Consider the following 55,039-nt stretch of genomic DNA (forward strand, 5'->3'; position numbering starts at 1 on the left):
GACTGAACGGCCTCGCTGCGCTTGGCCGTTCGGGGCCTTCGGCCCCGAACCCTCCGCTTCGCTCCGGGTAAGGCCAGGCCCTTTGGGCCGGGGTCTCCTCCGCTTCGCTCCGGAGACTCATGGTCCCGCGCGAAGCGCGGGACCATGGCGGGTTTCGCTTCGCTTCACCCGTGTGGGGGTCCCCCGCTTCGCGGGGGCCTGGCCCGGTTCGCTGCGCTCTCCGGGCTGAGCCCGCTTCGCGGGCTGGCTAGCAAGAAGACAGGGGGTGGTGTGGGTGTGTCAGGTGCTGGCGGTCGATCGGGTGATGGACTGGCGGCGGGCGCATCGCAGGGTGTGCGCGCCGGGGTCTTCGTCGAAAGGGTCGATGAGTCGGTATCGGACGTCATCGTTGCCTCGGTGGTCGTGTGCCAGGCAGCGCCTGCAATCGCAAGGTCGGGCAAGGTAGAAGCCGTGCCGGTCGGTCATGCTGCCGTGGTAGATCACGAGGTCGTTGGGCTCGATGAGGTCGAGTGCGCGGAACAGTGTGTCTGACATTCTGTGGTTCCTCACGGCTGTGGTCGGAGTGCTCGTGCCGGTGGCTGGGGGAAGGCTTCTGTCTGCGCTTCAATTTGTGATGCGGATAGAGATGGGAATCGGAGCCCCCTGGCGGGGACCACTTCGTGCGGGTGTCCCTGGGTCCCCTGCCCGGACTCGCGTCCGGGCAGGGCGGTTTTCGTCAGACGGTCATGAGGCGGAAGGCCTGTTCCATGACGTCGTCGGCGGTCCCGGTGATGACCCGCTCGGCGCGCGCTGCTGCCTTGGCCAGGTCACCCGCGCCGCGTGCGGGGGCGACGTGGTTGGCGTATTCGGTGATCGCGTTGTACCCCGCCCACGCTGTGCCCCGGATACTTGCCTGGGTGTCCGCCTGCTCGAATAGGTTGCGGATGGTGCCCCACCTGACATCCCGGTTCGTCTTCTTCCGGGTGCTGTCGCTGTCGGATACCGGCCAGAGCTGGTCAACGACCTTACGCAGGGCGGGCGTGGACATTTCCGTGTCCAGCATGCGCTGGGCCGCCTTCTCGAACTCCTCGGAGTACTTGAAGGTCAGCCCCAGCGCTTGGCGGGCCTGGGCGATGCGTCCGCGTGCTCCGGAGGTGTGGCGGACCGTGTAGCTGCTCTTGGTGTTGCGTAGGGCGGCGCGCAGGGTGTTCGCGCAGACCACGCGGACGGGGGTGACGACGATCCGAAAGGCGCTGGAGCCGTCGTGGGAGTTGAACGCGGCGATGTACAGGTCGACCGTGTCGTGCCCGCCGATGGTGAGGGTCTGAGGCAGCTTCATGGTCAGGAACACCTGGCGGCCGGCCTTGAGCGATCCGGCCGTCTCGAAGTGCGCGCCGGACTCGTCCACCAGGTAGTTCAGGAACTCGGCGTGTTCCTCGTTCTGGACGGGGGTGTAGTCGGGGCCGACGACCCCGAGGGTTTCCGGGCGGCCGGTCTTGGGGTGGGTGCGCACGCTGGCCCGGTGGTTCGGCACGTCCAGCAGGTGCGCGCCGTCGGGGGTGAGCTCGGTGGCGTGCAGGCCGACCAAGCGGACGTCCCACCCGTCGAGGGCGGCCAGGCGCATGGCGTCTTCGGCGGTCATCGCGTCGGAGGTCACGGTCCCCAGCTTGTGCCAGGCGCTTTCACGCGCACTCACGAATGCGGCGGTGCCGTCGCTGAACTGCTCAATCTCGTGTGCCATGTCTCTCCTCGTGGTTGTTCGTTCGGTGGGCCGGGGGTGCCACTCCCCCGGCCCTACGGGGCCGCCTACAGGTAGGGCGGCCCGGGGCATCCAGGGGGCTCAGAAGGGCCTGCGGGGCGACGGGATCGTCGCCCCTGCAAGACTCGGAGCGTCCTCGTACTCGGTTGCGGGCTGCGGGCCCATCAGTTCCCCGTCCGGGCCGACGCAGTAGGCGTCGAAGGACTGGGCCCCGGTCACGGGATGGGCAACCAGGTCTTCCACCCGCCAGGACTTCAGCACGGTCATGCCGTTGGCCTTTGGGGTCTGCATGATCACCACGGCCGAGCTGTCGTGGATCGCGGTGTAGTAGAGAAGTTCCATCACCGCGATGAGGTCGTCGTCCGTGCTGTTCTCGTCCAGTACCGGGCCCGCCAGGTCGCAGGACCGGTGGGCGCAGGTGCCGTCAGCGGGGAAGTACACGACGTCGAGGCGGTGAGTGCCCTCGCCACCCGCGAGAGCCAGGGCCCTCAAGAGTGCGGACGTACGCTTGATCGTCATCATGTTGGGCGTCATCGGACTGCATGCTCCTTGGCGTGGCAGGGTGCGGCAGTTCTGGCCGCACCCTGCGGGACAGGACGACTCAGGAAGCGGCTAGGACCTGGCGGTCGAGGGCCTGCGGTGCGGCGTGCGCGAGCATGCGGTCCAGCAGCGTCAGGACCTGATCGAACGACAGCCCCTCGATCACGTCGGCGGTGACCGGGCCCGTGAACAGGACGCGGCCCTGCACCGTGTGCGGGTGCCGGTAGAGCGCGAGGAGCTGCTCCACGGGCGTGTTACGGACCTGGCCGCACTGCTGGGCGTAGTCGTCCGTCCACATCACCAGCGATCCCGTCAGGCCCTGAAAGGCGACGGAGTCCGCCCCCAAGGCCCGATGGACGGTCATCTCGGGGCCCCATCCCATGACGTGAAACCCGCCCCCGGGGCCAATCTCCACAGCCAGGCGTTCCGGTCGTACCGACATGCTTCTCCCTTGGTCTGAAGGGGTGTTCTTGGCCATTGGAGAGGTCTTGCCACATCCCCTCACCAACAAGAAAAGTATATCGCAGACTGAGCGCAAATAGGGGTTGGAGCGCACTCCGGACCTACCCCGAAAGAGTGATGTATCCGCAGGTCACATGGGGTTTACAGGCCTCCGGGGAGCGGGCATTGCGGGGTCGGCGCAGGCTTGCCCCGCAGCGCGCAGCGCGGAGGGCAAGGGGTGGGGAGGCGGGCGGGGGAGGCAGGGGTACGGTGCGCGAAGCGCGCCCCCTGCCTCCCCCGCCCGCCTCCCCACCCCGCAGCGTGGGCGGTGGCGGGACCAGGCCGGCGCAGCGAAGCGGAGCCGGCCTGGTCCCGCCACCGCCCACGGCAAAGGGGGTGAGCGGCGAAGCCGCTCACCCCCGGGCCTGCGCCGACCGCGCAACGCCCGCTCCCCGGAGGCCTGTAATGCCTTGAGGGGGTCACAGCCGACCGGCTGTGACCCCCTCAAAGGAGCAAGTGGCGTCTACGCCCCGTCAGGGCGCGCGCCGTGGATCTGCTGAGCGGCCTTGAGGGCGGCGCGGCGAACGGCCGGCGGATAGCCCAGGCGCTCTGCAGCCTCTTCAAGGCCGAGGCCCTGCTCCTCGCGCGCCAGGGCGAGGAGCCGCGCCGTGCGCTCGTGCTGGAGATGCCTCTGCGCCGTCTGGAGCGAGACGCCGAGGACGTCGACGGCGTGGGCAGCACCCACAGCAGGATCGGCATCCAGGAGCGCCGCAATACGACCGGGGAGCACGTCGCGGGGAACCAGGTCTCCGGATCCCTTCGGCCGGCCCGTGGGGGCGCTCATGGCCCCGCGGCCGGCTGCGTAGGCGAGAACCGCGGCCCGCGGCCAGTGCTCCACCCCGCCAACGACCACGACCTGGTCGGCCAGAAGAGGAGCGTTCTTGTAGACGTCCACGCTGCGCGGCTGGACCTGCAGCACCTCTGCCGCCTCACGGCGGTCGAGCAGGTCCTGGTCGTCGTCACTCCCAGGGATGAGCGGCTGCGGCCGGCCGTCCCGATACGCCTCGACCTGCTCCAGGTCCCACAGCAAGACCAGCGAAGCCTCCGAGCTCACGGGCTCGGGGAAGCCGGCTTCGCCGTAGGGCTTGGCCCGCCGGAAAGCGGCCCACTTCATACCCAGCACACCAGCAAGCTCTTCACGTCCCACGGCCTTACGCCCAGCCCGGATCACAAGCCCAGCCTCCTTGGTGCAGCCCCGCCGGCAGACTCCGACGCACGGAGCGAAAAACATATCGCACTCCGAGCCCAATGAGGGACCCACAAGCGCTATGCTCGCCTTCGAGACGCATGCGGGTTCTCTCGCGGTGTGTTCTTCGGTCGGCCGGCGCCCTTGCCACCCGCTCTGCGGAAGTGGGCGCCGGCCACATTCATTTCGCCCCGCTGAGATCCCCATCTGATCCGGTACACCGGCTCACCAACCGTTCAGTGCGCGCCGCACGTGCGCGGTGAGCGCGATCGTGGCTCGTTCGTGACGCTGCACGGATCACCGTGGTGAGGGATCCGGTGAGGTCCCGGCCGTTGAGTCAGGGCAGGAGAAACGTCGGCCAGTACCGACGTATCTCGAAGCTCGGTTGCGGTACCGGCACGTTGACCGTGGCAGTACTGCAACAGTGCACTAGCCTGCTCACGCGTACCAGGACAACGAGGGGCCCACCGAACGATGAGTAACGAGCCCGCAGTTCCCATTCCGCCCCCGCGGCCGGCCAAGCGCCGCAGGCCCCTGCCCCCGGCACCCGCCCGGACACGGACAGACCGGGGCCAGAACCTCGACCTCCCGCCCGGGTACGGTGCGCACCTCTACCCGCTGGCGACGTCGAACGGCTTCATCGGCAACTCCTACAGCATGGACTCCCTCGCCTTCCTTCTCTGGTCCGTGCGGCGCTACGGAGACGCCGAGGACCGCTTCGTCCTGGCCGTGCTAGTCGCGATGATCGGGCTGCAGGAGGTCGGGGGGCACATCGAGCAGACCCAGGAGCAGATCGGTCAGACGATCGGCAGCGGCTACAGCCGCTCGCACGTGGCCTGGGCGCTGGGCGTGCTCCTGGAGGACGGAGTCCTGCGCCGTGTCCGCCGCGGTGTCTACCAGATCGTGCCCTCCGCCGCCCTGCGCGGGGGCGTACGTTCACCGGCAGCGGGGAAGCGTAGAGTCCCTGGGAGCGTGCCGGAACGGGTGCAACAGCTGGATCTCCTCAAGGAGATTCTGGAGGACCCGAAGGCTCCGGACGCATTCAGGGACATGGCGCGGGCGGACGCCAGGCTGCCGGAGGGACCCCGGCAGACCAGGAAGGGGAAGTGATGAGCATCGCTTCAGCCGCACGGTGGCCTGTCCAGGAGGACGACCCCTACGCGGGCCTCGCCTACGTCCCCCGCCTTCCGCCCACCGGCTACGCGATTCTCCTCTACATGCTCAGCCAGCAGCAGCCGGGCGGCCAGGTCCGCGCGACCCACGAGGAACTCGCCGCCGGCCTCGCCCTCGATCGCGGTGTCATCAGCCGGGCGATGCCCTGCCTGGTAGCCGCACGCCTCGTGTACGTCATCCGCCGCGGCAGACTGCAGATCCACCCGATGCTCGCCCGCTACGCCACCCCGGGAGAGCGGCGCGCGGCCCTGGCCGCGCTCGCCCCGGAAGACCGGCTGGACGTCGGTCACTTCGAAGAGGAATACGAACGGCGCCTGGCCCTCTACCAAGAGGAGAAGGCCCGCAAGAAGGCCAACAAGCCGGCCACCGCGCGAGGACACCTGCGCAGTGTCCACTGATCTACAGCCTCCCGCGGCCAGGCCCAGACACGGCGAAGCCCCTGACAGGTGTCAGGGGCTTCGCCGTACCCACTCCCGTGGTCCGATCCAACAGTCTTGGGCTCGGCCGCACAGCTTCGAGCACGTCCTGCGCCGGCGCCGAGAGGCGCTCGCCCCGCTGGGCGCGCAACGCAGGCCGCCGCTCGCGGGCAACAGACTTGGCGAGAGACTGTGCAGGTGAATGATCAACGCCGCCCTCTCGGCTCCGGACCCCGCTTGACAGACTCAGACCAGGAAAGGCCGACCCGACACGGCCGCCTGGCAGCCGAACTCGCCACCCCTGGCCCGGTGGTGCCCCCAGCCGGGGAACGGGCGCCAGAGACCGTCCTGAGGCCGAGGCGCCGGGCCCTCGGCGCAGGCGGCACCACCAGCGGCTAGACACAGCGGGCTCCGACAACACCATCACCCCGGACGACCGCGCGGCTCAAGGGCCGCTCGAAATCAGCTCGGCTGCTGTGAACCGGATCCGAATGAATCGCCCAGGGGTCAACACCGTGCACGCATACGCGACCGCAGGAAGCCGATGGCGGACCTGGTCGACTGAGGCCTCGGCCGACAGCGCTGCGCGCAATTCACGGGACACCACCAGGCATGACCACACACGAACCGACGCAACCCCAACGACACGCCCATCAAGGCCTCAGAGCAAGCTCCGCTCAAGAACTCCCAGGCACGGAACCCATTCAAAGAGCTACGCGCAGCACCGACTCCGCAGTCTCTCTCCTCTCAATCCTCCACCCACTCCTCACACCCACATAAAAGAAAGTCCGCGCACTCACCAGCCGAAAACCGGGTCCTGACCAGGCAAAACACGAACCCGCCGCCGCTGCACCTTCCCCCCATATTTCCCCTGATACATCCCCTCATATTTCCCCTGATACTTCCTCCCATACTTCCCCCGATGCGTACGCCGCCGCCTGGTCCCAGCACCCGGCGGGAGTCCGCCCCGATGTACTGCCGCGAACCGGTCCAGGCGCCCAGGCGGTCCGACATTCCGTGGACGGAAGAACCCCACCGTGGTGCTCGTCGCGCACCCAGCCGAGTCCGTGTACGGCGGCGTAAACCAGCCGCGCGAGGGCATGGCGACACACCCTGCTGCACGGCGCAGGGGGCCTGTGCGGGTGGGGCAGGTCCGGGCTTGACCAGGAGGTCGGCGGGCAGCTCCAGGACGACGGCGAACTCGTCGTCTACACCGGAGCCAGCGCGCAGCTGGGCCCCGCGCTGCTCCCGGTGCTCGGCGGTCTCACGGGCCCTTGGCGCCGGCTTCCTGGCCAGGCTCGCACCGTCCTGGGCCGACCCCGCGCAGGTCACCCTCGCCACAGCCGCCCTTGCCTCTGGACTGCTGCGCCGGTGAACTCACCGGTTTCCTCCCCACCGCAGGTCGGCGGGTCGGTGAAGGAGGTCTGGCCGTCGAAGGAGGGATCGAGCTGCCGAGTCCGTCGGCCCCGGAATTCCGACGGAATACCGGGGCCAGGGAGCGGGTCCGGTCGTACTGCCCCAGAGCGCGCTGGGCACCGGCCCTGGCCCGCGCGCCCATGTCGGCGCGGACTACACCCGAACCTAGCCTGCCCCAGGGAGTCCCCAACCCTCTTTACAGAGCCCCGGAGCCCCGGAGCCCCGGAGCCGCGCTGCCCGTCGAGCAACGTCCCGCGTTCGACGCGGAGATCGGCGCAACGCCGGCCGACGAGTTGCACCTGGTCCTCGTCGGGTGGGCGCTGTCGACCACCGAGGCTGCCGCCGAGGACGAGGAAGCACTTCGCCGACTTCGCCGCGGTAGAACCGTGGGCCGGCCCGCCGCCCCCAAGGCAGGGGTGGCGTGAGCTCGTGCCATTGCGTACGCCCCGGCCGCCGAGGCCTCCCTCACATCGATGGACATCGAGACTGCGGGCCAGTTCGTCAAAGGCCTCGCCGTGATCGCCCGGGATCCGTACGCCGCCGGCTCCGCGATCGGCGGTGACCACGACCACCGCCAGGCCGTCATCGGCCCCGCCATCGCCGTCTACTACGTCTCCGGCCCCAGCGTCATGACCGTCACCGTGGTCCGCATCGTCCACTGATCGAGTTCACGTACGACAGCGTGAGCCAGCCGCACGGGGGCATAGCGGCATCTCGGTGCGTCTTGTCCCGGCGGCTGCCGCAGGCCTCCCGGACCCGCCGCACCCGGACAGACAGCCCCCGCCGCACGACAGCATCCCGGCCCCTTGGCCTATCCGTGACCGACCGGTGAGTGGCGAAGCCACTCACCGGGTTCTGTAGTGGTAACTACGGAAATGATGTCTCCTGACCTCCCCATCCCAGGTCAGCGCCTTGCGGGCACACTCGTGACCAACCTCGCAACGGTTCCTGCAACTGCACATCAGCCGACCAATCCGGTGACCAGCAAGAGCTCGCCACCTCCCTCACCGTCTTGGCCGCCCGACTACGGAGTCCCCAGTGCTTCCTCATGTACGCGACGGGCCATACCTGCCCACCTGGCCGTCTATCCGGGTGCGTTGGCGATCTAGAAACCGGGCTCAGAGTCACAGCAGTCCAGGCATTCGCGGCCGCCGGCCGTAACACGTTGGAGGCCACCGCAGCCATCACACCGAGGATGCCCGGTGACGTCACCAAGCTCTTCGAGGATGACCTGGAGACAGCGCACGATGCGATCCGCCCCCGAGATGACGGCCGGGGCCCCGTCGGACGACATCCGCCACAGAGGGTCAAGGAGTGTCAGGGCGAGGCCGACGGCGGTGGCCGCCGCGTACGCCCATCCGTCGGTCGCGGCCTCGGGGTCGTCGGGAGCGTCTTCGTGAGGCAGGCCAACAGACCAAGGCGGCACGGTCATGCTGATGGAGCCCAGCCGGTCGCGGGCGAACCCGAGTTCGAACCGAGCGCGGAGCGCCTGATCCTCGCCCAGAGGTAGCTCCCAAGGGCCGGTGAAGTGGGCGCGTGAGTTGTCGGATCCCGCGATGGAGTCTCCGTAGCCGGCGCCCGAGGCTCGCCAAAGCAGGGACCACAGGGCGGCGGTGCGCATCTCAGGGTCGTGACTGCTGTGGCCCAGACCGTCGGGAACATTGATCCCGAGGGTAGCGAGGGCGACCAGCAGCTGTTCCTCAGTGGCGTACGGCGGGTTCATAGTCCTGATCCTCGGGGTCTCGGGCGGTGGCGCTCGGCCAGCGCCCCAGAAGGCGATTCGGTGTACGTGCGCCCGTGAGGGGCTACCACGAAGGCACCGCCAGCAACAGAAGCTCACACGCGGACCGCTGAGCCCCTTTCAGGCGCCGCCCTAGCCCGAGGGGCCGGGGATGCACCCAAAGCGGCTCAGTGGGGCCTGCAGCAGCTAGAACGGGGCTGTGACGACCTGCTCCTCGGCCTCGGCTTCCTGAACAGCCGCAACAGCAGCGGCGCTCGCGGCCTCCCAGGCGGTGTCCGCGTCGCGCTTGGCGGCCTCGGATGCGACCCGGCACCGGCCGCACAGGCCGAGGGTCATCACCGGGCGTCCGCACGGGCCGTTGTGCCCGGGGCAGGTCCCGTCCTCGGCCACCTGGGCGGGGATCCCCGCGCACGAGGCGGCCTCGGTGCAGGCCGGGCAAGTGCCGCCGTGTTCCAGGTGGCGGCCGCAGCCGGTCTCACAGGCCGGCCAGCCCGCGCACGCCGCGCACACATCGAGTCCCGGCTCCGGCGGCCTTCCGCAGTCGGCGCACTCGTAGCGGACCCGGTTTTCCAGCGCCTCGGCGACGGTCCGGCCCGCCACGGCGGTGCTGGAGTGCTCGACCGGGCTGTAGGCCGGGCCGCCCTGTGCGGGGACCACCGGCCACGACGCGGTCGGGGACGGGACCGGGCTGGCCGCTGCCTGCCGCAGCCGCGCCGAGATGATCGCGCCGACGGTGTGCGTCATCGGCACCGGCAGAGGCCGACCCGTGATCACCTGCCGGATACTCGCCGGCTTCCACCCCGCCGCCAGCATCCCCGTCACGACCAGACCCTGATCCGCCAAGGTCTGACCGCTCACCAGGTACTCGGGATGCCACGCACCGATCTCCGTCAGCAACAACACCCCCTGGGTCGGAGCCACCGGCTGGCACTCAGCCGGACCAGCCGCACCGGAGACGGCCCCCACTGTTGCCGCGCTGTTGCCGTTCAGCGGCGCGGCGCCAGCCACCGTCGCTTCCCCGGTTCCGGCCCGCTGCTGCTCTTGGACCTCGATGACACCGCCGCCCCCGTCCGTCCGTCCATCCGTGTTCTCGCGCACGTCTCCACCTACAGACACGGACGGACGGACGGAGGTGGCTGAGCGGGAGGACTTAGCGGAAGGAATGAACGGGGGTTCGCGATCTTGCAGGTCAGCCCCGGAATGCGGGCCAGATTTTTGGCCCAACGGGCTAGAAATCTGGCCCGGCGGGCTAGAAATCTGGCCCGCATGCTCGCCCGGGTTAGAAATCTGGCCCGTGACCTGGGGTTCTTTCTCGGCCTTCCGCGCCGCCTCCAGAGCGGTCCGACGGACCTCGGCCTTGCGGGCCGCCTCCAGGGCCGGCGCTTTCACCACGTCGAGAACCGCGAACGCGTTCCTCGGGCCGGTGTAGCCGCGGGCAGGCAAGTCGTTGATCCGGATCCGAAGAGCCGCACCCGATGCCCTGACCCGAGAGGAGGTCTTCAGCCGCTTCCCATCCGGTGTGGTCACCAGGGACACCGAAGTCAGCTCATCGAGCAACGACCGGATCCGCGCGACGCTGGACGGCTTGACCTTCTCCCCCGGCTTTGCGGGCTTCGCGGGCAGCAGGTAGCAGAGCTCCATTACGGTCAGCTTGCGCACCGGACCGTGCTTTTCGATCACCAGCGCGCGCATAATCCAGTACAGGCGGACCGCTGAATCCCGCAGCTGTGGGCAGAGCGGGATCCAGTCCTTGAGCTGCGAGCTGTACAGACCACCGTCCTCCGGGCCGTACAGCTCCACCTCCTGGCTATCGCCATCCATCACCGAGCCACCCCCGCTCCGGCGAACCCCGCCAGGCAGCGGCGGGTTGTGGGAGTCGGGATCGGCTGGGTGCACACGGCGCGCACGGTGGCGGCGATCGGGCAAATGTTTGGATCAGGCACGGGAAGGTCTCCCCTTGGTGGGGAGTCGCGACCGGCAAATGTGACCAGACAGGGCCCAGAGATGGTGGCCTCTGTGTGAGGCGGCCTCTATCCTGGGTACTGGTGACCACGCGGACTACGGTCCACGGGCATCACCCCCGGCGAGGTCACCTCACCGGACACGACTCGGTTGCTGTGAAGGGCTGCGAGTCGAGCTGTATTGAGGCCGTCCTGTTGGAGCAGGGCGGCCTTCAGCTTTTTCTAGGGGCCCGCTACTGAGTGCGCGACATCAGGGTGCTGTTGTTCAAGGCGTTGGAGGAGCTGGCTGTAGGCCCGCCGCCGCACCCCGCTGGGCTCAGCAAATCCGATCTCCCACCGGGCTACCTGAACTCGCCCAACACCCAGGGCAGCTGCCACCTGAGCCTGAGTCAGGCCAGCTGCGCGCCGCAGTGCTCCGCGCGTGTTTACCGCCGGTAGCCATACAGCTTGGGACAGCAGTTCGTCCACCGCCGTTTGCGAGTCCTGCGCTGTTGTCACTTCAACACCCCCAACATCGACTAGAACAGAAAGATACACACCAGCTACCGCTCGGAGCGGCCGTACAGGCCCGGCGTGTCGGAAGATTCGGAGTTGCCGGACTTCTGCCGTACGCCTGCTGCCGGGCCCGCCTCACTATGGAGAAACGGGTTCCACGGGCCAGCTTGCGCTCCTGTCACGACGCAGGTCAGTCACCAGCTCGACACGGTCGGCGGGAATCACCCGCACTGTGACTTCGAGGGTTTCACCATCGCGCGCAGATTTGCCGACGATCGCCGTCTCAAGCACGGGCATCTCCTGAGAGATTTCCAGTAGCTGAGCCTCTTCCCGACTCGCCATCCGGGGCCGGCCGTATTCCTTCCAAGCGATCGGTCCGTGCCCGGCCTCTTCGAGGCGGTCGATGTATCCGCCGGGGCCGGTAGACGGTTCTGCGACCTGCGGAGCATCCCGTACAGCCGAAGGGGAGAGCCATGTGTCAACCAACTGGAAGGGCGGCTCCCCCGCCGGGGAGGTGACGCGTCGCCGCCGCAGGGTGGCAATGCCGGGCTCGATTCCCATCAGCTCAGCCACGCGGGCCGGGGCAGCGACGTACTCGCGGAAGGGCCGGCCGTGAACCTCCCACGGTTCATCCGGCCGGGAGGCCGCAGGGAACACATACCCGCGGCGCGGATCGCGCGTCACCAGCTGCCCTCGGGCGATGCGGCGACGCTCGATCGTCCAGTCGAGAACGACGATCCCCTTGCGCTTGATCGGTCGCACCAAACCTTCACGCTCCAAGATGGCGAGCGCGGCAGAGATGACGCCACGCCCCACCCCGTAGATCTCGGTCAGCTGCTCATACCGAGGCAGCGTCGCCCCGACCTCGTACTCCTCACTGTGGATTCGTTCTCGCAGGTCATCGGCCACTTCCTCGTATCGCGCCACGCTGCTCTCCCCTCCGGCATTTGAGTACCGGTATTGAAGTCTTTAAACGAACAGTACCGGTACTGTTGACATCAGCGCTAGATGTTGGCAACCATATGTGTACCGGTACTGCTCCACCGTATCCGGGAGTCCCGCCCTGCGAAAACGCAGGTGCCCGGCCGGTGCTCACTACACCGGCCGGGCGGCGGCTGTGGGGGTGCAACCCCACAGCCGCTGTCGGGTGGTCCGCTGTGAGAGGACGCCGACATGGCGATGGTGACAGAGGTAATGCGCAGGTGGCGGGTTCAGCGCGGTGTGCGTTGCGCCGTGGTGCGGACCCGGACGGTTTTGCCGTCCCGGTGCCGTACCGCGGCGCTGACCGTGCCGACGCTCGGCGTGTCGGAGGCGCTGGGTCTGGGCGGGGATGAGCTGCGGGTCCGGGCTTACCTGCTGGCCCTGAGGGGCGAGCTGTGAACGCGGTGGGCGGGGTGCCCCCGCTGCCGGCGGGTTGGGTCGCGGCGCGGCCGGCTGACTGGCTGGACCAATTGTGGGAGTACGAGGACCTGGCCCCCGCACCGGCGGTGCGCCGGGAGCGGTCGGGCGTCGCGGCCTGCAAGGGCGTGTCCCCGAAGGTGTTCGAGCCGAAGCCGTGGGAGCAGACGGCGGGCGCAGCTTTGCCCTCGGAGGCGGAGCGCACGGCGCTGGAGTACTGCGGCCGGTGCCCGGTCCGTGACTGGTGCCTGGAACGGGACCTGACCGACTCCTCCACCCCCTCGAAGATCGTCGGGGTGCGTGGGGGGCTGCGTCAGAGCGACCGGCGGGCACTGCACGTGAGGCTGTTCGGCGAGCGGCCGCGGAACGGGGCGCAGTCGTGAGCGCCACGTCCTGGGCACGGGCCACGGCACGCCGGAAGCTGATCAACCGGGACGCTGACGCGGACGTGGTCGAGGACGTGGTCGAGGCCGTTCCGGCGGCCGAGACCGAGACCGACGCCGTGGAGGAGTCGCGGTACGTCACTCGCGCGGACATGGCCGCGTTTGCGGACAGGCTCGGGGCGGTCATGGCCGAGACCCCCGAGGACCGCCGCCACCGCCTCCACCTTGAACGTGAGCGGCACTTCGAGGAGCAGGGGGAGACGCGGGTACAGCGGCGGATTCGCCACCGCCAGGAGCAGCGAGAGCAGCGCCACCGTGACACCGCTCTGTACCGCGTCCACCACTCCGAGCGGGCCCGCCGGTTTCGGCGGTGGGTGCTGCTGACTGCCGCCTCGGCGTCCCTCGGGTTCGCGTTCGGCGTGGTGCAGTCGCTGACCGTGCCGCCCCGGCCGGTGGCGTACGCGGTCCTGGCCGCCTCGTGGGTCCTGGACTGGCGTATCCGTGGCCGGGGTGCGCTGCGCCTGTCCGAGGTGCGCGGCGTGGGTCTGCTGATCGCCGTGATCGTCCGTATCCCGTTCGCGTCCGCGCTGGCCGTCGTGTCCGGCCTCGGCCCGCTGTTCGGCCTCTCCCCCTTCCATAACTGAGGAGTCCCCCGATGTTCGGAGTGTTCGGCACGGGCGGCGCGCTGCTCGTGATCATGGTCGCCCTGTTCCTCTACAAGCGGGGCGGAGGCAAATTCCAGCCGGTCAAGGACCACCACGTCGTCTACTGGGGCGCCGCGATCGGGATCCTGGCCGCCGGTGCCGGCGAGGCGTTCCGGCAGGTCGGCACGGTGTCCGAGACCTTCCAGAGCGCCATGCAGTCCCAGTCCGCCACGGTGGGCACGGTCGGGCCGGCCGCCACCGCCGCGATCCTTGTCCTGATCGCGTTCGGCTCGAAGCCGAGCTTTTTTAAGGACTTGATCTGCGGGGTCGCGGCGCCCGGTGCTCTCTCCGCGGCCGGTGCGGCGTGGGCGCTGCCCGTCACCATCACCGGTGCGCTCCTGCGCTCCGTCGTGGGGGCGTGATGCGCTACCTCGAAGGGATCAGCCTGGACGCGTTCGGCCGTGGCAACCGGCGAATGCTGGCCCCGGTGCTGGCGTGGGCGAAGGAGCCGGTACCCGTGCCCGTGCCGGAGGCCGCCGCCGAGGAGCCCAAGGCGGCCGAGGGGGAGAAGCCCGCCAAGGCCTCCCCCGCCAAGAAGCCGGAGAAGGCGCCGGAGCCGAAGATGCGCCGGAGGATCGGTGTGCGTCACCTCGGCTACGCCGCTGGCGGCGCGTTCTTCCTGTGGCCGGTGGTCGGGGGGTGGGTGCCGACCGTGCTCACCACGGCCCCGGTCGTGTGGGGTGTGGCCGCCCTGATCGCCGGTCAGCAGGACGACCACGACCACGACTCCGCCGCCGAGGACGACGGCCAGGAGCAGCCGCAGGACACCGAGGCCGGCGAGGCCGACCGCGGTACGGGGCTGCTGCTGCACGTGCTGACGGCGCTGTCCGACGCGGAGTTCTCCAAGCGCAAGGGCGTGCACCTCGATGCGGTGCTGTCCTCCGCGGTGGCCGCAGGGCTCCTCGCCGGGGGGACCGAGGTGGCCGACCTGCGGGGGTGGGTGGAGTCCACGGGCCTGCCCACCGTCGACAAGTTGGGCATGCGGATCGACGGTCAGCCGACGACCCGCGTGGGCCTGCGGGTGGACGCGGTGACGGAGGTGCTGGGCATGAGCCCCACGGCCTGGCTCACCGCCCGCTCTGACGCCCTGGTGCGGTCCTCGGGGGAGGCCTCGGCCGAGGCCTCCGCGGTGCCCGCTCCGGCGGTCGGGGAGGGGCCCGCCGAGGCGGCCCCCAGCACCCCCGCAACCACCCCCGCCGGGGCCCCCGTTCCGGCCCCCGCTGTGGCCGCCCTGCGGCTGATTCCCGGGGGGCTGCTTGACCCCGGGCAGACCCCTTCCCCGGCTCTCTCCCAGGGGCAGGCCCAGGAGGCCCGTTAGACCGGCCTATCGGCCGTGTGACCTGCACGTCTATCGGGCGCCTAACAGGCCCTGACAGGGCCCCTGACGCCCTCCCCTGACACCCAGAAAGCCGACCCCTGAGAGGGGGCGGCCACCCCTGAAGGAGAACGTAATGCTCCTCGCCGCGAAGATCACCGGAACCGTCCTCGCCGCCGCGCTCGGCACCGGCGTCGCCGTCGCCACGTTGCCCGAGAGGGCGCCGGCGCCCGGCTTCATCCACTACGAGGGCGCGACCGTCGGACTCGCCCCCAAGACCGGTACCGGCGGGCTCCTGCTGCGTGCCGAGGACGGCACCGTCGTGGGCGCCATGGGCACCGAGGACGAAGCCAGCATCCAGGGATGCCACCCCACCGATCCCACGCTCGTGTGGGTCCGGCAGATCACGACCGGCACCCACAGCGGCGGATGGGGCGCGATGTCCGGCTACGTACGCCACGCGTACGCGGACATCGGCGGCCTGTTCCCCTGCGGCGGCTGACGCCCCGAACCACAAAAGTGCCCGTCCCGGGTCACCTACCAAGCAGCCCCGGGACGGGCGAATCCACCTGAAGAGATGGAGTTCGCATCATGGCACGACACACGGCGCCGGTCTGTCACGGCCGGGCAATGAAGCGGGACGACAAGGCCCGGCAGTACCACTGCCAGCACTGCGGCGGCTGGACCACGCGGCTGATGGCACTGCTCGGGAACCGGCCGTGAGGCGGCAGGTCCTCGGTCTCCTCGCCCACCTGTGGCAGTGCCGGAGCTGCGGCACCTGGAGCGACAAGAAGACCGCCAACGGCTTGTGCAGGGACTGTTGGTGACGGCATCGGTCCGGGTGCAGCCCACCCCGCACGAACGCGACGGACGCACCGCGCCGAAGCCGCTGCCAGCCCGCCCGCACCCGAAGCCCGGCTCCTAACCGAACCCTTCCGTGGCTGCGGAAGGCACCCCGGGCACCATGGGGCATCGCCACCGTGGCAACAGCAGCACCCGGGCGGGACTTCGGTCCCGCCCGGTCACCCGCACCACCGATTCGACAAGGAGAGCAATGACCACCACCATCCCGTCGCCCGCTTCGGGCGCCACGGTCCCCGGTTCGAGGACGGGGCACGACGGTTCGGGGACCCCGGACCCCCGTTCGGGGGCGCCTGAACCGGCTTCCGACACCCACTCCGCCGGGCTCGGCGAAGTGGCCTCCGACCCGGACCTCGCGGCTGCCGATTCGGCGGCCGGCATCCCCGATTCGGGGACGCCGGAGGCCGGTTCGGACCACTGGCTCATGCGGATCGTGGTGCCTGTCCTCGCTGTCGTCGGCGGAGCGGTCGTCGCAGGCATCGGGTTCGTCGGCTCGTACAACACGCTCGTCGGTGTCGCCCTCGCGTGGGGGTTCAGCCCGGCCCTTGCGCCGTGGGCGCCGGTCGCGTGGGACGGCGCGATCATCGCGTTCCTGGCCATGGACCTCTACATGATCCGCAAGAAGACGCCGTGGCCGGCCATGCGGCTGACCGCGCACGTGCTCACCGCCGCGACCATCATCTACAACGCCCAGGCCGCGGGTTCCGTCACGGAAGACCCGGTCCGGGCTATCGGCCACGGGTCGATGCCGTTCCTGTTCGTCATGATCATGGAGGCAGCCCGCAAGCTGGTCATCAAGCGCACCGAGCTGGAGACCGGCTACGACACCATCCCGTGGCACCGCTGGCTCTACGCCCCCCGCCAGACCTGGGGCATGTCCAAGCAGATGCGCATGTGGGAGATCCGCAGCTACAAGCAAGCCCTCCAGCGCCAGCAGGACCTGACCGTCTACCAGGTGTTCCTCGAACACCGCGAGGCCCGCGTGAAGGCCGGCGAAGAGGGCGTGGACCCGGTCACCGACCTGGACCGCCTGCCCATGACCATGGCCAAGTACGGGCTCACCGTCGACCAGGCACTGGCCCTGCCCCAACAGCAACAGGCCGACGAGCAGCAGCGCACCCACGAAGCCGGCCTGCGCACCCTGGCCCTGGACACCAACCGCAAGATCGCCAAAGCCCAGATGGAGATCGAGACGCTGCGCGCCGACGGGCAGGTGGATGTCGTCCGCGCGGAGGTCACCGCGACCGCCGAAGTGGCCAAGGCGAACGCCGAAGCGGCCACCGCGACGGCCGAAGCCGGCGCGCACTCCGCCCGGCGCACGGCGAACCTGACGGCGACCGCCGTCGAGCGCCTCAAGGCCCAGGAAGCCGAGGCGCTTGAGGCGGAGGGTGTCGCCGAAACGCGTGCCCGTACTGCCGAACACAACCGCAGGGCCGCCGAAGACGAGCAGGAGGCCGCCGAAGCCGCGGTCAAGGCTGCTGAAATCCGTGACCGCGAGGCCGCCGTCAGGGCGCAGACCGAGCGGACCGAGGAGGAGACGGAGCGGCTCCGGTCGAAGAAGGCCGGATACCAGAAGGCGATCGCCGAATCGGAGAAGGCCACCGCCGAAGCGCGCCGGGCGGCCGCCGAACACAACAAGCGGGCGGCCGAAGCCGAGGCCCTCGCCGACCTGTCGCCCACCCAGATCAAGACCCGCATGATCGCCCGCTACGTACTGCCGTTCGTCCGGGAGAACCGAGAGGGAGACATCGACAACGGGCACATCGCCTCGCTGCTCGGCGGCGCGGCCCCGGCCACCGCCTCCACGTACAAGAAGCAGGCGCTGCTCCTGATCGGCGCCGGGTACGACCCGACGACCGGCTACGACCCCGAGATCCACCACCCCACCCAGTAGAGGAGAAGATCATGAGCATCCCCGACATGGACGTCACCGGCACGGTGACCGGCCTCACCCTCCTCCCGAACCAGGACGGCAGCGCCGTCCTGACCATCGACGCGGACGGCGAGCACGGCACCACCGGACGGTTCGAGTTCCACCTGGACCCCCGCGCCACCGGCGCCCTGCGACTGGCCGCGGACTGGGTGGGGGTGGAGTGATGCCGACCTTCGGCAAGGTCACGGCGTGCACCTCCGCCGCAGTCTGGCTCGTGGAGGGCTACAGCGGCGAGGGCCAGGAGCAGAGCCTGGACCGCACCGTGTTCGCCTGCGAGAAGCACCTGACGACCGCTGAGGCCAGCTGGCTGCGCGGCCTGGAACCGCACACCCAGCGCGCCACCGGCCTGAACTGGTGCGGCCAGTTCACCGACTACAACCCCGAGACCGAGGTCGGTCTGTAGGTACGCGAGCCTGCGCCGCTCGAATCGCCGCAGGCCACACCACCTCCACCACACCCTGGCAGGCCCCCGGACGCCGAACGCGTCCGGGGGCCTTGGCGTAGCGATGGGTCGATCAGGACATTCAGGGACGCGTTCCAGCCGAGCGCTGTAAAACCACTTCACATGTAAAACCGTTTTACGGCACTGTCGTTGTGTGAGTACGAGACGAGGCAACGCGATGGCCGCACTGCGGGACTGGTCCATGCCCGGACGCCGGGCCGACCTGCTTGCCGCCGCGTGGCAGGCGGGCGAGACCAATGTCTCCGCTCTCGCCGAGGCCGCGCGGATCAGCCGGCCGACCGTGTACGCAGACCTGCGATCCCGGGGCATCGACCCCGACCACCGACCGAAGGGCACCAGCGTGATCACGAACCTTTCCCCGCTCGACATTGAGGGCTTCACCGGCGTCGGTGAGCAGCTCGAAGTCCAGATCGACGCCGCGGTGCTGCGCTGGCGGGCCGAGCACCCCGACGCCAGCAGCGAGGAAGCGGAAACCGAGGGCATGCGCCTGGTGAGCCTGGCGGACACGACCTACCGCTACGCCGACGTCCGCGACCGCCTCGCCCACGAGCAGGTCGCCCGCGCCGAGCGGGATCGTCTGCTGCACCAAGTGGAACTGCGCTGGGAGGCGCTGAGCAGCGCCGCCGCGTGGATGGCCGCCCACCACACCTACGTCCTCGCGGTAGACGAGGCCCGTATCGCCATCGACATGTGGTACGAGCGCGTCGAGAGCGCTCGAAAGCGCCCGTTCTTCTGCAGCTCCCCCCGGGACGAGGCCGCCTACCAGCAGATCCAGGCGGCCGGGTACCCCGCCTTGGAGGACGCGGTGGCCGACCTCGACCAGAACCCGGTCTTGACGAACCATGTGCTGCGCGCCGACCTCGACCAGGCTCACGAGCGCCGCATGGAGCTGGCCGCCCATACGCTGCGACTGTCCGCCACGGGCAGCCAGTGACTCCGCGCGTGAGCCGCCGGGCGCGGCGGGCCGCCCGCCTCGGCTACCGGCTCCGGTCCGCCGTCGCGGACCAGGACCCCGCCCGCCTGTTTCTCACCGAGTCCGCCAGCCAGGCCGTCGAGGCGACGTACCGCCGTCGCGCGCGGATCTCCGAGCTGCGGGTGCAGTGGGCGACCATCCGGACCCGGCTCGCGCTCGACCGGGTGCCCGAGCGGGACCGCGCCGACGTCGATCGGCGCCTGCAGGCCCTGCTCCGGGTCGACTCGATCCTCACCTCGACCTCGCCCGCGGCCGTGCGCCGCTTCCTCCGTTGACCAAGAAGGAGCCCACCGTGTTACCGACCCTCCAGACACAGCAGACCGCCCGCGCCCGCCTGCTCGCCGAGATGGAGCGCCTGTTCGCCGACGACGCCGGTCTCGGCGCCCTGGTCTCCTACAACGGCCGCCCCGACATGACCGAGGAGGCCAAGGAAGTCCAGATGGCGTGGGCCCGCGCCCTGGTCGCCGTGCACGGCCACGACCGCGCCGCCTCCGTCTACGCCGAGTACGCCGGCCGCCGCCAGGACACCGTCACCGCGACCGTCGGATCCTGGGGGAACCTGGTCCTGGCGTGCAGCCCGATCCCACGCTGGGACCGGGACCGCCACGGCTTCCTCTGCTTCTCCTGCATCGACGCCTTCTCCACCGTCGTCGCGGCCGACGAAGAACAGCTGTGCAACCGCTGCGCCCGCGAGCACACCGCCGTCGAGACCACCCGCCCGCTCTGGCACGCCTACAGCCACAACCGGTTCCAGTTTCCTGGCCTGATGGGCGAGGAGCGCAAGACGGGCGAGAGCAAGCTGCTCATCCGCTACCAGGACGACAAGGAACGCGCCTACGTCACCGGGGAGGCTGGCCTGCTCACCGAGGGGATCAGCCCTCTGCCCGGCTTCACCTCCGTCTCCACACAGACCCACGGCGACAGCCGGGACACCATCAACCTCACCGTCGAGGCCCGCGCCGAGCACGTCCGCCGCAGCGTCGAGGTCCTCGGGACCTTCGTCTACGACCCCGATCCCCAGCAGGGGGAGGGCCACCCGTACGGCTTCCGCTTCGTCTCGGCACGGCTCACCGTCCGATCCCGGAAGCTGGGCCACCTGGACATTGCCGACCCGGCCGTCACCGAGCACACCGACTTGTACCGGCTGCTCGACAGCCTGATCACCCACCTGTACGGGAGCCAGAAGTGACCCGGCCCGCCTTGCCGCACCAGCTCCCCGAGCTGCTCGACGCCGCAGCCGACCTCCTGGACCACCTCGGGGCCACCGCCGGACTGCGCGCCGGACTCCACACCAACCTCCCCGAGGGAATCCGCCTGCTGGTGCAAACCGGCCTTCCCTATACCGATGAGGTCGGCCCCCTGGACCGCATCGGCGCAGCCCTCAACGCGCCGATCGCCCATGAGTACGCCCAGTACCTCGATCACTCCGAGGTGCACGGAACATGGAACGGCACGCCGGTCTACGCCAGCCACCTGCACTCCGACCACCAGCACATCGTGAAGAAGCCGTGCACCCAGCCCGCCTCCGAGCTCGGCCGCCGGCTTCGCGCCCTCATTCCGTGGGCCCGGCAGGACTGGACGCAGCACTCCGAGAGCCTCCACGTGTACGACGAGAACGGCACCCCGTGCGTCCACGTCGTCCTGATGTCAAACGACTCCCTGGACGATGCTCTGGCCGCGCTCCTGGACGCCACCGGCCCCCTCCAGTACCGCCACGACCGCGAGCACGAGTTCGTCGCGCACGGCTCGGCGCTCCTGGACGACGGCACCGTAGTGACTGCCTCCGTCATCACGCCGAAGTGACCCGGACAGCCCGTCCCCCCACGCTCTGAACCGTGCGGCCCCGGAGCAGGTGAGGCCCGCAGCGCTCGAATCGCTGCGGGCCTCACCGCTGTTCTACCCCACCAATTAGACGATCATGAAAAGTGTCCCGAGCTTCGGACAGAAGGAGGCTGAGCATGGGCATCGTTGGAGACAGCCTGGAGCGCGCCGGACAGGCCCACACCACCCGCCCCATCCCCAAGAGTGCTGGCGCCCAGATGCGCTACCTCGTCAAGCAGCACAAGGGGGCCACCAAGCAGGTTGCTGCGCTGCTCGGCATCTCGCAGCGCACCGTCGAGCGGTACGTGAAGGACCAGATCAAAAAGCCCAAGCCCGCGCTCGCGAACCGGATGGAGACCGAGGTCACGCGCCGGTGGCAGCCCCTGGTCCGCAAGCGCGCACGGGAGAAGGCCGCTAAGCAGACCGGGCTGGTCATCGAGACCCGAGCGCGGTTCGGGTTCACCGCGGCCCCCGGGACGAGCGACGACGGACGGATGCGCCGGATCACCCAGCACCTACCGCCCGAGCTCGCGGGACGCCTGTTCACCGCCCAGGACGCAGGCGCCACTGAGGCTGAGCTCCAGGCCCTCGCCGCCGAAGGCCTCCAAGAGGCGTACTTCAAGGACGGCGGAGCCCGCGCCCAGGGGCTTCTGGTGGAGTTCACCGACATCGACTACGTCGAGCTCAACTTCTGACCGTATGGCATGGGGAGGGCCCGCGACCCAAGTGAGACTGAGCGCTTGATCTGGCGAGTGAGCTGTCGACTTGGCGGGTCTGGGCATCCGAGGTCGCAAGATGGCCCGATGAGCGAACCGATAGCCCAGGACCCCTGGGCGCAGAGGGTGTACCTGACTTGGCTTGCGAGAGATGTCCGCTACGCACTGAATGCGCTTGAGGAGCTGATGGTCCACGCCAGCCTTGAGCCGATCCCTCCGTCTGCATGGATCTATCTGGAGAACGTCCTCGTGTTCACTGGCAAGGTCTCCCGAATGCTTTGGCCTGTCGAAATCAAGAGCAAAGGCCAGACAGATGAGGGCCTGCAGTGGCGGCTGACGCGGGGCCCCTACCTTCGGACGGTTCTTGGGGTGGGTGACGGTTCTCCCCTCAAGGACCGCAAGGTTCGCAATGGGACCGAGCACTTTGACGAGCACCTCGATGAGTGGGTCGTCCACCATCCCCGACCGACCCCTGAAGAGGTGGAAGCGGGAACCCTGGCAGAGCTTTCCGCACCTCCAATGCGGCTGATCAATGCGCAGTCCCGGACTGTGGAAGTGGTGGGCGTTCAGTTCGAGCTGGGTCCCGTCGATCGGGAGCTCCGGCGGATCTTGGCCAGGATCGAGGAACTCCAGCCACTGGCCAAACTGCCAAACCCGGAGGCGGCTGCGTTGCTGGGAAGCCTTCCCCCGATCCCTGTGATCCCGTTGGATGCCCCGACCGAGCGACCCGACGAAGACGTCACCACGGGTGCGGACGTGTAGCCAGTACCTACTGAGCGCTTCAGCTGGCTGATCCCGCCAGCTGAAGCGCTCAGTCACACCAAGCTGTGGTCGGGTAGCCGGAGACCATTGCTGATCTCCGGCTACCCGACCACACAAGCTCTTCTTGGGTTGCGGGCTCTCCCCATGATCAAAGAGGTCTGCAGCTGGCCGCCGCGGCGGTACTTAACCGGGTTAGGACTGTCAGTCCGCCATAAGGAGAAGGACGAGCTGTTCGCGGTGCTCGGCGGACATGTGCTCGCGGAGCATCTCGTTGAACCAGGCCGGGTCCGCCCAGGGGAGGCCCGGCCTCCCGCTGCCGGACACTGCGGCTGAGTTCATCGGCATCAACGAGAAGGCCGGACCGCTTAGGGCGGTCCGGCCTCCCGCTCAAGGTGCGATCACATCCGGTTGTAGAGCTCTTCGACCAATGCCGTGAGCTCGTCCGCGTTGAGGGCGCGGACGATGTTGTCGGCCTGCTCCACCGGTGTCGTCCCCAAGTGCTGCCGAAGGCTCATCGCTGCCTCGTCGACCGGGCGAGGCACCCCTGGGGTTCGCGGAGCAGCGGACGAGTTGTTAACCGCGGTCAACAACTTCCCCGGCTGCGCATTGGGCTGGTCTCCGTCGGCCTTGTTGACGGCGGTCGATGACGGTGCTGTCGTCTGGATCGGGGAGCCGCTTGCCGAGGCCGTAGGCATGCCATCGGCTCCGCCCGAGTTGTTAACCGCGGTCAACGACTCGGATTGATGGCCGTCGGCAGGGGAGGAGGGGCTGGTCTCGGTGTCCCCTCGGTCGCTGACCGCGGTCAACGACTTGGGGTCCGTGTTCGATGCCGCCGACTGGATCGCCGAGCCGCTCGCCGCGACCTTAGCCATGCCGCCGGCTCCCCCCGAGTTGTTAACCGCGGTCAACAACTCGGGGCTCGCCGCTTCCAGAAGTGCTCGTTTCGCGGCCTTGGTCTGTGCTTCCTCCGCCTTGTGTGTCTCCAAGAGTCGGAAGAGGTCGTCTGCGGACAGAGGGGTACCAGAGTCCTTAAGCCGCCGGGCCATCCAGACGGCGTCCCGCCCCGAAGTCTCCCCAGCGCTGACCGAAGCCTGGACGCCTCCTGGCAAGGTGAGCAGGTTCAGCTGGTTAGTCACCCACGCCCGAGACTTCTTGAGCTGGTCGGCCGCCCTGCTCTGGGCACCGTACGCGTCGGTCTCCGCGCATACGTCGACGAGCTGCTGCACGCCGGTGGCCCGCTCGATCGGGTCGAAGTCCTCGCGGTCGAGGTTCTCCTTCAGGAGCCGGTTGAGGAAGTCCTCGCGGGTTTCGGCGAACTCGTCGCGGATGACGAAGTCAAGAGCCGGCAGCTCGACGTGCCGCGCGCTCCGGAATCGCCGTTCCCCGTTGACTAGGACGTACTCGGCGTCACCGATCTGCGTGGCGTGATTGGGCCAGATCGCCAGGTACGCCTGGCGTGTGACAACGACGCACGCTGCGAGCTGGGCCTGCCTCAGTTCCTCACCGAAGCGGGTCAGCTCTTCTGGCGTACCGAAGTTCCGGCGGGGGTTGAGCGGTGTCGAGGAGACCTTGGACAGGGGAATCTTGACGAGTGTGTACGACGGAATGCGTCCTTCGGCTACGGCCTTGGCACGCCCCCGGTCACTGAGTGCCGGGCCGACCTGAACGGCAGAAGCCCGCTGGAACGAGGCACCGCCGCCGAGCATGTCTGCCTTGCTCATCCGACCATCCTCCTCGTGAGCTCCCGCATACAGGCCGCTTGCGCAGAGTCCGGGGCGTACTCAAGCAGGGGCTTCTTCACACGGACCGCCTCGCGCTGCTCCTTGAGGTCCGGGATCACGGTGAGGACCGGGGGAGTGCCGAGATCCTGCCACCCCTGGAGTGAGGACGTGGCGATGTATCCGCGACGGCTGTCGTACAGGTTCACGACGATGCCCAGGAGGGCCAGAGGAAGACTCATGTCGCCCGTGAGCGAGGAGATCTGGTTCATGAGCAGCTCGTACGCGTCGGCGGAGGAGTCCTCGGCCTGTACGACGATGAGGACGCCCGACGACTCCTCTTGCTCTCCGTCGCGCGTGCGGCCGTAATAGAGCGCATTGTCCATCGTGTAGCCGAGGCTCGGTGGACAGTCGATGATGACGTAGTCGTAGGCGTCTTCGATTGCGAGAAGCTCGCGTTCGAGGGCTGATTCCCGAATACGCAGGCCGGCTGTAGTGGCCAGCTTGGCGTCCAGCAGAAATGCGTAGCTGGAGCCAGGCAGGAGATCCAGGCGGTTGCCGAACTGCTTCGATTCGATCGGAACGACGAGGCTGCTGAGGTCGGTCTTCTTCTCCTCGCCGAGCATGCGCTTGGCCAGGCTGGGGTCATCGATACCCAACGGCTTATGACCCAGCTGCAGGGTGAGGTGGCACTGAGGATCGAAGTCCACCAGCAGCACGCGGGCTTCGCGTTCTACGCCTGCTTCAACGAGGCGTTCCGCAATGCTCTCCGCGTCTGCTTCGGCCAGGCGTTCCGCGATGCCCTCCCCGAGGCCGGCAGACACCGCTGTCTTCCCGACTCCGCCCTTCTGGTTGCAGACGATGTACCTGACCGGCCCTGTGGCCTCACGCACCTTGCGGTGGGCAGGGTGGTCACGCAGCCACTCGGTGACGGCCTGTGCCAAGGCTTGGTTCAGTGCGACCTTGCGGTCCTTGGCCACCCCCCTGAACTCTTCGTTCAGGCCGGGGGGGAAGTGGGTCGTGAAGTTGGCGGCACCAGTTGTGTCGACGACGGCGTGCTTAGCCGCGGAGTCCATCCAGTTCTGGATGCCCTCTGACACTGCGTCCTGCATGTCCAGGCCGAGTTGGGCGGCACGCACCTTGATCTTCTGTCGAAGTCCGGCCGGTAGCTTGATGGCTACCTTCTCCCTGCCGGTCGGGTCAGCTGAGGCGGTCATGCGGATACCTTACTGACTTAGGCTGGTGATTCGCTGCACGCCACTTACCACCGAGACAGTCCGATTCACACCTGATGTCACATCAGGGTGCTGCAAGCGGCACTGAGGACACGATGGCGAAAGCCCGAAAGAGGGCTGACAGCAGCGATGACCTGGTGACAGGCTGATCAACTGGACAAGACAGAGGTGGGACAAGAACTCGTGGCCGCGATGCAGCTGACTCGTACGCACCGGATATTGATCGGTGTCGTGGTCGCCGGAGCCGTAGTCATCGCCGGGATCGGTTTCGCGGGCTCGTACGCCGCCGTGCGCGCGCTCGCGTTGCAGAAGGGCTTCGGCAACTTCTCGCTAGTCTTCCCCATCGGCATCGACATGGGCATCTGCGTCCTGCTCGCGCTGGACCTGCTGTTGACGTGGATCCGGATCCCGTTCCCGCTGCTGCGCCAGACGGCGTGGCTGCTGACGGCGGCGACGATCGCGTTCAACGGCGCGGCCGCCTGGCCGGATCCGCTGGGCGTCGGCATGCACGCCGTGATCCCGATCCTGTTCGTGGTCACCGTGGAGGCGGCCCGGCACGCGGTGGGCCGGATCGCGGACATCACCGCCGACCGGCACATGGAGGGCGTCCGCATCACGCGGTGGCTCCTCTCCCCCGTCCCCACCTTCAAGCTGTGGCGCCGGATGAAGCTGTGGGAGCTGCGCTCCTACGAGCAGGCCGTCGGCATGGAGCAGGACCGCCTGATCTACCAGGCCCGCCTCCAGGCCCGCTACGGCCGCTTCTGGCGGCGCAAGGCCCCGGTCGGCGCCATGATGCCGCTGCGGCTGGCCCGCATCGGCGTCCCCCTCGCCCAGACGGCCCCCGAGGGTTTGGCGGCGGCCGGCATCGACCCGCTGGTGCTGCCCCCGGCGATGGCTCCGGCCCTTCCGGCGGGGTCCCTGACCGTGGGCCCGGACGGGCAGGTGCCGGAGGCGGGAACGGGCCCGCAGGGTCATCCCGACGCAGCCCCCTTCGTGGTGGACTCGGCCATGACCGCAGCTGACAACAGCGCCTGGTTTGCCGCCCCGCGCGCACCGCAGGTCGCGTACGAGGGCGGCTACAGCCCTCAGGACGTCGAGGGCCTGGAGCATGCCAGAGCAGGCGGTGCCGAGGCGGACATTGTGGTCGAGCACGCTGTTGCTCAGCAGGTCCCTGCCTACTCACCCACCGAGCTGTACGACGTGGGCCGCGAGTTCATCAGCCGGTTCGATCGTTTCCCGACGGCGGAGCATCTGGCTGCGTTCCTCGCGCAGCAGTACGGCGTGCTCGACTTGCAGACCGGTGGGCTGCTTGCAGAGGACGTCCTGGAGCCGATCCTGGTCAACCTCCGTGAAGCTACTTTGGGCGGCCCCGCCGAGGTCCAGGCTGGGATCCTCACCGAGGAGTTGGCTGACCCCGCCGAAGGCTCCTCCGAAACAGTTCCCGAACCCGCGGACAAGCCGATGTCTGCAGAGGACCGCCTCCTCACGCCTGCTTCTATGGTGCCGCACCTCTTCTTCGAGAGCGCGGCCCCCGATCCGGCCACTGCCGTAGAACCAGTTGCGTCGGTGCCGACAGCTCAGCCCCCAGCTCCTTCTCCAGTCGCTTCGGCGGAGTCCAGCGCTCAGATCAACTCACCGAAGCGGCCCCCGGATGCCGCCGTCCCGGCTCCGGCCAGGCAGGCATCGCTATGGAGTGCGGAGGTGAACGACACAAGGGAGGCCACCGCGCGGGTCCCGCAGCAGCAGAGCAGCGAGACCGATGCCGATCCGATCCAGAGGGCGATCGAGCAGGTCGCGCAGTGGCTGACCGAAGCCGAGGCCTCGGGCAAGAGGCTGTCCGGAGCCGAGGCCGCACGACGCCTCGGAGTCTCACCCAAGACGGGCCAGCGCCGTGTCCTTGAGGCTGCCAAGCTCCTGGAACAGCGGCGTGCTCGCGAAGGCCGAGCGCATCTGCGATCGGTCACCAGCCGCTGACCCCTTGTTGGCCAGCTGACCGACACCGGCCTCCTACGTCCGTGGTCTCCAACCGGCTACGAAGCCGGGCAGATGGTGACCGGTGACCGATGGGCAGCTGGTTGGGTACGGTGCTGCCCCGGCACGTCGCCCGGCTGCGTGCTGAGGCTGGTGACCGATGCCGAGCTGGTCGGTGGATGATCCAACTGGTGCACGTAAATGGTGACCGGCCGCAACTGGTGGTTGGTGAGTTCAGTTCCGGGCCGGTGAGTAGCCGTGGGAGCACTGGTAAGTGCTGACCGGTCAGTGGTGACGCTTCGGTGCGTGACCGGTGACCGATGCCCCTGACCTGCACTTTGACCGATCCAGGAGCCGGTGACCGGTGGCCGGTGACCGATGTGAGCAGGGCTTGTCCGAGGCCTTCGGGGTGGCGTCTGGCCGTCTGGACGCCGCTCACCGGGTACGGAGCTGCGCCTGACTTCCGGGTGGACGGACATGAGTGGTGAGTGGTGAGTGACTGACGGATAGCGGTGAGTGGGTCCCGGTGAGGTGACCGATGACCGCTTCTGTGCATGGGAAGATCTTCGGTCTGACCGGTGACCGATCCTGTTCTCACCGGCTTAGGGGTACAGCAGAAGCCCGTGACCGGTCTCCGGCCTCGGTGACCGGTCAACGCCGAATCGGCCATCGGTCATGACCGATTCCTTGCCCATCGGCCATTGCCCCGTCAACAAGGCGGATCGGTCACTGACCACATCGGCCGAAGGCCGGCGACGGCCACTGAGGGACTCGGTGATCGCCCCTCCCCGACAGTGATCCCCGCCAGTTGCGTCGTCCGTGGCGTCCAATTTCCCGCTTTCATCGTCGCGGCGCCATCGGCGTTCAGGATCAGCAGCTGACGCAGTTCGGCGGCAGACTCAGGCGCGAGCGGGTAGATGCCGTGAAGGCTGACGGAGCGGATCAGCCTGACTTTCCCGACGTGCTCTTCCTGGCCGAGTTGCATGGCGCGTCGACATCGTCTCCTGCGGCCTGTACGGGCCAGCCGTGGTGACGGCTGGCCTGCGGCCGGCCGGGCTCGGCGTGGATCTGGCCGACGTGGGTTCGGATCCCCAGAATCAGGCCCCTCTGGCGAGAGGGTGTGCCTACATTTCCAATGTCTGATGAAGATTCCAGAGCCCGGCTCGTGTTCAGCAACTTGGAGGTGACCTGTGGGGACAGCGTTGAGGATCGATACGAATAGCACGGTGGCTGCGCTGCCGTGGCCGACCGACAAGGGGGAGCGGTGGGAGGCTGTACGGGCTTCCGTAGGCGGCTCGGCTGATGCAGCGGTCTATCACCGAAGGGCGCACCTGCATATCCACGGGAACGGACAGGCTCTGCCCGTGAACCTTTCGGCGTGGGCGCTGGCATCTGTGTGGCGGGGGATGGACATCCCTTACGGCCTGTACGGGCCGGTGGTGGTGACCGGCCCGCAGCTGACGGAGCTCGATGAGGATCTGGCCGGCGCAGTGCGGGCAGTGTGCACGGCAGTCGTGGAGATCTGCCAGGAGTGGACTACGCGGCCGCCGGTCGGTGAGCAGCAGGCCCGCGCGGAACTCCTGGCCGCCGCCCGGCACTCGGTCGCGGCCCTCGCTTGAGACAAGCCGCACGGTCGGATGTGAACGCGTGTGTGGGGCCTGCCATCGGCAGGCCCCACACACGTTCAAGGGGGGAGACGTCAGCTGGTGGTGACGGGGGCGGGGTGGCCGGACAGGAGCAGGCTGACGGTGTCTTCCGTGTGGCCTTCCAGGGTGATGTCGTAGGTCCGTGCCATCTGTTGGAGACGTGAGACCGTCCGCCTCAGCGCGACTGTGTCGTCGGCGGCGAACTCGATCTGCAGGAGGTCGCGGTACAGGACCTCGGAGGTCTCCTCGATCTCCAGGGCCTGCTGGACGATGCGGCGGGCGGCGTCCAGGTCCTGTGCTTCGCCGTCGGTGTGCCAGCGGGCAAGGGTGTGGGCGGTGTCGGTGATCCGCGACAGCATTTCCTGGACCACGGGATCGGCCCAGGGCAGGGTCCGTCCTTCGAACGGCTTGCCGCGGACCAGAGCCATCGCAGCTTCCAGGTCCGCGATCCCGTCCTTCGGGCCGGCGGCGAGTCCACGGGAGGCCAGCTTCCGGAACTGGTCCCAGTCCGACGTCATGTCGGGGTGGAACCGATATCCGCTGTCGTCCTTCGGGCGGGGCAGCAGCGGGTGTCCGTCCTTGGTGAGCCCCAGCTTGCTGCGGAGCTCGGAGATCCGCGACTGCAGGGTGCTGGCCTTCCAGGGGTTGGCCGGGTCCATCGCCTGGCACAGGTACTCGGCGCTGCGGCCGGGGCGGAGATGGATGAGCGCTGCGACGGCGGTGGTACGGGGGGCGTGGGCGTTGGTGGATCCGGCGCCACCGGTGATGCCCAGCGCCCCGAGCATGTCGATCCGCACGGCGGCATGTTCACCGGACTCCGGCTCCGTCTCCGGGGACGAGGCAGGTACGCGGCTGGCCGGCTGATGGGGGAGCGGGGTCGGTTCTGCGGGCTGCCCCGCAGGGTCCGGGGCCTGGGCCTGGGCCGCGGTGCCGGTTGGAGCGTCTGCGGACCGGTGGGGCGTGCTGGAGTCGAGTCCGGCGAGGAGCGCGGGGAACGGGTTGCCGGGGTCCTGGGCGTCCGCGCTGGTAACACGCACGGTCAGGGGCTGTCCGGTGGCGGCGGGCTGGTTGTGGCTCTCGGCAAATCCCCACGGGCCGGTCGCCGGTACGGGGTCCTGGGTGGACACCTCCAGAGCGTGGACGTACTGCCGGTACTGCTCGTCGGTGACGCGCTGCAGGGTCACTGCCAGGCCCAGCGGGTCCAGGAGGGCGTCCTGGTCGCGGGTTGTGTCGAGGAGTTCGGCGTGGGGGAAGGCGTGCCGGGTCGCTGGGGTGGCGGGCAGTACGACGGCGGTCTGCAGTCCCTTGCCGGCGGCGAGGGCGTCGGCGAGCTGGGTGACGTGTTCCTCGTCGTACTCCCCGGCTCCGATCAGGAGCCAGGGCAGGACCTGGTCGCCGCTCTGGTGGGCTTCGAGGAGGAGCGCGCCGAGGTCGGCGGCGACGGCGGGCAGGTGCGGCATGGTGCGGACCCGGCCCTGCGGCAGCAGCCCGGCCAGTCGGGTGCCGAGCCCGGCCGTCAGGATCTCGCTGTAGTCGGTCCACTTGCAGGTCCCCAGCTCCAGCGCCAGGGCGCGGGCGACTTCGAGGATCTCGTCGGGGGTGCCGTCCAGGAGCAGGACGCGGCAGGTCATGAGGTCGGCCAGGAGCAAGCCGTCGGCAGTCCCCCCGAGGGTGACCAGCCCGGGGTAGGGGGCCTCTACATCCTGGAAATCTGTGGCGGGTGGCAAGACCGCCTGGCTGTCCAGGATCCAGGTGAGTGTGTCGGGGCCAGCCGTGAACGGGGCGATGGGCTCGGCGGGCTCGTCGAGCAGCAGCGTGACGACGTCTGTTGCGAGGTGTGCGCCGCGCAGTGCGGGCAGGGTGCGGCCGTCCGCTTCGGCCTGGTGGGCCAGGGCACGCAGGATCCGGTCGAGGAGTTCGGCGTCCTCCATGGTGCCGGTGGAGGCGAGGAGTTGTTCGAGTGTGGTGGGGTCGGTGTCCTGTGCGATGGTCTGTCCCGCGCGGCGTTGGCGCTGCTGCAGGATCCTGCGCAGGCCCAGGGCTCCGGCGAGGGATGCGGCGAGCAGTGTGCCGATTCCGGCGGTCATCGTCCAGTTGATGCTGTTGCCGGTGGTGGCAACCTGCGGGACGGCCGTCGCAGGGGCGCCGGAGGGGCTCGGTGCGGGTGTGGCCTGTTGCGGGACAGGGGCCGTCGGCACGGACGCGGTTGGGGTGGGTGTCTGGGCCGGAGCCGTGGAGGGTGCGGGGGCCGACGGCGTGGCGGCGGGTGGAACTGGCGTGGCGGCTTCGTCGGGCTGGTCGCCGCCCGGGGCCGGTGCGGCCTGGTCGGTGGTGCCGGTTCGGGGGAGGGTGAGGTTCTGCCCGGGGACGATGAGATCCGGGTTGGTGAAGGTGGAGCCGCCGGGCATCGGCTCGCCCTGGTTGAGGTCGAAGATCTCCTGAGACCGGCCTGTGTCCCCGAGCTGCTTGCCCGCGATCAGGGTGAGGTTGTCGCCCTCTCGTACCTGGTACTCGCGCTGTCCGACCGCGTTGGAGGGGGTGGCCGCGTCCTGGGCCCGGGGCGTGCCATTTGGTACGGCGGCTGCGTCGGATGGGAGGTTGAGGATCCAGCCGGGCTGAATGGGCCGGTCGGCGTGGAAGGGACTCCCGTCGGTCATGGTGCGGCCCTCGTTGAGGGCGGCGATCTCCGTCCAACGTTCGCCGTTGCCCAGGGTCTGCTCGGCGATTGACCACAGGCTCTCTGCGGGCCGCACATCGCGCACCGTGTGCCTGGCTGCTGCCCCGGATCGGTCAGCAGCCGACGTCGTGCTGGTGTCAGCGGTGCGCTCGGCCGGGGTGCCAGGAGTCGCTGAAGCGCTCACACTCGCCAGCATGGAGGCAGGAGCTGCGGTGGCGGGTGCTGCCAGGGCGGTTCCGGCGGGAAGGGCGAGCATGACGGCACCGACGAGAGCGGCAGCGGCCCGCTGCCCGACCAGTCCCCGGATCTGCGGGGCGGCGCGACCGCGCAACTGAGCAGGGACTTCCACCAGGACCGCGCACGCGAACAAGGCCCAGCCGACCCAGCCGGCGACGGCGAGCACAAGGAGGAACACCTGCCCCGAGTCGTCCGTGGACAGCAGGGACCCCAGGGCTGCGAGCCCTGGGGGACCGACCTGGGCGGTTGCCCACCACAGCAGCACGGGCAGACCGCCGAGCAGAGCGAGCAGGACGGCCAGACTGAGGAGACCGCGGAACGCGGCGGCCGCGGAACGGACCGCGTTCGCCCGGCGGGGTCCGGGTGGCTTACCGGTGGTGGGCATGGGAACGGCCCCTTCTGGTACGGGTTCGCTATTCGGGTTGGGTGATGCCATGGAGCAGGTGGGCACCGCCGTGCCCGGTCACTTCCATCGAGCCGATCCCGACGATCGCCAGGAATCTCGTCACGTAGGTGCCGTGGACGGTCACGGTGAGCTGGGTCCGGTCTGCGGACAGGGTCGTCGTGCCCTGGCTGCCGGCTCGGGCGAGGTAGGACTGGGCTGCGGCTTGCGCGGCCTCGGGGTCAACGCGGATGCCGACTCCGTTGACGGCGGAGGCGGGGTCGATGGCCTGTCCGGCGGCGCGGGCGGCTTCCATCGCGACGGCATCCGCGCGTTCGGTGGCGCGGAGTTTTCCGCCACCGTCGATCGCCAGGCCGATGATGCCAAGCAGCGCGATCGTGACGATCGCGGTGTAGATCGCGATCCCGCCCTCATCTCCTCGGTGCTTGCCTCTGAGCGGTGCGGTCACGGGTACGGGATCGAGAGCTGAGGAAGTGTCTTCAGCTGCGGACATGGTTCATCCCTCCCGGGACCGGAAGGCGTCAACTACGGACGTGAACTGACTCGTCAGCGTCCGGGATCCCGGGACGCCCGGCAGCAGGAGGTCCGCCAGCGGCACCGTGCACGAGATCGTCACGGTGACGGTGCCGACCTGTCCGAGAGGAACGGCAAGCCCCGCCGTGTTGACGGTGACGTTCGTGGAGGCGCAGCGGATGCCCTGGTCGCTCAACGACCGGGCCGCGGCCTGGGACGCTTCGCTCTGGGCGCTGGCAGCGGTGCGGGAGATGGAGGCGGCGCGGGCGGCGTCCTCGGCGGCAGCATCGATCTTCGCTCCGGAGGTGACGATGCGGCCGCCCGCGATCGCCATGCACAGCAGCATCAGCACCAGCGGTGTGACGATCGCGGCCGCGATCGCCTCACTACCCCGGTCCTCCCGCAGCCGCGTACGCCAGCCGCCCCGCCACCCGCTCTGTCGCACGGGCCGTTGTGTGGTCATGGCGCCTGGACCCAGCGCTCGCGGGGAGCTCCGGCCGACTGGGACACGCTCAGCCCGGCGAGGCCAGGAATCATCGACGGGGCCAGGCCAGTGACGGTCACCCGCACCTCCCCAGCGGTGCTCCCGGAGGTGCTCACTGTGCTCTGGGCCAGACTGTTGCCCGCGATCCGCCCGAGGGTCTCGCGGGCCCGAGCCGCTCCCGCGTCTTCGGGCGCCTGGTAGGTGCGTGCCGCGGCGACGCCTTCGCGGGCCGCGGTCAGCGCGATGTTGCGGGCGTACACCCACATCGAGGCTTGCACCACCGCCATGGTGACGAGGATGACGAAGGGGAAGACGATCGCCATCTGGATGGACGACTCTCCCCGATCACCCCAGCTCCTGCCCGTGCCCGCGTGGTTGGGCGCGGTTGGCACCGGCCCGGTCTTCTCGTGCTGCGACACGCTCTCCCCGCCTCCCCTGTCGCCTGCTGTCGTTTCCGGCGGGGTCAGACGCCGGCGAGCTTGGTGTTGTAGCGGGTGGCCAGCAACGCGATCCCGCCCGCGATGGTGATCGCGGCGGCGGCGGCCGCGACCCAGATGATGACGGTGGTGATCGAGACATCACCCCGGTCAGGGTTCATGCCCTGCTCGATGCGGGACTTCAGCCACTGGGACACGCGGATAACGGTCATGGTCATGAGGGACTCCTAGCTGTGGGTTAGGTGTTGAGCATGCGGATGATGGCGGGGAAGGCGATCAGGAGCATCACAAGGACTGCGAGGAGCGCGCCGGGGGCGGTCATTTTCTCGCTGTCGGCATTCGCGTCGGCCGCCTGATTGGTCAGCAGCTCCGTGCGTAGGTTCTTCGCCCGGGAGCGCAGCGTGGAGTAGACGGAGGCGCCGTCGTCGGCGGACTGCCGCATGATCGCCGCGAGGTCGTCCAGGACGGGCAGGTCGAGTTCGGCAGTGAGGCGGGCCAGCGATTCCCAGTGAGCGACCTTGTCCACGTGCGAGCGGGCCAGTGCCCCTTGGATCCGCAGGAACGCCCACCCCTCACCGACTTGCGCGGCCTGCTCCATGGCCTGCTCCGCGGACACGTTCCCGGCCCGGCGCAGCGCGACGAGGTCGAGGTAGGCGGCCATCGCGTGCGCGAACTCGACGCGGGCGCGCTTGGCCTTGTCGCGCAGCGCCAGGTCGGGGGCGAACCACAGGACCACTGCGGCCAGGATCCCGACGAGTGCGGGCAGGTACAGGGGCAGGCCCAGCAGCAGTAACGGGATAGTCGACAGCGGCGGCAGGAGCAGCCCGCCGGCCGACAGCGCGACCTTGGTCAGCAGGAAGCGGGCCGGGGTGGTACCGGTCAGCGCGAGGTCCTTGTGCGGGATCCGTACCCCTGGCACGTCGGCGAGGTGGTCGAGGAGCCACCGCCCCCACAGCTCGTCCCGGTCCGCGCCCACCTCATCGGCGCGTGGGGGCGCTGGCCGGTTGAGACGGTCCAGGGCCGGGCCGAGTGCGGGCGCCGGGCGCAGGACTTCACGGATCAGCAGGGCCGCACCGGCGCCGATGACGGCCCCCGACACGATGGCGGCGAGGGCGGTCACCGGCCCACCTCCACGTTCTCGTTGCCGCTCGCGCCCAGGACGGCAGCGGGTGCGGGTGTGACGGCGCTGCGCGGGTCCGGGATCAGGAAGCGGGGGACGGGCTTGGTGTCGGCGATCTGCCGCATCAGCGCAAGGACGCCCACGAAGCCCGCCGAGAGGACGGCCAGGACGAGCTGTCCCAGGAGGGTGCCGTAGGGGGCGGTGTAGGAGGGGATGAGGAAACCGGCTCCGACGACACCGAGGGTGATGATCGTCATCCACCGCATCGTGGTGCGGGGCTTGGCCCGGTCGGCCTCGATCCCGCGGCGGCGGGCCACTTCCTCATGGACGGACTCTGCGAGGTCGTCCAGGGCCTGGGCCAGGCCAGGGCCCCGGTCAGCAGCCGACAGCACCAGGGCCGCGACGACCTTGTCGGCAGTCACATCGTTCAGGGCGTCGCCGAAGGCCCGCAGGGCGTCGGTGGGCCGCCAGCCGACCTTCAGCCGGTCGACCAGGTCGCCGACTTCGACGGCGATGTCCTCGGGACAGCCCTTGCGGGAGATCTGCAGCGCCTCGTCCAGGCCGCGCCCCAGTCGCAGGGTGCCGGCCAGGCGCTGCGTCCAGTCACCCAGCGCCTCCAGCTTCCCGATCCGTACGGTCGCCGACTTCGTGGGCGACAGCAGCCAGGGCACCCCGACCACAGCCAGCCACAGCAGGACCCCGGCGATGAACACCCCGGTCACCAGCCACACGAGCACCCCGCCCGCGGCGCCGACAGCCAGCCGGGTACGGCGGGCCATCCGCGCGTCCCGGCTCGCCAGCGTGCGCCCGGCACGCAACCGGGCTGTTAGCCCGGGGCCCTTCGGGGCGGTGGTGCCCACGACCCCGTGAACCAGCCCTACCAGGCCACCGGTAAGGGCGAGGCCGGCCAGGACCCACATCAGCAGTACTGTCACAGCCCGTCCTCCTGGATCAGCAGAGGGAGCGCGGCCGGCCAGGCCCCACTCGGATCCGTGAGGAGGGAGCCGTCGAACCCGACGCGCCGCAGCTCATTGATGCAGCGGGGCTGCATCAGCGGCACCGCCCGGGGCTCACCCCACTCCGGGCGCGGCCCGAAGACCTCGTTGGTCTCAGGGCGGCCGCCTTCGCCGATGCCGGTGACTTCCAGGACGTGGGAGATGAAGCGGTGGCGGTGCCCGCCGATCTGGGTCTCGTCGATGGAGGACACGAACACGATGAAGTGCAGCCCGTTGGCGGCCTGACGGTAGGCGAGGTTCTCGCTCATGTTGGCCTGCGCCTGGAGGTAGAGATCGGCGATCCGGTCGAAGACGACGTTCGGGTGGGCGGCGTGCAGGGTGGACAGGTTGCCATTCATACCGTTCGTCATCGCGTTGATCATGGCGACGATCTCCGGGCCGCGGACCTCTCCGACCACGATCCGCGTCAAGGTCATGCGCAGCGCCCGCAACATCAAATCCATGAGCGTGATCTCGCCGGCGGCCTGCCCAGCGACGATCTCGCCGTTGGACTCGCGGGCCTCCATCGGCACAACCTGACGGTGGTAGCCGTTCTCATGGGCGAAGAGCTCGAACTCGGTTTCCAGCGTCGCGAACCGCTCGTCCGGGTCGATCTCCTTGAGCAGTGCGCGCATCAGGGTCGTCTTCCCCGCTGCCTGGCCGCCCACGACCATCACGTTCTTCCTGCCGCGCACGCAGGCACGCAGGAACTGCGCCAGCGTGGTGTCGAGCATGCCCCGGTCCACGAGGTCGGACAGTGTGGCGTCGCGCATGGTGTGACGGCGGATGGTGACGTAGGTGCCCGGAGTGACGTCGGTGATCGCCTGCAAGCGCGATCCGTCCGACAGACGCAGTGCCAGGAACGGGTCCGCCGTCGACAGGCTCCGCTCGTTCTGACCCGAGGTACGCCGGGCCAGGTCGCGCAGGAGCTCGCGCTGCTCGTCATCAGAGTCGGCAACCGGCGCCACCTGGACACGGCGGCCGTCGGTGAAGTCGAGCCAGACGTGCTCGTGATCGTTGATGAAGATGTTCTCCACCAGCGGGTTGTCCAGGTGCTGCTGGAGCCGGCCGGCCCGGAACTGCAGATCGAACACGGCCTGCGCGAGCGCGGCGTCCATGTCCGGGCCTGCCGCGAACCCGCGCTTGACGGCCTCGGCGTCCGACCAGATCGCCACCTGCTCGTTGATCAGATGGCGGCCCTGCTGCTCCTGCGCCTCCAAGCTCAGACCCGGGTGAGTACGCAGCCGCTCGCTGAGCCGCTCCCCGACCTCCTTCTTGATCAGGCGCACCGCCGCGTAGTCCAGCACGACCGGCAACGGGGCAGGCACCGCGGCGGCAGCAGGAGCACTGTGCGCGGCATGCCGGGGATCAACCGGCGCCCCGCCACGCGGGTCGAGGTGCTCCGGGAAGGTGCGGGGAGCGCTGAGGCGTGCGTGCAGCGAGCCGGCGACGACCTGCGGATCGTTGTGGAGGGGGTTAGCGCGCACCATTCACCGCCTGGCCGGTGGAACCAGGACCCGGGGGAGGGGGCGCCAGGCGGGAGCGGCGGATCGCCACCATCTCCTGCAGCCGCACAGCGGCCGACCGCGCGGAACGCATCAGGGGCGCGGCATCGAACCGGCGGGGCTGCTCCGCCCCGTCGGACAGCACCGCGGCCTCCTTGGGCCGCCACGGCAAGACCGCCACCACCGTCACCTCAAGCTTTTTGCGGACCTCCTCCTTGGAGAACGGCCCTTCGTCCACCATCAACAGCCCGATGTCGGCGCCCGCGCCGAGCTGTTCACGCAAGGAGGCCAGGCGGACCTCGGCCTGGGTCAGGCTCCGCAGGGTGTTGCGGGCAACGACTGCCACGACGTCGGCCTGCTGCGCGAGGACCGCCGACGCCCCCACTGTTCCGCGGCGTCCCAGATCCACGATCACGTCATGCTGGTGTGCCTCGATGCCCGTGACCAGCTGGGCCAGTGGCTTCCACACGGGTTCCATCGCGGATGCGTGCGCCGGATCGTAGAGACCGGGCAGGACCAGTCGGTCCCGGCTCCCGGCGTCGGTCACATCGACCAGCTGACGCCAGAACGCCTCCGCCAACTGCCCCTGCCGCGCAGCCAAAGCCAGATTCCGCAGCCCGTGCGTGTTACCCAGAGTTCCCTGCAGAGCACCGGGCAGAACCGCACCGCCGTCCGGATCGGCCTCGGCCAGGACCACCCGGTGGCCTTCCGGCAGCGGCCACGCCATCAGCAACGCCATCGCCGTGGTCGTCACCCCAGGGGCACCCAACCCGCCGACCAGCGCGATGACCGCCATCAGCTGCCCTCCTGCGGAGCGAGAATCAACGCCACCGCACCACTAGCCACCCGTGCGGCCAACGACGGGCCCTCGGCAACAGGCACCGCGACATCCACCACCACGACACCCGTTGCCGGAGCTGCCAGCCCCACCGCCACCACCGTGGCAGCCACGGTCTTCGGCGCGGAGCTCTCCGCCGCCTTGCCCCCAGCCGCCGCACCCTGATTGAGATCGGGCGTCGAGACGATCAACACCTTCTGCCCCGGCGCCAGCCGGCTCGCCGGGAGCTGCGAAGGCTTCAGCGCCACGCCGACCAACTGCTCGCCCGCCTTGATCAGAGACACCGAGGTGACTTGGCCGGGAGACAGCAGCGATCCCGCCTTCAACGCCACCGCAGCCCTCTGCCCGACCACGCCCGCCTTCTTCCCGACGGGAACGGCCTTGACGGCCGGATCCAGCGCGAGCGACGCGGGTACGAGATCGGCGTCGGTGATCGCCGCGCCCACCGGAACATCCCGCGCCACGACCAGCACGGCGGTGCGCTGCCCCGATGCGGTGAACAACAGCGCCCCGGACAGACCACCGGCGGCGATCAGCGCAACGGACAGCGCGATTAGCCCAGGCCGGCGCCGACGCTGACGGACCAGCCGCGGCGCGGCCGCAGGCTGGGCTCCCGGACCGCCGGGGCCGGGAACGGAGCGGCCCGGCGCGGGCGTGGTGGTGGTGCTCACGTGCTGTGCCTCCAAAAGAAGGGGGGAAGGAAGACCCGACGGCCGTTGGGCCGTTGCTACTGGCCGACGACCTGGAGCTCTCCGATACGAACCGGGACCTGAGAGGTGCGGGTGGTCGTCAGGTCGCCCTGCTGGCCGCCGCCGGCCCAATGCACCGCCCACGTCGTCGTCGCGATGACCGTGTACTCACCAACCCGGGAGTACCCCGCAATACCGCACTGGCCTCTGGCGCTGCTCGGCGGAGTCAGGCCGGACGACGGGTTGTAAGGAGTGCCGGGGAACGGGCAGGACACGGTGGTGCCGTTGCCGAAGTTCCACACCACGTTCTGCACGGTCGCCGTGGCGGTTACCGTCACCCCGAGCGCGGTGGCACTCGCCGACGTCGGCCCGGTCGTCTGAGCGCCGGGACCGTTCCACACCCAGACAGGAACACCGACCGTGCCCGTGCCGCCCTGCTTCGGCGCGATGCCGATATCCGCGCCGAGCAACCGCATCTTGGTGACCGCCTCCTGAGCCAGGGCTTCGAGGTCGGGTCCGCCGCCGTACCCGGGCGGAGGGTTCTGCCACCACCGGTAGCCCCCGTTCAGAGGCTGACCCGGGCACGTGCCGTCGTAGATCGCCCCATCGCCGGGCGTACGACCTGACCAGACCGGATCATCGGCGGGCGGCTGAGGATCCGACAGGATCCAGTAACAGGAGGTGCCTGCATCGAACCACCCCGCCGAGCTGTGGCACGGCACCTCAAACGTTCCACCAGAGCCATCGCGAGCCATGCACTTGGCGGAGCCTCCACCTCCGCCTCCACCCCCGCCGGTCCCCCCGCCACCACCCGGAGTGGGCGGCTTATCCCCTCCGGAGTGGATGACACAGTCCGGAACGTTGGGAGGGCATTCGGTTCCCGGCGTCGGATCGGCAGCAGCCATTCCGGACGCGAGGGAGAACGCGAGCAACGCGATGGCTGCCGCCCAAGGCACACGAGCCGTCAGCATGTGCGGTCCCGCGAGATGTCGGAGTCCCTGACCTGCCAGAGGCCGCCGATTTTCAGTGCCGTGTAGGTTGCGACATGCCTGCGGTTCTTGTCAACGGTCTCAACGGGCTTGCCGCTGTTCTTGTCGACCGTCAAGTAGTTGGTGCTATCCAGGCAGTCGGTGATCGTGGCGCTTGGCGGCACGGCCGTCATCTCGATGACGGTCACTTTCGGCGACAAATCCGGGGCGCCCTTGACCGTCAGGTTGTTGTCCACGTAGTACATACGAGTCGTCTGCACCTTCGAGTAGGCCTTGTCGGTGGCGACCTTCTCGATGCCGGTGTCCTTCATGGTTCCCGTGGCGTAGACCTTCAGCTGTGCGTCCCAGTACGCCTGGTAGACACCGAGCAACGTGGACTTTTCTGCTGCCTGCGGATCGGCCGAGGAACTAGGCGACGCCGAGGGGCTCGGCGGTGGGGACGCAGACTTGCTTTCCTTCGTGCAGCCGACAGTGAGGGCCGCTACGGTCGCGGCAACGGCCGCGGCGGTAAGCAGCCGGCGGTGGGCGGTGCGGGTGTGGTGCTGTCGTGCCGTTGTCACGGAGATCTCCCCGGTGGTCACCTCGTGGAGCGGATGTTCAGGGCCACCCGCCCAGGCCGCATCATCGCTGGTGCAACGTGTTCGCGTCGTCGCAGTGCGTTGTACAGCGCACCATACGACGTCAACGCTGCAGCTCCTACGGCGTTCTGGGGCGAGGGTGAACGGATGGGTGGCTTTGCCCTGAAATGCCGCCACGCATATGCCAATTGGTCAATGTGCGGTCGCCCGCTGTCTCGACTGACGGGACGGGGACCGGTCGATATCGGGCCCATTCAAGCGATGGCCGGAATCATTCCTTCTGGCTCATTCTTTGCTGACTGCAATTCGTCATTCCGCTGCTCGCCGGATCCCTCACTCCCAGGTGCAGGAGTAGTCGCTGTAGGAGTCGGTCTGGGCCTTCCGGTCGGCGGATTGCTGCATCAGTTCGCAGTGTTCGCTCGCCACCTGCTGATAGTCCGGCCGTTCCTGGCGGGTGGCCCGCAGTGGGTGGACGAAGAGACTCGGCTCTTGGGCGGACGGGGTTCAGAGCTGGGTCCAGCTGCGGGGTTCTTCGGTGCCGGAGAGGGGTGTCCAGACCTCGGCGCGGGGACCGTGAGTTTCGAGGTCTTCAAGGATTGCGGCGCCGAGGGGGACCTGGGAGGCGAAGCGTGTGACGAGGTCGTGGTCGGCGGTCATCCGCCTCAGGTCCTCGATCCGCCTGGCGAGGGTGGGGCGCGCGGCGCCGGTGAGGATGAACAGCACGCGGGGAAAGCGCGGGTAGAAGCGTTGCCAGGCGAGCATGGCCCCCTGATCGGCGACGCTGCCGCGTCGGCCGCCGGCGGGCAGGGGGGTGTAGCTGTGGAACCGGGCGTAGGTGATCAGTTTCCGGGCCAGGCGCTCGCTGCTCATGGTGGTCCGGTCGATTTCCACGAATGCCCGGTACTGCAGCCGGTGCGGGCTGGTGACGGTGTAGTGGAAGACAGCATCGGCGATGAGCCGGTCTTCGCCGCCGGTGTCGGGGAGGCGGTGGGTGACCTCGGGAACCCAGTCCAGGGGTTCGTACTCGTCTGCGTGGGCGCGGGCGTCGGCGAGGAAGGTCAGGTGGGCGCGGACGCCGGTGAGGGTGTGGGCGGCGCGCAAGGAGGCCGCGGTGGGGCTCTGGATGGTGGTGGGGGTGCGGCCTCGCAGTTCAGGCCAGTCGGTGACCGTCTGGGCGCCGGCCGGGGTGAGGAAGTGGGCCTGCATGCCGTGCTTCGCGCCGAGGACAGTGTGGGTGATCAGGCCGTCCTTGCGCAGCGGCGCGAGGACGTTGTGGATCTTTCGGGGCGGGAGGTGGGGGGTGACCATGTGATGGAGCTGGGTTGTGGTGAGCAGGCGGTACTGGGAGATCAGGGCCAGGGTCCGGCGTGCGTGTGTGTCGCCGGTGGGGGGCTGGAGGGCGGGATCGGTCATCGGTACTGATCCTTTGCATCAGCGGGGGTGGCGGGTGTGGTGCGCTGGGTGAGGAAGGCCCGGACCTTGTGCTCCTGGGCGAGCGCGATGTCGGTGAGTTCCGAGAGGGGACGGGCGCCGGTGTTGGCGTGGGAGGCGCGATGCAGCGCACTGACCTCTTTGGGCTTGGCTAGGTCGCCGAAGACTTCTTCGAGCTCGGGCCCTCGGATACACAGGGGACCGATGCGCTCGCCGTCGACGGTGAAACTCGCGTAGTGCCACCACCGCTTCAGACCAGCAACATCGCCAGGGGTGACGGTTCCGGTCCACTGGCTGGTGATCTGCGTGATCGCCTCGACCGAGCCGGCCGTCGTGGACAGGCAGGATGCGTTCTGCAGCAGCGCCGAGCGGGTGGTGGGGGTAAGGCGGTTCATCAGCTGGGTCATGCCGTGCAGGCGGCAGCCGAACTTCCGCAGCTGCTCGGTAATCTCCGCGAGGACACTGTCGGATCCCTGGTCCAGCGAGATCAGTTCATCCAGGTAGAAGCGGAAAGAACGGCGCTTCTTCTCCGGGACGTCGCGGCGGGACAGCCCGGCGCGCAGGAAGTCGCGGACTATCAGGGAGATCAGCAGCCGGTCGGTGGGCCCGGTCCCCGGCGGGCAGATCCACACCACCTGGCCCGTGTCCATGGCACGGCGCATGTCGTAGCCGCTGACGGGGCAGCCCAGGAACGCCCGGATGACCGGGTTGGCACCCAGGCGCTCCAGCGGGTTGAGCACGGTGGGCAGCGAGTCCTTGGGAAGGTCGGAGAAACTGCTCGCCCACCAACGGCGGCCCTCATCGTCCAGGGCGGCCACGGTCAGGTTCCTGAAAACCGGGTCGGTCAGAAGCGGCCGAATCTGGAACAGCGTGGCCTGCATCTCGGGTGTACGGGCCGCAACAGCAGCCCTGTTCACGGCGACCAGCGCTTCGACCGCCTTGGTCAGAATGGTGAGCGCACGCGGCGTGCTCACGTCGTCCCATCCCAAGGCCGTCGCGAACGCCTCGACAACCGCGGCGGTCACCTCGTGCGGAGGCTGCCCGCCGGTCATGTCGATCAGGTTCCAGCAACCCAGCATGTCGCCGGGCTCGCTGACGGTGAGATCGAACAGAGCGATCCGCTTCATGATGTCCTCGTGGGCGAGGTAGCGGACCACGTGGGTGAGGGAGTCGCTGTGCGGGTCGACGAACGCGAGGCCGCGCCCGTTGTGGGCACTGGCGACGGCGTGGACCAGGGCGCGCATCGTCTTGCCCCAGCCGGCCTTGCCGGACTGGACCTCGAAGAGGGTGTCGTCCTCGTGGGTGGCCAGCAGCCGCTCCCGGCCGTCCGGGCCCCGGTACCAGCCCTGCGGCAGAAGATCCTTGCCCCTCTCGAAGGTGGGCATCTCACTCTCCAGCAACGGCACCTGCGCCTGCCGGGTGGGAGGCTTGAGGAGCCCAGCGAGCTCCTCCACGTGGGCCCAACCGCCGCGCGCGGGCCGCATCAGGCCGCTGGCCCACCGCTCGTCGAAGCGGTCCCGCCACGGCCACCGGTCAGGGCCGACATGTACCGGACCCAGGGACCAGCCCTGCGAGGAGAGGCGGGAAGCACCCGCGTACACGTCCATGGCCGCCCCGATCCGCACGAGACGCGCCTCAGCGCGTCCGGCCGCGTCGGATGTACAGCGCACCAGGATCTGCACGCGCACCAAGCCGGGGGTGTGCGCGAGCTTGCCGAGGACCGTCTCGCGTTCGAGGCGGCGAGGCTGGGGAGACATGACCATCTGACCGCGGCGGGTCCCGCGCCACTCGGCCGGATCCAGGAGCCGGCTCAGGGCGACGGGCGCACTGTCGGTGGAGTCCTGGCTGATCCAGCGAGCTTCGCGCCGTGCCTCACGGCGCGCTTCGTTGCGGGCCTGCTGCATGGCATGGAAGCGGTGTGCGGCGAGCTGCCAGCGGGAAGCGGGGGACAGGTCGACGCACACTTCGGCGAGATCGCCGAGGTCGGCGTTCAGATCGGCGACGGCGTCGATCAGCGGTTGCAGCGGATCCGGGTCCAACGGCACGTCCCGCAGCCTGGATCCGGGCTTCCCCCGCAGGGTCAGAACCGCCCGCACCGTGTGATCACGCCGCTTGTCGGCCACCGGGTCCGCCGGTTTGGCCTGGACACGGGCCCCGTAAGGGGTCTGCGTCAGCAGCGCGTACGCCGAGGCGGGGGCTTCAATTCTGTAGGCGAGGGGACGGACTCCGTCGGCCCGCAGCCGCAGCCGCAACGCTCGCGCCCTCGCGGGCGTCCACCACGGACCGGATCCCGCGGCGCGGACCAGCTGCATCCCCTGCCGCCAGATCTGCTCCGGGCTCGGGTCGAACTCGCTGGTGGGCATCAGCTCCAGGTAGGTCCGTCGCGACAGGGCTTCCGCGGCCAGGCGTTTTTGCAGGGCCTCCCATCCAGCCCAGGCGGCGGCCGCGACCAGCACCAGCCACCAGGAGTTCGCCCCCGTCCAGTCGGCGACGGCCCCGAGGGCGGTGAAGAACTCGGCTCCGATATGCAGGGCCCCGGCCGTGGTCACAGGCGCTTCCATGTTCCATCTCCGTTCTGGGTGAAGCGGACGGTCGCGGGCCGGCCGTCGAGGAAGGTTCCGGCCGGGTCGGCCCCGGCCCACACCAGCCGCACCACCACCCGCTCCACCTCCTGCCGGACGGCGTCCGCAGGAGCACCGGTTGGGGGCGGGGTGTCGCGGCGCGCGGTCGCGGCCTGGATGCGGACCTGCGCGTAGCCGGCGGTCTCGGCCAGCCACGCGGTGCGGGCGAGAGCGAGAACCTGTTGCTCGGAGCCGGGGGACAGGTCCGGGGTGCTGGCCTGGTCCAGGGCGTGCTGGATGAGCGGGTCGGCGGCTGGTCCCGAATCGGGCGGCGGGAGTTCCGCCGGTCCGGACGGTGAGGGCTGCAGTGCGTTGCGGCCGCTTGCGGACAGTGCGGGAGTCCTGCCGGACGGGGATTGAAGGACCTGTGGTTGGGGGGAGGACCGTACCGGCCCAGTCGGCTGGCTTTGGGGCGTGGAAGCCAGCTGCGGTGTGGTGGGTTCGGTCTGCGAGGAGCGGGCCGGTCGGGGTCGCTGGCCCTCCATGGTTGCCGAGGAGCTTTTGCCGCCGAGCCCGGTGAGGACGAGGAAGGTTCCGGCCGCGGTGAGCAGCGCGGCGGCTGTGACAAGCCGGGCCCCCGACCAACGGGTACGGGGGCTGTGCGCAGGGGCCGGTGCCCGAGCAGCCATGATGAGGCCTTTCGTGGAGGAGGACTTGGGTCTGCCCCTACGAAACGACGCAGCCCTCACCGGTCTGCTCACCACGGTGACCCCTGCGGCATCACGGATGGGAAACGGCTTCTTCCGGGACTCACCAGCCGGTTCACGAAGACCTCCCCACCGCAGGTCAACAGCCCAAGACGTGGTGGTTTGGACGGCGAAGGCAGGCAGTCCGCCGCCGCTCCAGCGGGAGGTCCTCAGAGCAGCCTCGCCCCTCCTGCGTAGTCGGGCATGGCCGTGACGGGGTCGATGCTGACCACCCTGCCTGGGCGGGGTGCGTTGATCATTTTTCCGTCGCCGAGGTAGATCCCGACATGGTGGATGGTGGAGTCGGCGGTGGGGCTGTAGCCGTAGAAGACGAGGTCACCGGGCTGGAGCGCGCCGTACCCGGCGGCGGCGGGGATGCGCTGTCCTCTGCTGGCCTGCTCGGCTGCCGTACGGGGCAGGGTGATGCCGATCTGTGCGTAGGCGTACTGGGTGAGTCCGGAGCAGTCGAAGCCGTTGACGGTGCGGCCGTCCTGGCCGCGAGGTGAGCAGCAGGACCCGGTGCTGGGTCCGCCAGGTCCGCCGCCGCCCCAGGAGTAGGGGACACCCTGCTGCGCGAGGGCTGCCGCGATGAGGGTTCCGGCGTTCCCCGAAGGGACGGCGGACGCGTTGCCCAGGGCGTCGTAGCGGTCGATGCCCGTCAGGACGTCGTCGACGTAGGCCTGGGAGGCGTTGTAGGCGTAGATCGCGGTGCGTAGTTGCTGGCGGTCGGTGAGGTTGCGGCCGTTCCCGCACAGGTAGACGGCTGCTGAGGCCGCGGCGTCGTCGGCGTTGTGAGGGGAGAGGGTGCCGTCGCCGTTGCTGTCCACCGCGTTCGCGACGAAGGTGGCGGGCAGGAACTGGAACGGGCCGACCGCGCGCTCGAATGCAGTATCGCCGTCCCAGCGGCCGCCGTCGGTGTCCCGGACCGGAGTGGTGTTGCCGCCGGCTCCGGATCCGTCCAGGCGGGGGCCGATGATCGGCGGGGTGATGTCTCCCCCGGGGGTGATCTGGTGGCCTTGGGCGTGGTCGGACTCCACCCGGGCGATCCCGGCGAGGACCTGCCAGCGCATTCCCTGGCATCCGGGGACGTGGGCGGTGACTTGGGCGGCGCCGGTGATGTAGGCGGTGAGCATCCGCTGCGGGATGCCGGCTGCGGCGGCGCTGGCCGGGCCGCCTTGCCCGGCTGCGGCCTGACCCGCTACGGCGGCGAGCAGGACCGGGGTGGTGCAGCAGGCGGCGGCCACCAGCAGGAGTACGCCCAGGCAGCCCAGCTTCGTCCATCGCCTCACAGCTCGCCGCCTTCGCGGCGCCGGCGTTGGGCAGCGCGGGCCTCAAAGATCGCCCGCAGCCGCGCAGCGTTCGCCTCCGCCACGGGGTCCGTGCTGCCTGCGGATCGCGGTCCGGTACCGGTCCCAGGTGTTGCGGGTGCCCCGGTACGGCCGGGCGGTGGCCCGGGGCTGGTGATGTGCGAGGGCGCTGCGGGAGGAGCGGCGGCTTCTGGCCCGGTGGGCGGGACAGGTCCGCTCGGGCGGCTGCCCGGATTGAGCGGGGCGGAGTGGGTCGTAGCCGGGCGGGGGGTACGGCTGGCGGCGGTGATCGGGGCGGTGTGGATGACGGCGGCGACGGCGGTATCACGGATAGTGCCGGCGGGGTCGTTGACCTGCCAGGCGGTGGCCAGGCGTTGCCCGGCGTGGTCCACGCCGTTGCGCACCGTCCGGCCTCCCGTCCACATGAAGGTGTCGTCGCCGAGGTGGTTGCGGGTCACGCGGAGCTGGGTCAGAGCGTCCTCGGTGAACTCGCTCGTGGTCCTCCTGGCCGCGTGGAGAGTCCGGGGCAGACCGATGGTGGACCGGTAGGCGACGGCGCCGGTCCGGTGGGCGATGCGGTAGCCGCGTAGCCGCGAGGCCCGCTGATGGATACGGGCGGCCAGCAGGGGCCGGTGGAACGCGGGGTCGTGCAGAACCTCCCCGGACTGCTTGTCGACCTGCATCTCGCCCGCCGGATCCGGCCTGCCGCTGGCGACCTGGTGGAGCGCGGCTGCTGCGGGATGGCGGCCGGGTGGAGGACCGACGAGGAGCGAGTGTGCGCCGCGCAGGGCCATCGCGAGGGGGGCGATGCCGCGGCGTCCCTCGGCGAGCGCGTCCCCAATGAGCCGGCCGGGTGCGAACGGCATGCCTGCGGGGTCGGTGAGGGCGGCGAGACTGCCCAGCTGGCGCAGCCGTGACCCGAACGCACTGTGCGCGGACGACATCCCAAGACCCATGAAACCGCCGGAGCCTGCGCTGTGACGGGGGCCGTGCACGGCGAGCGCCGCGCCGAACTCGCTGCTGTCACCGGCCAGGTGGCTGCCGCCGATCTTCGAGAACCGCATACGGGTGCTCAGGCGCGTCCCGAAACCGGCGGCCGCGGTAAGGATCCGCCGGTGCATCACCAGGAATCCGACGGCGAAGGCGTCGACCAGCAGCAGCCGTTCCACCATCTGGTCGGGACCGGCGTCGGACAGCAGGGCATCCACGGCGATCCCGAACAGGGGCAGGATCATCGCTGCCATGAAGGACACGAGGGCGGACACGATGAACACGCCCAGCCACCGCCACAGCAGCATCCGCGAGGGGCCCGGCAGCATCGCCCATACCCACGCGATCGGGCCGGCCGCGGCGGCCGCCGCGTCCGCACCCTGTGCGCCGAGCATCACCACCGACATCGACACGATCAGCAGCGCCACCACGATGACAGCGACGAGCAGTGCGATCACCGACCAGACCCGGTCCCAGGTCGGCCTCTGCGCGTACACGGCGCAGTCCTTGCCGACCGGCCCCGCCTTCTCCAGCTCCCTGATGAGCACCGTGAACTCGGCATCCCGGCCACCGTCCCCGAGCGCGCAGTACTGCTTGGCGGGACCGTCAAACGTGGCGCAGGGGTCTTGGTCTTTCCCCCTGCAGTAGTCCTTGGCCGGCGCTGCCACGTGACTGCATACGTCAGGTTTCGTCGCGTTCTCGCAGGATTCCTTGACGGGGCCGAAGACTCCGTCGCACTTCGAGGAGTCGCTGCCGCCCGGCTTCGTCTTGGGCTGGCTGCTCTTGACCCATTTCAGGTGGGCCTTGTACGCGGCGGCATCGTCCTTGTTCTTCGGGTCCAGGACACGGCCGTACTGCAGGAGCATGTAGGGCTTCACGACCAGGGCGTCCGTCAGCGCGGTCTGGATAGGCGTGGTGACCGTTTTGGCATCGACCTGCACGCTCGCGCAGGTCTGAAGGGGCTGCTCGGCGTTGTCGCAGGGACGCGCGCCGCGCGGCGGGGTGGCACCGAAGTAGGAGCCCGAGGTGATCGACGCGACTTCGATGGCGGCCTGGTGGGTCTGGGCGAGGGGGCCGTCCGCGCCGAGAATGTAATCGGGTCGGACGAAGGCGCTCGCGGCGAGGGCGGCGATGACCAGAGTCATCGCGATCTCGCCCAGGCCGGTGCCGACCTTGCCGCGCACGAAAAGGATCAGCCCGAAGACAAAGGCCCAGCCCAGCAGGAGGCCTCTGAGGCCGAGCGCATCGACGACGTGCAGCTGGTAGGCGTCGGCGAGATGCTGCGCGGGCCCGGTCAGCAGGGTCAGGAGCGGGAAGCGGAAGACGAAGCCGATGAGCCAGCAGCACAGGCCGACCATCAGGCGCACCAGAGTGAACAGCCCACCCATCACCATCTGCTGGACGTGCCCGATCACGTCGATGTTCGTGAGGCTCGAGTTAAATGCGAGCTGCGGACCGAGCGGGACACCGGGCATGAGGTCTGGAGAGGCGGGAGCCGACTCCAACTGGTAGCCACTGAGCGGCACCCCCTCACCGGTGAGGATGTCCAGGGGCCCCAGCAGACCACCACCAGCGCCGGCTGCGCTTCCATCGGCCGCAGCCGCCACCACCGTGTTCGTCACCAGGAACACGACCGTGAGCAGCGTGACGAACCCGGCCGCCCTAACCGTGCCCCGATCGAATCGGAGGCGGGCGATCACAGCCGCCGCCCAGCGCTGGACACGAGCCCGATGGCGGCCGCGATGGCGAGCGTGGAGAACAGCAGCAGGCCACTACGGCCGTCCAGCCGGGCAGGCATGATGGCGGCCCGCTGCGTCGAGCGCACCGTGTCGGTGGACTCGACGGCGGAGGAGGTGCAGTAGTCGTGAGCGGGGCCGATGATCCACCGGCAGCGATCGTCCACGGCGGCCGTAGAGGCGGAGGCTCCGCCCGGAGGGGTGGCTGGGCGGGTGTGGGGCAGGGCCCAGGCGGCGACGGTGCAGGTGAGCAGGAGCAGGGCCATGGCCGCGACGATCAGCAGCCGGACACCGTTCATCCGTGTCATCGGTTCCCCCCGAGGACCGTGGGCCGCGGGGTGCGGCCGGGCGTGGTGAAGATGGATTCCTTGAGGCGGGGCACTTGGGGGACGACGACTTTGATCCGGCCGACCTGCATGCGCGGATCGCGCAGCAGCATCTCGCCCTCGCGGCCCGGCTGGCCGACGGGGGACAGGCCGGTGGTCACCAGCCGCAGCAGCTCCTCGTCCTCGCCGTCCAGACCCAGGAAGCTCAGGCCTCTTGCCGCGCGGGCCCGGTCGGAGGTGCGGGCCAGGAACCGGTAGGCGATCAGCGCGGCGTCCTTGCCGAGCTCGGCTTCGTCGTGGCCGCCCAGGAAGCAACCGGCGCCATGCTTGCGGCCGTCGTGGAGGATCTCGCTGACCAGAGCGGATCCCTCCGCCGAGGAGGTCAGCCAGTAGCACTCGTCCACCGCGACGAGACAGAACCGCTCCGGCTGGGTGAAGGCGGCCTGACGGGCGATCGCCGCGATCAGATACAGCATCGCCCGCCCGATCAGCGCCTCCAGCGGCTGCTGGCGCAGCACCTCGACGTCCGCGAACGCCTCCTTGGGCGGCAGCGTGAGCCCGGCGGTCGTGACGACCACCAGGTCCGAACCCAAGTCCCCGTCCAGCGTGACCGGCGGCAGATCCGGGTCGAACACCATCGCGGCCAGGGGGTTGCCGCGCACAATCCGCAGCAGGTCGGCCATGGTGGCGGCCGCGTCCGCGCGCGCGGTCCCACTGCCTCGCTCGGCGAGCGAGGCGACCACGTCCAGGACCTTCCCCATCGACGGCTGCGGCCCGCCCGCGACTTCCTCCACGGCGTGGTGGAGCACGGCGCCGCCGGCGGTCATCGCTCCCACGCCGAGTTGCAGGGTCAGGTAGGACAGGGCGTAGTGGGCGCCGACCGGACCGCCGAACACGCGCAGCGGGTCGATGGAGATCTGGGCCCGGGCGGCGTCGATGACCTGGCAGCGATCACCCATCGCCGCCTGCCCGAAACTCGCCCACTCTCGGATCGGGGTCCGGTCGATGACGATCGCCCGCCCGCCCCGGTCCACCACCGCACCGGTGACCAGCTTCTCCAACACGCTCTTGCCGCTGCCCAGATCACCAACAACGGCACTGGACGCCGACGCGTTCACCTGCGGGGCATCGGCCGGATTGAGCAGGACGGGGCGGATCGTGCCGCTGTCCAGGTCGTGACCAACCATCATCCCCGCCGGATCCCCCACCCGCGACAGCGTGAACGCACCACACGCCGCCCAGTCCTCCGAGAGCTGATGCTGCGTGAACTGCGCGAGCTTCTGCGCCCGCACCGCACCCGGCACACCCAGAGCGAACAGCTCCTCCTGCATCCCGTACGGACGCACCAGCCGGTAGTCACCGCCCGCCAGGGCAGCCGACAGCTCCCGAGCCCGCGCATCACACGTCGCCGCGTCCGGCCCCCACACACTCAGGACCGTCACCGACTGCACCTCCACCTCCACCGAGGTCCGCGCCATCCGCGCATCCTGCTCGGCGAGATCACCCGCCGCCTCCGGCAACGAATGCGGCATCCCCGTCGGCTGCGCACCGTACTGCCCGGCCTGGTCCAGGAGCTCGCGCTTCTTGCGCTGGACCTGCGCACGGGCCTTCTTCGCCGACACCACCTGCAGGTCCACCACCACGTCCACCGGGAACGGCAACCCCTCCAACTGGGCCAGCACATCGGCGTGCTGGACCGATACCGCGGGCGGGAGCTCCGCGAGGACCAGATGAGCCTGGTAGCCGGTCCCGGCCTCTGATTCGACCTGCAGCCACCGCCGGCCCACGGGGGAGGACGCTCCGGCCGAGCGCCACCACGGCCTGCCGGCAGGCTTGTGCTCCTTGAGGGTTTCCTGGCCGCCCTCAGCCAGACGGATCTGTCCCAGATCGGCGTAGGCCGGGGACTGGAGTCGGCCCGCGCGGACCTGGCTGCCGTAGAGCGGACTGTTCTCGGCATCGGAAAGGAGCGGCTCCTGGTCGAGACCGCGGTGGACGGCGTGCTGGAGCATCCACACGATTTCCGCCGGCGAGGCCGGGCGCAGGCCCAGCCCGCCACCGAGCGAGGTCTGGATCCGGTCGGCTTCCGTGAACGCAGCCGCCACCTCAGCCTCCGACACCGGCACCGGTGCGAGATCCAGCGCCGCCGACAGCTCCGCGTAGAGGCCGGTGAGCGAGGCCGCCGCTGCTCCGCCCTTGCCGGGGAGGGGGACGGTGAGCCACAGGGTCCGCTCGTGCATCTCCTGCCCGGTCAGCAGATCGACGGTCGCCGCGCACGTCTCCGCCCAGGCCGGAAGGCGCTGCCAGTCCACCCCCGTCGTCATCCGCTCGGCGACCTCGCCGGGGTCGGTGGACGAAGCGAGGACGAGCAGGCGCGGTTCCATGCCCGGCATCGACCGCACCAGCGAGGTGATGCGGCCCAGCAACTCCTGATGGACTTCGGCGGGCAGATAGCCCCCCGGCAGCGGGGTCACCCGCCACACCGCCCAGACCCGGGACGACGTCGACCACAGAAGATGCCCGGCGACATGACGCAAGGGATTCCGCATCACGCCGCCCTCCCCACACCGGCCGCACCGGCAAGAAGCCGGGACAGACCTGAACCGGCGGCCGCACGATGCCCCGCGGAGAAGGCCTCCACCACAACGGACCCCGGAACAGATGCCGCTTCGGGCGCGGGCTCGATGAGGAACCGGCCCCGAAAGCAAGAGGGCTGGCGGTCACGGGCAATCCGGCCGCCGACCCGACCGGCCGGATGCCGCAGCAGCAGCGTCACCACTCCGAGCAGCGCGGTGAACGGGTTCTGCCCGGCGATCTGCGCACCGCGCACCGCCCACACCGAACCGAGCCAGAGCACGACCGGTACCGGACCCGCCCACGACCACAGCGAGTACGTCTTGATGAGCGCGAACGCGCCGCCCCCCAGAACGACAAGCTGCGCGGGCGTGTACGGGCCGAACCAGATCATCCAGTCACCGAGCTTGCCCAGCACCCACGGGTGCCGGCGCGCACTCGTGTAGACCCGCGCCACGCGCGGCTGGGTCGCCGTGCTCACAGCATCCCTCCGCCGTTGCCCGCCGAGGCAGGGGTAACCACGAGGTGCATGGACCCGGTGGTGGTGGCGGGGTGGTTGATCTCGTCGGAGAACATGCCGGCGATGGCCTCGCGGGAGTTGTAGAGGCCCAGAGCGATGATCATTGCGATCAGTGCGCCGATCCCGGCCTTCAGGGAGAAGTTGCGGATGATGGCGGCCAGGACCACCACCGTCAGCGCGACCTTGAGTCCCTTGTCGCCCCAGTCGGACAGCGTCCCGAGCAGGGAGTTACCCAGCGCATCGAGCTTGCCCGCCAGCATCACGTTGGTGGTCGAGTTCATCGGGCACCGCCCGTGACAGCCGCAGGGGAGGGGGACACCGAATTCGCGGGCGGGGGAGCGGTGATGCCGGCTTCCAACGCACTGACCTCCCACCGCCCGGCGCGGGCGGTCACCTCCAGCCGGTAGGCAAGCGGCCACCGCGCACCGGCCGGGTCCTCACCGCTCACGCGGATCCGGACACGTGCCCTGGCCCCGTCCGCGGGCACCGCCGCACCCGCCGCGACCTCGGTGTCCGCGGCTACTTCCTCGACGTCCACCCGGACGTACGGAGCGACCTTGGGCGCGGAGACCCGTAGCCCCGGCGACAGATACCGCTCCAGGCCCGCCCCCTGCCCACCGAGGTAGGCACGGACGAACTCACCCAGCGACATCGCCAACGCTCCAGTGCTCGCGACGGGGTGGGTGTACGCAGACTCGGGGGCCGCGGTCGCGTCGGGAGCGGAGACCTCGGCCGGTGTACCGCTGATGGTGACCGGGCCGCCGTTCTTCCCATCGGTTCCGGAGACCGCGAAGTACCGCACCGGCGTGGCTGCCGCGGGGTTCCCCGCCGTCGGCGAACCGGCTTGGTCGCGGCCGCCGAGCACCGCGACCACGGCCGTCCACGCTCCCTCAGGCGTGACCGCCGTGCGCACGGTGACCGCCCGAGCGCTCGTAGGCACGGACCCGTCGGTGCGGGGACGCTTCGGCAGCTCCGCCTGGGGGGCCAGCGCCCGTACGGCCGCCGCGATGCCGCTGTCGGGGGCAGCAGCGTCGGCCCGCAGCCACAGTTCAACGAACATCTCCGCCATGCCGCCCGGTTCGGCCGGAGGCCGGACGGTGTCAGAGGCGTGCGGGGCGGGTGCGGCCTGGGCCACCGTCGCCTTTGGTGCGGTCAGGGAGATGGCCAGGGCGAGGGGACCTGCCGCGAGCGCGGTCCAGATCCCAATCCGGATGAACCGGGGCCCGCGGGAGACCGGCCGTCCGGCGGGAACGGTCTCGGGGCGGGAACGGCGCAGCGACGCAACCGACGATGCGGCCGTACGCCGGACCGTACGGGCACGGCGTGGGGGAGTGGGACTCATGGTGACGCCTTCCGTGGGAGGGGCCTTGCTCTGCCCCACGAAACGGCGGCGTCCTCACCGGTTCGCTCCCCACTGCACCACCCCCGGCGTCACAGGTGGGACACGACCGAAACGGTGACTCACCACGACCTCCCCACCCCAGGTCACAGCCCTACAGGCCCGCTACTCACCAGGCGTCTGGTGACGTCGCCGGTGAAGTCGCGCACCACCTCACCAGCCCCAGAAGGGTGCCCATGCCGGTGGTGATGCGAGGAACATGGCGGCCCGCCAGTGGAAAGCCCTCCTGCGGCCATTGGCGCAGGAGGGCTTTGAGGGGGTGGCGGCCCTGGCAGGCCGACCCGAAGTATTCAGCCGGGGTACGAAGCCGGGCGGGGTCGCGAGTCTGCCGGGACGCCGAGGGATTGCTCTGAGGCGGATGACGGCTACGCGGGCTACACCGCGGGGTCGGCCTGGGGGTTTCCGTCCCTGACGTCGGTGATGAACGTGGACCAGGCGGCAGCCGGGAAGCGCAGGACTGGGCCGCGCCCGCTGGTCTTTGAGTCGCGGACGTATAGGACGCCAGAGGTGAACGCGGGCGCGACCTCCAGGCACTGGCCGCTGTCGCCGCTGCTGTAACTGGACTTGTACCAGCCGAGGGCAGCCACAGCGACCTCGGAGCCTTCGTGCTGGTGGTTGGTGCTCACGTGCGGGTTCCTTCCAGATAGGTGGTGATGAGTTCCCGGGAGGAGTCCACGGAAAGCGCGGCGTCCGCGATGCGGGTGTACATGGCTTCGAACACGTCGACTTCTGCCGGGTCCTCCAGCGTGCTGCCGCCTCGGTTGTGGTCCACGGAGACGACGGGATTCCACGGGTGGCCGAAGGTCAGAAGGGTGAAGTTCCCGCCGTTGCCGGGGTGCGGCAGCGCGGTCAGGGGCACCACGCGGATGTCGATATTGGCGGCCTCGGAGGCGTCGAGCAGGCGCGTCAGCTGGTCGCGCA

At 69.6% G+C, this 55,039-nt stretch carries 57 protein-coding genes (1 of these 57 cut by a window edge); 20 read left to right on the forward strand and 37 right to left on the reverse strand.

What is annotated here, in order from left to right:
- Positions 1 to 279 precede the first annotated feature (279 nt).
- From AC3IYJ_RS42595 to AC3IYJ_RS42615, 5 genes are all read right to left on the reverse strand, one after another.
- A complete protein-coding gene (locus tag AC3IYJ_RS42595) occupies positions 280 to 534 on the reverse strand; it encodes a hypothetical protein (protein ID WP_489403596.1) in 255 nt (84 codons plus the stop codon).
- A gap of 181 nt (positions 535 to 715) precedes the next feature.
- On the reverse strand, positions 716 to 1,720 hold the full coding sequence (locus tag AC3IYJ_RS42600) for a DUF932 domain-containing protein (protein WP_489403597.1): 1,005 nt from the start codon (positions 1,718 to 1,720) through the stop codon (positions 716 to 718).
- A 99-nt stretch (positions 1,721 to 1,819) separates the two neighbouring features.
- On the reverse strand, positions 1,820 to 2,272 hold the full coding sequence (locus tag AC3IYJ_RS42605; protein WP_489403598.1) for a hypothetical protein: 453 nt from the start codon (positions 2,270 to 2,272) through the stop codon (positions 1,820 to 1,822).
- A 67-nt stretch (positions 2,273 to 2,339) separates the two neighbouring features.
- On the reverse strand, positions 2,340 to 2,642 hold the full coding sequence (locus tag AC3IYJ_RS42610) for a hypothetical protein (RefSeq protein WP_489403599.1): 303 nt from the start codon (positions 2,640 to 2,642) through the stop codon (positions 2,340 to 2,342).
- Positions 2,643 to 3,242: 600 nt separating this feature from the next.
- Positions 3,243 to 3,893: a hypothetical protein gene (locus AC3IYJ_RS42615; protein WP_489403600.1), complete on the reverse strand. Its 651-nt coding sequence runs from the start codon at positions 3,891 to 3,893 to the stop codon at positions 3,243 to 3,245.
- Between the two features lie 546 nt (positions 3,894 to 4,439).
- On the opposite strand from AC3IYJ_RS42615, the gene AC3IYJ_RS42620 reads away from it, so the two are divergent.
- The 3 genes from AC3IYJ_RS42620 to AC3IYJ_RS42630 all read left to right on the forward strand — a co-directional run bounded on the left by AC3IYJ_RS42620 (position 4,440) and on the right by AC3IYJ_RS42630 (position 7,632).
- Positions 4,440 to 5,075 (forward strand): hypothetical protein, encoded by a 636-nt coding sequence (locus tag AC3IYJ_RS42620; RefSeq protein ID WP_489403601.1) that lies wholly within the window; start codon positions 4,440 to 4,442, stop codon positions 5,073 to 5,075.
- Positions 5,075 to 5,536, forward strand: a complete 462-nt coding sequence (locus AC3IYJ_RS42625) for a hypothetical protein (RefSeq protein ID WP_489403602.1) — start codon at positions 5,075 to 5,077, stop codon at positions 5,534 to 5,536. The genes AC3IYJ_RS42620 and AC3IYJ_RS42625 overlap by 1 nt, the downstream gene beginning before the upstream one ends.
- A gap of 1,907 nt (positions 5,537 to 7,443) precedes the next feature.
- Positions 7,444 to 7,632 (forward strand): hypothetical protein, encoded by a 189-nt coding sequence (locus tag AC3IYJ_RS42630; RefSeq protein ID WP_489403603.1) that lies wholly within the window; start codon positions 7,444 to 7,446, stop codon positions 7,630 to 7,632.
- Between the two features lie 443 nt (positions 7,633 to 8,075).
- Here the strand turns inward: AC3IYJ_RS42630 and AC3IYJ_RS42635 are convergent, their stop codons facing one another.
- The 4 genes from AC3IYJ_RS42635 to AC3IYJ_RS42650 form a co-directional block, all read right to left on the reverse strand.
- The gene (locus AC3IYJ_RS42635) at positions 8,076 to 8,693 is read right to left on the reverse strand and encodes a hypothetical protein (protein ID WP_489403604.1); all 618 of its coding nucleotides are present in this window, start codon (positions 8,691 to 8,693) and stop codon (positions 8,076 to 8,078) included.
- 204 nt (positions 8,694 to 8,897) lie between these two features.
- Positions 8,898 to 10,532: a hypothetical protein gene (locus AC3IYJ_RS42640; RefSeq protein WP_489403605.1), complete on the reverse strand. Its 1,635-nt coding sequence runs from the start codon at positions 10,530 to 10,532 to the stop codon at positions 8,898 to 8,900.
- A gap of 362 nt (positions 10,533 to 10,894) precedes the next feature.
- Entirely contained in the window at positions 10,895 to 11,209 is a 315-nt protein-coding gene (locus tag AC3IYJ_RS42645) for a helix-turn-helix domain-containing protein (protein WP_489403606.1), read from the reverse strand.
- 96 nt (positions 11,210 to 11,305) lie between these two features.
- Positions 11,306 to 12,094 carry a GntR family transcriptional regulator gene (locus AC3IYJ_RS42650; protein ID WP_489403607.1) on the reverse strand — a complete coding sequence of 263 codons (789 nt, stop codon included), beginning with the start codon at positions 12,092 to 12,094 and terminating at the stop codon, positions 11,306 to 11,308.
- Between the two features lie 449 nt (positions 12,095 to 12,543).
- Between AC3IYJ_RS42650 and AC3IYJ_RS42655 the strand changes: the two genes are divergently transcribed.
- From AC3IYJ_RS42655 to AC3IYJ_RS42725, 15 genes are all read left to right on the forward strand, one after another.
- Positions 12,544 to 12,948: a WhiB family transcriptional regulator gene (locus tag AC3IYJ_RS42655; RefSeq protein WP_489403608.1), complete on the forward strand. Its 405-nt coding sequence runs from the start codon at positions 12,544 to 12,546 to the stop codon at positions 12,946 to 12,948.
- Positions 12,945 to 13,592 (forward strand): hypothetical protein, encoded by a 648-nt coding sequence (locus AC3IYJ_RS42660; protein WP_489403609.1) that lies wholly within the window; start codon positions 12,945 to 12,947, stop codon positions 13,590 to 13,592. Before AC3IYJ_RS42655 ends, AC3IYJ_RS42660 begins: the two co-directional genes overlap by 4 nt.
- A gap of 11 nt (positions 13,593 to 13,603) precedes the next feature.
- A complete protein-coding gene (locus AC3IYJ_RS42665) occupies positions 13,604 to 14,014 on the forward strand; it encodes a hypothetical protein (RefSeq protein ID WP_266360671.1) in 411 nt (136 codons plus the stop codon).
- Complete coding sequence (locus tag AC3IYJ_RS42670; protein WP_489403610.1) at positions 14,014 to 14,970, forward strand: hypothetical protein; 957 nt, start codon at positions 14,014 to 14,016, stop codon at positions 14,968 to 14,970. Before AC3IYJ_RS42665 ends, AC3IYJ_RS42670 begins: the two co-directional genes overlap by 1 nt.
- Positions 14,971 to 15,103: 133 nt before the next feature.
- Positions 15,104 to 15,469: a hypothetical protein gene (locus tag AC3IYJ_RS42675; protein ID WP_489403611.1), complete on the forward strand. Its 366-nt coding sequence runs from the start codon at positions 15,104 to 15,106 to the stop codon at positions 15,467 to 15,469.
- A gap of 89 nt (positions 15,470 to 15,558) precedes the next feature.
- Positions 15,559 to 15,690, forward strand: coding sequence for a hypothetical protein (locus tag AC3IYJ_RS42680; RefSeq protein ID WP_489403612.1), 132 nt, complete (start codon positions 15,559 to 15,561; stop codon positions 15,688 to 15,690).
- A gap of 331 nt (positions 15,691 to 16,021) precedes the next feature.
- Positions 16,022 to 17,722 carry a DUF2637 domain-containing protein gene (locus tag AC3IYJ_RS42685; protein ID WP_489403613.1) on the forward strand — a complete coding sequence of 567 codons (1,701 nt, stop codon included), beginning with the start codon at positions 16,022 to 16,024 and terminating at the stop codon, positions 17,720 to 17,722.
- Between the two features lie 11 nt (positions 17,723 to 17,733).
- Positions 17,734 to 17,925 carry a hypothetical protein gene (locus AC3IYJ_RS42690; protein ID WP_489403614.1) on the forward strand — a complete coding sequence of 64 codons (192 nt, stop codon included), beginning with the start codon at positions 17,734 to 17,736 and terminating at the stop codon, positions 17,923 to 17,925.
- A complete protein-coding gene (locus tag AC3IYJ_RS42695; protein WP_489403615.1) occupies positions 17,925 to 18,164 on the forward strand; it encodes a hypothetical protein in 240 nt (79 codons plus the stop codon). Before AC3IYJ_RS42690 ends, AC3IYJ_RS42695 begins: the two co-directional genes overlap by 1 nt.
- A gap of 193 nt (positions 18,165 to 18,357) precedes the next feature.
- On the forward strand, positions 18,358 to 19,158 hold the full coding sequence (locus tag AC3IYJ_RS42700; protein ID WP_489403616.1) for a hypothetical protein: 801 nt from the start codon (positions 18,358 to 18,360) through the stop codon (positions 19,156 to 19,158).
- Positions 19,159 to 19,166: 8 nt separating this feature from the next.
- Positions 19,167 to 19,472: a hypothetical protein gene (locus tag AC3IYJ_RS42705; protein ID WP_489403617.1), complete on the forward strand. Its 306-nt coding sequence runs from the start codon at positions 19,167 to 19,169 to the stop codon at positions 19,470 to 19,472.
- 17 nt (positions 19,473 to 19,489) lie between these two features.
- Complete coding sequence (locus tag AC3IYJ_RS42710) at positions 19,490 to 20,386, forward strand: hypothetical protein (RefSeq protein ID WP_489403618.1); 897 nt, start codon at positions 19,490 to 19,492, stop codon at positions 20,384 to 20,386.
- On the forward strand, positions 20,383 to 21,000 hold the full coding sequence (locus AC3IYJ_RS42715; protein WP_489403619.1) for a hypothetical protein: 618 nt from the start codon (positions 20,383 to 20,385) through the stop codon (positions 20,998 to 21,000). Before AC3IYJ_RS42710 ends, AC3IYJ_RS42715 begins: the two co-directional genes overlap by 4 nt.
- Positions 21,001 to 21,155: 155 nt before the next feature.
- Positions 21,156 to 21,713: a telomere-protecting terminal protein Tpg gene (gene tpg / locus AC3IYJ_RS42720; protein WP_489403620.1), complete on the forward strand. Its 558-nt coding sequence runs from the start codon at positions 21,156 to 21,158 to the stop codon at positions 21,711 to 21,713.
- A gap of 108 nt (positions 21,714 to 21,821) precedes the next feature.
- A complete protein-coding gene (locus AC3IYJ_RS42725; RefSeq protein WP_489403621.1) occupies positions 21,822 to 22,496 on the forward strand; it encodes a hypothetical protein in 675 nt (224 codons plus the stop codon).
- Positions 22,497 to 22,697: 201 nt separating this feature from the next.
- Here AC3IYJ_RS42725 and AC3IYJ_RS42730 read toward each other — a convergent pair whose 3' ends face one another.
- From AC3IYJ_RS42730 to AC3IYJ_RS42740, 3 genes are read right to left on the reverse strand one after another with little or no spacing between them, the layout of a single operon-like run.
- Positions 22,698 to 22,835, reverse strand: coding sequence for a hypothetical protein (locus AC3IYJ_RS42730; RefSeq protein WP_489403622.1), 138 nt, complete (start codon positions 22,833 to 22,835; stop codon positions 22,698 to 22,700).
- A 59-nt stretch (positions 22,836 to 22,894) separates the two neighbouring features.
- Positions 22,895 to 24,217, reverse strand: coding sequence for a ParB/RepB/Spo0J family partition protein (locus AC3IYJ_RS42735; protein ID WP_489403623.1), 1,323 nt, complete (start codon positions 24,215 to 24,217; stop codon positions 22,895 to 22,897).
- Positions 24,214 to 25,431 (reverse strand): ParA family protein, encoded by a 1,218-nt coding sequence (locus tag AC3IYJ_RS42740; RefSeq protein ID WP_489403624.1) that lies wholly within the window; start codon positions 25,429 to 25,431, stop codon positions 24,214 to 24,216. The genes AC3IYJ_RS42735 and AC3IYJ_RS42740 overlap by 4 nt, the downstream gene beginning before the upstream one ends.
- Before the next feature lie 210 nt (positions 25,432 to 25,641).
- Between AC3IYJ_RS42740 and AC3IYJ_RS42745 the strand changes: the two genes are divergently transcribed.
- Positions 25,642 to 27,423 carry a DUF2637 domain-containing protein gene (locus AC3IYJ_RS42745; protein WP_489403678.1) on the forward strand — a complete coding sequence of 594 codons (1,782 nt, stop codon included), beginning with the start codon at positions 25,642 to 25,644 and terminating at the stop codon, positions 27,421 to 27,423.
- A gap of 706 nt (positions 27,424 to 28,129) precedes the next feature.
- On the opposite strand, the gene AC3IYJ_RS42750 is transcribed toward AC3IYJ_RS42745, so the two are convergent.
- Entirely contained in the window at positions 28,130 to 28,405 is a 276-nt protein-coding gene (locus AC3IYJ_RS42750; protein WP_489403625.1) for a hypothetical protein, read from the reverse strand.
- Positions 28,406 to 28,784: 379 nt separating this feature from the next.
- Here AC3IYJ_RS42750 and AC3IYJ_RS42755 point away from each other — a divergent pair, with 379 nt between their 5' ends.
- Positions 28,785 to 29,039, forward strand: coding sequence for a hypothetical protein (locus AC3IYJ_RS42755; protein ID WP_489403626.1), 255 nt, complete (start codon positions 28,785 to 28,787; stop codon positions 29,037 to 29,039).
- 80 nt (positions 29,040 to 29,119) lie between these two features.
- On the opposite strand, the gene AC3IYJ_RS42760 is transcribed toward AC3IYJ_RS42755, so the two are convergent.
- The 24 genes from AC3IYJ_RS42760 to AC3IYJ_RS42875 all read right to left on the reverse strand — a co-directional run.
- The gene (locus AC3IYJ_RS42760; protein WP_489403627.1) at positions 29,120 to 32,365 is read right to left on the reverse strand and encodes an AfsR/SARP family transcriptional regulator; all 3,246 of its coding nucleotides are present in this window, start codon (positions 32,363 to 32,365) and stop codon (positions 29,120 to 29,122) included.
- A 28-nt stretch (positions 32,366 to 32,393) separates the two neighbouring features.
- The gene (locus tag AC3IYJ_RS42765) at positions 32,394 to 32,831 is read right to left on the reverse strand and encodes a pilus assembly protein TadG-related protein (protein ID WP_489403628.1); all 438 of its coding nucleotides are present in this window, start codon (positions 32,829 to 32,831) and stop codon (positions 32,394 to 32,396) included.
- A gap of 48 nt (positions 32,832 to 32,879) precedes the next feature.
- Positions 32,880 to 33,341 (reverse strand): TadE/TadG family type IV pilus assembly protein, encoded by a 462-nt coding sequence (locus AC3IYJ_RS42770; RefSeq protein ID WP_489403629.1) that lies wholly within the window; start codon positions 33,339 to 33,341, stop codon positions 32,880 to 32,882.
- A 14-nt stretch (positions 33,342 to 33,355) separates the two neighbouring features.
- Entirely contained in the window at positions 33,356 to 33,799 is a 444-nt protein-coding gene (locus AC3IYJ_RS42775) for a TadE/TadG family type IV pilus assembly protein (protein WP_489403630.1), read from the reverse strand.
- Positions 33,800 to 33,843: 44 nt separating this feature from the next.
- Positions 33,844 to 34,035, reverse strand: coding sequence for a hypothetical protein (locus AC3IYJ_RS42780; RefSeq protein ID WP_489403631.1), 192 nt, complete (start codon positions 34,033 to 34,035; stop codon positions 33,844 to 33,846).
- Between the two features lie 20 nt (positions 34,036 to 34,055).
- Positions 34,056 to 34,937, reverse strand: a complete 882-nt coding sequence (locus AC3IYJ_RS42785) for a type II secretion system F family protein (protein ID WP_489403632.1) — start codon at positions 34,935 to 34,937, stop codon at positions 34,056 to 34,058.
- Positions 34,934 to 35,857, reverse strand: a complete 924-nt coding sequence (locus AC3IYJ_RS42790) for a type II secretion system F family protein (protein WP_489403679.1) — start codon at positions 35,855 to 35,857, stop codon at positions 34,934 to 34,936. Before AC3IYJ_RS42790 ends, AC3IYJ_RS42785 begins: the two co-directional genes overlap by 4 nt.
- An 11-nt stretch (positions 35,858 to 35,868) precedes the next feature.
- Positions 35,869 to 37,422 carry a TadA family conjugal transfer-associated ATPase gene (locus tag AC3IYJ_RS42795; RefSeq protein ID WP_489403633.1) on the reverse strand — a complete coding sequence of 518 codons (1,554 nt, stop codon included), beginning with the start codon at positions 37,420 to 37,422 and terminating at the stop codon, positions 35,869 to 35,871.
- A complete protein-coding gene (locus AC3IYJ_RS42800) occupies positions 37,409 to 38,233 on the reverse strand; it encodes a CpaE/TadZ family protein (protein ID WP_489403634.1) in 825 nt (274 codons plus the stop codon). Before AC3IYJ_RS42800 ends, AC3IYJ_RS42795 begins: the two co-directional genes overlap by 14 nt.
- A complete protein-coding gene (locus AC3IYJ_RS42805; RefSeq protein WP_489403635.1) occupies positions 38,233 to 38,946 on the reverse strand; it encodes an SAF domain-containing protein in 714 nt (237 codons plus the stop codon). Before AC3IYJ_RS42805 ends, AC3IYJ_RS42800 begins: the two co-directional genes overlap by 1 nt.
- Positions 38,947 to 39,002: 56 nt before the next feature.
- Positions 39,003 to 39,719 carry an ATP/GTP-binding protein gene (locus AC3IYJ_RS42810; RefSeq protein WP_489403636.1) on the reverse strand — a complete coding sequence of 239 codons (717 nt, stop codon included), beginning with the start codon at positions 39,717 to 39,719 and terminating at the stop codon, positions 39,003 to 39,005.
- Between the two features lie 209 nt (positions 39,720 to 39,928).
- Entirely contained in the window at positions 39,929 to 40,513 is a 585-nt protein-coding gene (locus AC3IYJ_RS42815; protein WP_489403637.1) for a hypothetical protein, read from the reverse strand.
- A 522-nt stretch (positions 40,514 to 41,035) separates the two neighbouring features.
- Positions 41,036 to 41,944, reverse strand: coding sequence for a replication-relaxation family protein (locus tag AC3IYJ_RS42820; RefSeq protein WP_489403638.1), 909 nt, complete (start codon positions 41,942 to 41,944; stop codon positions 41,036 to 41,038).
- The gene (locus AC3IYJ_RS42825; RefSeq protein WP_489403639.1) at positions 41,941 to 44,523 is read right to left on the reverse strand and encodes a type IV secretory system conjugative DNA transfer family protein; all 2,583 of its coding nucleotides are present in this window, start codon (positions 44,521 to 44,523) and stop codon (positions 41,941 to 41,943) included. The genes AC3IYJ_RS42820 and AC3IYJ_RS42825 overlap by 4 nt, the downstream gene beginning before the upstream one ends.
- Positions 44,508 to 45,212, reverse strand: a complete 705-nt coding sequence (locus tag AC3IYJ_RS42830) for a hypothetical protein (protein ID WP_489403640.1) — start codon at positions 45,210 to 45,212, stop codon at positions 44,508 to 44,510. The genes AC3IYJ_RS42825 and AC3IYJ_RS42830 overlap by 16 nt, the downstream gene beginning before the upstream one ends.
- Before the next feature lie 227 nt (positions 45,213 to 45,439).
- A complete protein-coding gene (locus tag AC3IYJ_RS42835; protein ID WP_489403641.1) occupies positions 45,440 to 46,558 on the reverse strand; it encodes a C40 family peptidase in 1,119 nt (372 codons plus the stop codon).
- Positions 46,555 to 49,266 carry a hypothetical protein gene (locus AC3IYJ_RS42840; RefSeq protein WP_489403642.1) on the reverse strand — a complete coding sequence of 904 codons (2,712 nt, stop codon included), beginning with the start codon at positions 49,264 to 49,266 and terminating at the stop codon, positions 46,555 to 46,557. Before AC3IYJ_RS42840 ends, AC3IYJ_RS42835 begins: the two co-directional genes overlap by 4 nt.
- On the reverse strand, positions 49,263 to 49,610 hold the full coding sequence (locus AC3IYJ_RS42845; RefSeq protein ID WP_489403643.1) for a hypothetical protein: 348 nt from the start codon (positions 49,608 to 49,610) through the stop codon (positions 49,263 to 49,265). Before AC3IYJ_RS42845 ends, AC3IYJ_RS42840 begins: the two co-directional genes overlap by 4 nt.
- A complete protein-coding gene (locus AC3IYJ_RS42850; RefSeq protein ID WP_489403644.1) occupies positions 49,607 to 52,174 on the reverse strand; it encodes an ATP-binding protein in 2,568 nt (855 codons plus the stop codon). Before AC3IYJ_RS42850 ends, AC3IYJ_RS42845 begins: the two co-directional genes overlap by 4 nt.
- On the reverse strand, positions 52,174 to 52,680 hold the full coding sequence (locus AC3IYJ_RS42855) for a hypothetical protein (protein ID WP_489403645.1): 507 nt from the start codon (positions 52,678 to 52,680) through the stop codon (positions 52,174 to 52,176). Before AC3IYJ_RS42855 ends, AC3IYJ_RS42850 begins: the two co-directional genes overlap by 1 nt.
- Positions 52,677 to 53,000, reverse strand: a complete 324-nt coding sequence (locus tag AC3IYJ_RS42860; RefSeq protein ID WP_489403646.1) for a hypothetical protein — start codon at positions 52,998 to 53,000, stop codon at positions 52,677 to 52,679. The genes AC3IYJ_RS42855 and AC3IYJ_RS42860 overlap by 4 nt, the downstream gene beginning before the upstream one ends.
- The gene (locus AC3IYJ_RS42865) at positions 52,997 to 54,061 is read right to left on the reverse strand and encodes a conjugal transfer protein (protein WP_489403647.1); all 1,065 of its coding nucleotides are present in this window, start codon (positions 54,059 to 54,061) and stop codon (positions 52,997 to 52,999) included. Before AC3IYJ_RS42865 ends, AC3IYJ_RS42860 begins: the two co-directional genes overlap by 4 nt.
- Before the next feature lie 431 nt (positions 54,062 to 54,492).
- A complete protein-coding gene (locus tag AC3IYJ_RS42870; RefSeq protein WP_489403648.1) occupies positions 54,493 to 54,744 on the reverse strand; it encodes a DUF397 domain-containing protein in 252 nt (83 codons plus the stop codon).
- On the reverse strand, positions 54,741 to 55,039 hold the final stretch of the coding sequence (locus tag AC3IYJ_RS42875) for a helix-turn-helix domain-containing protein (protein WP_489403649.1). 571 nt of this gene lie beyond the right edge of the window; only the last 299 of its 870 coding nucleotides appear in the window; the start codon falls outside the window, past its right edge — the gene reads right to left on this strand; the stop codon is at positions 54,741 to 54,743. The genes AC3IYJ_RS42870 and AC3IYJ_RS42875 overlap by 4 nt, the downstream gene beginning before the upstream one ends.

The organism is Streptomyces sp. GL_140, assembly GCF_057834465.1.

What these genes read in the sequence shown, in the direction of transcription:
- AC3IYJ_RS42595 (WP_489403596.1), bottom strand. Translation starts at nt 534, where the DNA reads ATGTCAGACACACTGTTCCGCGCACTCGACCTCATCGAGCCCAACGAC.
- AC3IYJ_RS42600 (WP_489403597.1), bottom strand. Translation starts at nt 1,720, where the DNA reads ATGGCACACGAGATTGAGCAGTTCAGCGACGGCACCGCCGCATTCGTG.
- AC3IYJ_RS42605 (WP_489403598.1), bottom strand. Translation starts at nt 2,272, where the DNA reads ATGACGCCCAACATGATGACGATCAAGCGTACGTCCGCACTCTTGAGG.
- AC3IYJ_RS42610 (WP_489403599.1), bottom strand. Translation starts at nt 2,642, where the DNA reads ATGACCGTCCATCGGGCCTTGGGGGCGGACTCCGTCGCCTTTCAGGGC.
- AC3IYJ_RS42615 (WP_489403600.1), bottom strand. Translation starts at nt 3,893, where the DNA reads ATGAAGTGGGCCGCTTTCCGGCGGGCCAAGCCCTACGGCGAAGCCGGC.
- AC3IYJ_RS42620 (WP_489403601.1), top strand. Translation starts at nt 4,440, where the DNA reads ATGAGTAACGAGCCCGCAGTTCCCATTCCGCCCCCGCGGCCGGCCAAG.
- AC3IYJ_RS42625 (WP_489403602.1), top strand. Translation starts at nt 5,075, where the DNA reads ATGAGCATCGCTTCAGCCGCACGGTGGCCTGTCCAGGAGGACGACCCC.
- AC3IYJ_RS42630 (WP_489403603.1), top strand. Translation starts at nt 7,444, where the DNA reads ATGGACATCGAGACTGCGGGCCAGTTCGTCAAAGGCCTCGCCGTGATC.
- AC3IYJ_RS42635 (WP_489403604.1), bottom strand. Translation starts at nt 8,693, where the DNA reads ATGAACCCGCCGTACGCCACTGAGGAACAGCTGCTGGTCGCCCTCGCT.
- AC3IYJ_RS42640 (WP_489403605.1), bottom strand. Translation starts at nt 10,532, where the DNA reads ATGGATGGCGATAGCCAGGAGGTGGAGCTGTACGGCCCGGAGGACGGT.
- AC3IYJ_RS42665 (WP_266360671.1), top strand. Translation starts at nt 13,604, where the DNA reads ATGTTCGGAGTGTTCGGCACGGGCGGCGCGCTGCTCGTGATCATGGTC.
- AC3IYJ_RS42670 (WP_489403610.1), top strand. Translation starts at nt 14,014, where the DNA reads ATGCGCTACCTCGAAGGGATCAGCCTGGACGCGTTCGGCCGTGGCAAC.
- AC3IYJ_RS42675 (WP_489403611.1), top strand. Translation starts at nt 15,104, where the DNA reads ATGCTCCTCGCCGCGAAGATCACCGGAACCGTCCTCGCCGCCGCGCTC.
- AC3IYJ_RS42680 (WP_489403612.1), top strand. Translation starts at nt 15,559, where the DNA reads ATGGCACGACACACGGCGCCGGTCTGTCACGGCCGGGCAATGAAGCGG.
- AC3IYJ_RS42685 (WP_489403613.1), top strand. Translation starts at nt 16,022, where the DNA reads ATGACCACCACCATCCCGTCGCCCGCTTCGGGCGCCACGGTCCCCGGT.
- AC3IYJ_RS42690 (WP_489403614.1), top strand. Translation starts at nt 17,734, where the DNA reads ATGAGCATCCCCGACATGGACGTCACCGGCACGGTGACCGGCCTCACC.
- AC3IYJ_RS42695 (WP_489403615.1), top strand. Translation starts at nt 17,925, where the DNA reads ATGCCGACCTTCGGCAAGGTCACGGCGTGCACCTCCGCCGCAGTCTGG.
- tpg (WP_489403620.1), top strand. Translation starts at nt 21,156, where the DNA reads ATGGGCATCGTTGGAGACAGCCTGGAGCGCGCCGGACAGGCCCACACC.
- AC3IYJ_RS42725 (WP_489403621.1), top strand. Translation starts at nt 21,822, where the DNA reads ATGAGCGAACCGATAGCCCAGGACCCCTGGGCGCAGAGGGTGTACCTG.
- AC3IYJ_RS42730 (WP_489403622.1), bottom strand. Translation starts at nt 22,835, where the DNA reads ATGAACTCAGCCGCAGTGTCCGGCAGCGGGAGGCCGGGCCTCCCCTGG.
- AC3IYJ_RS42735 (WP_489403623.1), bottom strand. Translation starts at nt 24,217, where the DNA reads ATGAGCAAGGCAGACATGCTCGGCGGCGGTGCCTCGTTCCAGCGGGCT.
- AC3IYJ_RS42740 (WP_489403624.1), bottom strand. Translation starts at nt 25,431, where the DNA reads ATGACCGCCTCAGCTGACCCGACCGGCAGGGAGAAGGTAGCCATCAAG.
- AC3IYJ_RS42745 (WP_489403678.1), top strand. Translation starts at nt 25,642, where the DNA reads ATGCAGCTGACTCGTACGCACCGGATATTGATCGGTGTCGTGGTCGCC.
- AC3IYJ_RS42750 (WP_489403625.1), bottom strand. Translation starts at nt 28,405, where the DNA reads ATGCAACTCGGCCAGGAAGAGCACGTCGGGAAAGTCAGGCTGATCCGC.
- AC3IYJ_RS42760 (WP_489403627.1), bottom strand. Translation starts at nt 32,365, where the DNA reads ATGCCCACCACCGGTAAGCCACCCGGACCCCGCCGGGCGAACGCGGTC.
- AC3IYJ_RS42780 (WP_489403631.1), bottom strand. Translation starts at nt 34,035, where the DNA reads ATGACCATGACCGTTATCCGCGTGTCCCAGTGGCTGAAGTCCCGCATC.
- AC3IYJ_RS42790 (WP_489403679.1), bottom strand. Translation starts at nt 35,857, where the DNA reads ATGTGGGTCCTGGCCGGCCTCGCCCTTACCGGTGGCCTGGTAGGGCTG.
- AC3IYJ_RS42795 (WP_489403633.1), bottom strand. Translation starts at nt 37,422, where the DNA reads ATGGTGCGCGCTAACCCCCTCCACAACGATCCGCAGGTCGTCGCCGGC.
- AC3IYJ_RS42800 (WP_489403634.1), bottom strand. Translation starts at nt 38,233, where the DNA reads ATGGCGGTCATCGCGCTGGTCGGCGGGTTGGGTGCCCCTGGGGTGACG.
- AC3IYJ_RS42810 (WP_489403636.1), bottom strand. Translation starts at nt 39,719, where the DNA reads ATGGCTCGCGATGGCTCTGGTGGAACGTTTGAGGTGCCGTGCCACAGC.
- AC3IYJ_RS42820 (WP_489403638.1), bottom strand. Translation starts at nt 41,944, where the DNA reads ATGACCGATCCCGCCCTCCAGCCCCCCACCGGCGACACACACGCACGC.
- AC3IYJ_RS42825 (WP_489403639.1), bottom strand. Translation starts at nt 44,523, where the DNA reads ATGGAAGCGCCTGTGACCACGGCCGGGGCCCTGCATATCGGAGCCGAG.
- AC3IYJ_RS42830 (WP_489403640.1), bottom strand. Translation starts at nt 45,212, where the DNA reads ATGGCTGCTCGGGCACCGGCCCCTGCGCACAGCCCCCGTACCCGTTGG.
- AC3IYJ_RS42845 (WP_489403643.1), bottom strand. Translation starts at nt 49,610, where the DNA reads ATGACACGGATGAACGGTGTCCGGCTGCTGATCGTCGCGGCCATGGCC.
- AC3IYJ_RS42850 (WP_489403644.1), bottom strand. Translation starts at nt 52,174, where the DNA reads ATGCGGAATCCCTTGCGTCATGTCGCCGGGCATCTTCTGTGGTCGACG.
- AC3IYJ_RS42860 (WP_489403646.1), bottom strand. Translation starts at nt 53,000, where the DNA reads ATGAACTCGACCACCAACGTGATGCTGGCGGGCAAGCTCGATGCGCTG.
- AC3IYJ_RS42865 (WP_489403647.1), bottom strand. Translation starts at nt 54,061, where the DNA reads ATGAGTCCCACTCCCCCACGCCGTGCCCGTACGGTCCGGCGTACGGCC.